The sequence below is a fragment of the Neorhizobium galegae bv. orientalis str. HAMBI 540 genome (genome assembly GCF_000731315.1).
Classification (GTDB): Bacteria; Pseudomonadota; Alphaproteobacteria; order Rhizobiales; family Rhizobiaceae; genus Neorhizobium; species Neorhizobium galegae.
The window spans coordinates 2,698,999-2,753,300 of record NZ_HG938353.1 but is presented as its reverse complement, the minus strand read 5'-3'; the positions used below and the strand labels follow the sequence as shown (position 1 = coordinate 2,753,300).

The window sequence follows — 54,302 nt, the reverse complement described above, 5'->3', positions numbered from 1 at the left end:
CCGGTCAGGTTGCGGATGGTGAGGGAGGCCGTAGCGATCGCGGCGGTCAGCAGAAGTCCGGGAAGAAGCTGGACGATAACCGGCCACTGAGCCGAGGAGGGGAGGGCGCGCTGTTCTGCGGTTGGCAGGATCGGCTTCATGATTTTTCCGCGAGTCTCTGGACTTGTCGAAAACCATTCTCTCTTTTGCAAAAACACAAATCCAATTGATAAGTTTTCTGATATCGTTCGCTAAAAGCGAATGGTTTTGAGACGATGACCCTCGATCAGCTCCGAATTTTTCTGGAAGTCGCCGCCCGCGAACATGTGACGAGGGCCGCGGAAGTGTTGAACCTGACGCAATCGGCGGTGAGCGCGGCGATCTCGGCGCTGGAGGCGCGCCATGCCGTGATTCTCTTCAACCGGGTCGGGCGGCGCATCGAGCTCACCGAAGCGGGAAAACTTTTCGTGCCGGAAGCGCGCGCCGTCTTGGAGCGGGCACAGACCGCCGAGCACGTGCTTGCCGATCTCGGCGGGTCGGCCTCGGGCATCCTGCGGATCCATGCCAGCCAGACGGTCGCGAGCTATTGGCTGCCGGCCCGGCTCGTCAGTTATCACGAGCGGTTTCCGCGCGTCGACCTGCGGCTTACCGTCGGCAATACCCAGAGCGCGGCAGAGGCGGTGCTGACCGGGGCGGCGGAACTCGCGGTCGTCGAAGGCGAGGTGTTTCTGGCCGGGCTGAAACGCCGCAAGGTGGCGGAGGACAGGCTGGTGCTGGTCGTGGGCAGCCGCCATCCCTGGGCGGACGGCCGCAAGATCCGATCGAGCGATCTTCTTGAAACCAACTGGATCATGCGCGAACAGGGATCCGGCACACGCTCGGCCTTCGAGGCACAGCTCTTCAATCTCGGCATCGAGCCGCAGTCATTGTCCGTTGTCCTTGAAATGCCGTCGAACGAAGCGGCGATGGCGGCGGTGGAGGCAGGGTTGAGCGCGACGGTGCTTTCAAGCCGGGCAGCATCGTCCCACTCCTTTTCCGGCCGGCTTCATATTGCGGATTTCCCGATGCCGCTCCGCCAGTTCTCGGCAATCTTCCATGGCGAGCGGCACGTCACCCGGGCGCTGCGCGCCATGCTCGACCTATTGAACGAGCCCGCTCCCGCTGAGCCCTCGGCCAAATCCGCCCCAGATGTCTAAGTGCTTTGTGTGAACGATAAAATTTAAGTCGTTCAGTATTTGTGAACAATACGTCTGCAATTTGCTGTCTATTCCCGGCGGCCGACTTGCACCATCTTGAGCATCAGAAGCGCGGGAACGAGCTTCGAAAGACAAGATCGAACACACAGAGGGGCTTCGAGAAACTCGGCTCCACCACATCAAGGAAGAAGACAATGACCAGAATTTCCTCCGCCATCGCCGCAGCCCTCATCGCTTCGGCTTCGTTCGGCTCTGCCGCTCTTGCCGAAGGCGACTATTACCAGGGCGTCCAGAACGCTCCTGCTGCTTCGGCCACCGTTGACCGCATCAGCACCGGCAGCATCGGCCAGAACGACAAGGTCCAGGCCGACGTCAACAGCGGCGACTATTTCGACGGCGCCAACCGCCCGAACTAACTGCAGCTCATTCAAGATACCGAAACAATTTCCGCAGGCCAGGTCGCAAACTCAAAGCCGCGGGTAACTCTGAAGGGACTACCACCATGACCAAGATCACTTCCGCAATCGCTGCAGCTCTCATCGCTTCGGCTTCCTTCGCTTCCGCCGCTCTCGCTGAAGGCGACTATTATGAAGGCGCCTCCAAGGCTTCCGCCACCGTCGATCAGGTTCAGACCGGCAGCATCGGCCAGAAGGTCGAAGCCCGGAAGGTTAACATTCAGGCCGACGTCAACAGCGGCGACTATTTCGACGGCGCAAACCGCCCGAACTGATCGCCCTGAACTCATTGCAGGCATCCAGTACGAAGAAGGCCCGGCCAACCCGCCGGGCCTCTTTGTTTCCGTACTCATTCTTTAGATAATTCGCATATTGCGGGCGTTGTGTTATAATTGCGGACCGAAAGAAGTCTTGGGAGGTAAAACCCATGGAGAGACTGCTTTTTAGGAACCTGCGACCGCTGTATGGCTGGCTTTTCATTGTCGCCTGGTTCGCCATTCTCGTGCTGATGACCTGGGTTTTCCTCCGTGACAGCGGCATCGCCCAGGAACCGTTCAGGGCTCTCACTATCGCTTTTTTCTGGGGCCTCGGCTGCTGGCTGGCATTCGGAGCACTCACACGGCCGATCGTCTCGGTCCGGCAGAAGAGCGACGGCAGCTGGATCGTTATTCGCCGCTGGCCCTGGACCCATGACGAGGAGCGCATCGATCCCGATCGCCTGCCGGCTCCGACCATCGACGCGGAAAGCGACGGCGAGGGAGGCATGCACTACCGCTGCCTTCTGAAGACGCCGGAACACGGCTCCGTGGAATTCAGCGAGCACCTCAAGCTGGACAAGGCCGCCCTCGCGCGCGATCGCATGGCCTTCCTGATCAGGAGCGCCAGAACCAGAACGCCGAGAAACACTCCGCCCCTTCCAGGCTCGCGTTAGGCCGCCCGGTTCCAAGGCATGCGCTGAAGCAGGAGGGCGAGGCCGCACCAACCGCTGAAGCCCGCAAAGGCGAGCATGAAGCCGAAAAATCCGGCCAACGCGAAAGCAGGCGTCAGGCCAAGAAACCCAAGAGCCACGGAAAGCAGCACGAGGCTCCCGACGATCATCTGCACCTGGCGAAAGATCGATGGCCTACCTTTACCTTTGGCGAGCCCGACGACAGGCAAACCTACCTGTTTCCATGCGGTGATGCCGCCTTCGAGATTGTAGATCCGGTGAGCCGGCAAGATATCCTCGAGTTTACGGCAGGCCTGTTCGCCGCGTCCGCCTTTCAGGCAATGGACAACGATCCTTCGGTTTTCCGGGACCTTCAGGTTCTGCCGCAGGTCGCCCACGGTACCAAGAGGCAGCGAGGCGGCGGCGGCAATATGCTCGGCCCGGAACTCGTCCGGCTCGCGCACGTCGATCAGGATCGCATCGCCCGCGGCTAACCAGTCGGCTGCCTGCGTCGCGGATACGGTTCTCGTGGTTTCGGTGCTCATCTCATTTTCCCTTGCAGAAATGCTGATAGAGGATGCCCATCAGTTCGCTGACGGCCGGATGGTCGATGAAATAGAAAAGCGTGCGGTGTTCCCGCCGGAAGTCGACGATGCCTTCTTCCTTCAGCTTGGCCAGATGCTGCGACATCGAGGTCGGCGCGATGTCGGTCGCCTCGATCAGCTGAGCGACATTGCGCTCGCCCTCCGCCAGCGCACAGAGCACCAGCAGCCGGTGGGAATTGGCCAGGCCCTTGAGGAAGTTCGCCACTTCCTCGGCCTTCGCGGGCATTTCGTCGGTCAGATCCATGGGTGCTCTTTACAGTTCATGTTTTTCTTATATCATAAAAATATGAATTGTAAAGATTGCAGGAGGCCGAAATGACGAAAGACTATCGCCAGATCACCAGGGACATATCCGCTTACACCGCCGAGATGCGGAAGCTGACGCCCGACGCGATGCAAGGGTTTTATGCTTTGTCGAAGGGGGCCGGCGCCGATGGCGCGCTGGACAGGAAGACGAAGGAACTGATTGCGCTCGCGATCGGTATCACCCCGCGGTGCGATGGCTGCGTCGGCTTCCATACCAAGGCGTTACACGGACTCGGCGCTACGCGGCAGGAGATTGCCGAAGTGGCGGCGATGGGCGCCTATATGGGTGGCGGTCCCGCGCTGATATATGCAGCCGACACGGTGCGCGCCTGGGATCAGTTTTCAGAAGTGGCGTGAAAGGGAAGGCGGCCGGGCCGCCCTCCTGTCTCCGTGCCATTTTACTCCGCGGCCTGCCTTGCCATCGGGTTGTTCGGATGCTGCGTCCAGTTGGCGTAGGTCGGGTCGACCACCTTGCCGGTGCGCTTGTCGAGTTCGCCGGCGGGCAGGGCTTCCATGGTGATGCAGTTCTCGACGGGACAGACGTTGACGCAGAGATTGCAACCGACGCATTCCTCTTCCATTACCTCGAAATGGCGCACGCCATCGACCATGCTGGTGATCGCCTGGTGCGAGGTGTCCTCGCAGGCGATGTGGCAACGGCCGCACTTGATGCAGGCGTCCTGGTCGATATGCGCCTTGGCGATGTAGTTGAGGTTGAGATATTGCCAGTCGGTGACGTTGGGGACCGCGCGACAGATGATGTCGTCAAGCGACTGGTGGCCCTTTTCATCCATCCAGTCGGAGAGGCCGGTGATCATTTCCTCAACGATCTTGAAACCGTAGGTCATCGCTGCGGTGCAGACCTGCACGTTGCCGGCGCCGAGCGCCAGAAACTCGGCTGCGTCCCGCCAGGTGGTGATGCCGCCGATGCCGGAGATCGGCAGGCCGTAGGTCTCCGGATCGCGGGCGATTTCGGCGACCATGTTGAGCGCGATCGGCTTGACCGCCGGGCCGCAATAACCGCCATGGCTGCCCTTGCCGCCGACCGACGGGTTGGGCGAGAAGGTGTCGAGATCAACGGAGATGATCGAAGAGATCGTGTTGATCAGCGAGACGGCATCCGTGCCGCCGCGCTTGGCGGCGCGGGCAGGGTGGCGGATATCGCTGATATTGGGCGTTAGCTTGGTGATGACGGGCATGCGGGTATACTGCTTGCACCAGCGCACCACCATTTCGATATATTCAGGCACCTGGCCGACCGCGGAACCCATGCCACGTTCGGACATGCCATGCGGACAGCCGAAATTGAGCTCGATGCCGTCCACTTCGGTCTCTTCCACCAGCGGCAGGATCGCCTTCCAGGCCTGTTCCTCGCAGGGAACCATGATCGAGGCGACGATCGCCCGGTCCGGCCAGTTCTTCTTCACTTCCTTCATTTCGCGAAGGTTGGTGTAGAGGTCGCGGTCGGTGATCAGCTCGATATTGTTGAGACCCAGAAGGCGACGGTCGGCGCCCCAGATGGCGCCGTAGCGCGGGCCGTTGACGTTGACGACCGGCGGGCCTTCCTCGCCGAGCGTCTTCCAGACCACGCCGCCCCAGCCCGCCTTGAAGGCGCGCTCGACATTGTAGGCCTTGTCGGTCGGCGGCGCCGACGCCAGCCAGAACGGGTTGGGGGATTTGATGCCGACGAAATTGTTGCGGATATCAGCCATGATCGTTCTCCCCTCAAGCCACTGCGGTTGCCGGCTGCGCTGCGGCAGCCAGGGCTTTTGCGATGCTTTCTGCGGCGTCGCGCCCTTGCGCGACGGCCGAGACGGTCAGGTCCTCGCCGGTGCCGATGCAATCGCCGCCGGCCCAGACGCCCTCGATCGAGGTGCGGCCTTCCGGATCGACCACGATCTTGCCCTTCTCGAACTGCAGCGCGCCGAGGCCCGAGGCGGAGAAGGTCTGGCCGATCGCCTTGAAAATCTGGTCGGCGGCGATGATGCCGGTCTCGCCGGTGCCGATCAGCTTGCCGTCGCGGATCGCGGTATATTCCACCTCGATGCCGGCGACCTTGCCGTCTTTGTCGATGATCGATTTCGGCGCCAGCCAGTGGCGGATGATGACACCGTTGGCGGTCGCCAGATCCTGCTCGTAGGGCGAGGCGTTCATGTTCTCCTTGCCGCGGCGATAGCAGATCGTCACCTCTTCGGCGCCGAGCAGCTTCGACTGGATGGCGGCGTCGATGGCGGTCATGCCGCCGCCGAGGACGACGACGCGCCGGCCGACCGGCAGTACGCTCTTGTCCTTTGCCTGGCGAAGGGCGGCGATGAAATCCACCGCATCCTCTACGCCCACAAGCGCTTCGCCCTCGATGCCGAGGCCGTTGACGCCTGCAAGGCCCATGCCGAGGAAAACGGCGTCATATTTGGCGGAGAGGTCGGACAGCGAGAAATCGCGGCCGAGCGCCTGGCCGTTGACGATCTCGATGCCGCCGATCGCGGTGACGTAGTCCACTTCGCGGGCGGCGAAGTCGTCGACCGCCTTATAGGTGGCGATGCCGTATTCGTTAAGGCCGCCGGCCTTTTCGCGGGCCTCGAGAATGGTGACGGAATGGCCGTGCATGGCCAAGCGATGTGCGGCGGCGAGCCCTGCCGGACCGGCGCCGACGACCGCAATCGTCTTGCCGGTCGGAGCCTTGCGGCTATAGAACTGCCGGCCCTGTTCCATGGCGATGTCGGTGGAGTAACGCTGCAGCTTGCCGATCTCGACAGGCTTGTCCTCGGCCGTGTTGCGAACGCAGGCCTGCTCGCAGAGCGTTTCGGTGGGACAGACGCGGGCGCACATGCCGCCCAGAATATTCTGGTCGAAGATGGTCTTGGCCGAACCGATCGGATTGCCCGTCTGTATCTGCCGGATGAACAGCGGGATATCGATGGAGGTGGGACAGGCCGTCATGCACGGCGCGTCGTAGCAGAAATAACAGCGATCGGATTCGACCAGCGCCTCGTGCCTGTCGAGACGCGGGTGGAGATCGGCGAAATTCGCCTCATAATCGGCAGCGGCGAGGCGGCCAGCCTCGATCCCGGCCTTACCGTTTCCCAGTCGTTCCATCCTTAAGTTCCCTCTTTTATGGATTCATGGACAACTATTGGGCAAAAGGTACCACAGCATAAAAATTTATCAAACGGTAAATTTTTGGAAATGGCGGGGCCGTATCAGGGCGCCCGATATATCATGATAAAAAGAGTCCACTTTAATCTTTACTCTGAAAATCAACTTTAATATGGTGCCGGCCATCGAGGAACTGCGGTTCAGCAGAATCGGCGGCGAGGGGCATATGGCCAAGAAGCAGAAGCACAAGAACGGCAATTCCGGCGCGGCACCGAAAGGCGCCGAAACGCGGGGGCCGGCTGTCACCGACGTCCGCAGCTTTCTCTACGTCGGCGGCCGTGATTGTCAGGTGGCGCACCTGCGGGAGATCGCCAGCAATTTCGGCGCGGAACTTATCCACCACGACGGCGGTTTGCGTGAAGCGGTTTCCCGTATCGATACCGTGCTGCCCTCGGTCGACTGCGTCTTCTGCCCCATCGACTGTATCAGCCACGATGCGTGTCTGAGGGTGAAGACCGGCTGCAAGAAGTTCGGTGTCGCCTTCGTACCGCTTCGCAACGGCTCCAAATCCAGTCTGGAGCGGGCGCTTCAGACCATGAAGGAACGCAATGATGAACGAAGAACCTCGTGACGCCAGCCTTTTCATCGGCCTGCACAAGCTTGCCGAACAGAACGGCGACGGGCTGGTGCCGGAACTTTACGCGCTGCTGACGAGGCGAGCCGAGGCGGCTGCGGATATGACCAATGTGGTGGTGCTGCCGAAAGTCGATCGGACGCGCTCAGTGGATATTGTCGAGATCGAGGGCGCAAAGGTCCTGACGTTTAAGCGGTAGGCTCAGTTGGCGGTCCACCTCTTTTCTCTGTGGAGAAGAGACCGAGAAGCCTTAAACCTCTCGCACCCTGAAAAACGCCCCGGCCGCCACAATCAGCCAGCCTAGCATCATCCCCGTTCCACCCACCGGCGCGGCGAGCGGAAACAGCCGGTCGCCGAGATAGTGGCGCGAGACGAGGTCGCCCGCAAAGATGATTGTGCCGAGACCCAGCACGAGCGCGGCAAGCGTGGCCGTGCGAAAATACCGGTAACCGAGATAGAGTCCCAGCAGGACCGGCGCATGCGCCAGACACATGGTCGAGGCGGAGCCGAGGAAAACCGTGTCGCCGCCGTGGCTGGCCGCTGCCGCCAGAGCTACGCCGGCCGCGCCCATAAGGCCGCTCACAAACAGAATCAACGGCCTGAAATTGCCGAGTCTTTCCAACGGCCTATTCCCTGTTCTGCATATGGAAGGCAAGCCGCTCGATCGGAGGCCAGATGATGTCGCGCAGTTTCGGATTTTCGATCGTCTCGTCCATGGCGCGGCGGAAACAGAGCATCCATTCGTCGCGTTCGAGAGGTCCGATCGCCGCCGCGAAATGGCGCGAGCGCAGCCGCGGGTGGCCGTGTTTTTCCACATAGACTGGTGGGCCGCCCAGATAGCCGGTCAGATAATCGTAGAGTTTCGCTTCGCTGCCATCGAGGCTCGGCGGATGGACGGCGCGGCAATGGGCCGCTTCCGGCAGCGTGTCCATCAGCTCGTAGAAGCGCCTGACCAGCGCCCGCACCGTCGCGTCGCCGCCGATCGCCTCGTAAAGTGTGATGGTTTCGTCCGCCATGCCCGCCCGGCTCGCTCGTTCTGATCGTTCCAGACCGTGTTACCGATCCGTGCCCGAGCGGGCAAGCGCCACGGCGTCGCAGAGACGGGCCGCCGCCTTCTTACGTGGCCATGCGCGGCGCGCGAATACGCCGTTGGTTACTCCGATCCCGCGTCCACGTCCTTCGCATCGGGCTCAGGCAGCGAGCCGGCACCGGGCGTCTTCTCCCTGTCGATCAGACGCTCTTTGGGATGCAGGCCGGACGAAGGGTGTTTTGCCGTCCTCACCGGTCTTCCCCTGTGCTCGATGACTTCCTGTGCAGTCCGTTCTTCAGGCATTTTGGTCCTCCGTGTTGGGGTTTCAGAAAAGCCAACGTTGGGGGAGGAGAGGAGTTCCAAGAAGCAGGACTGCCAACAGCCTGCCGATTTAGCAACGGGACGCGGCCTACTCTGAAAGAGATAAGGCGGAACCGGGAGAGAGCCCGGTTCCGCCTCTGCGCTACCCTTGATCAGCGGCGGGCTTCAAAGGGCGGGCGCAATTCTGTCTGGCAGTCACGCCACCTTCATGGCGCCGGGGCCGGGCGTGGCGCCGGGCGGCACCTTGCCGAGGATGATCATCCCGAGCACCTCGTCCTTGGTGACGTCCCCGGTGCGGGCATGGCCGACCACCTTGCCGTTCTTCATCACGAAGACGCGGTCGGCGAGGTCGAAGACGTCGTGGATGTCGTGGCTGATCAGGAAGATGCCGATGCCTTCCCGCTTCAGCTGCTTGATGAGGTCGCCGACCTGCGCCGTTTCCTGCGGTCCGAGCGCTGCCGTCGGCTCGTCCATGATCAGGATGCGGGCGTCGAACAGGATGGCGCGGGCGATCGCCACCGACTGCCGCTGGCCGCCGGACAGCGCCTTCACAGGCTCCTTGAACCGCTTGAAATTGGGGTTGAGGCGGCCCATCACCTCGCGGGCGCTGGCCTCCATGGCCACGTCGTCGAGCGTGCCCCATTTTGTCTGCAGCTCGCGGCCGAGATAGAGGTTGGCTGCGGCATCGACATTGTCGGCGACGGCGAGCGTCTGGTAGATCGTCTCGATGCCGTATTTCTTGGCGTCGCGCGGGTTGCGGATGTCAACGGTCTCGCCGTTGATCATGATGTCACCGTTGTCGCGCTTGTAGGCGCCCGACAGGATCTTGATCAGCGTCGATTTGCCGGCGCCGTTATGGCCGAGCAGGGCCACGACCTCGCCGGGGAAAAGATCGACCGAGGCATTCTCGACAGCATGGATCCCGCCGAAGGAGATGGAAATGTTCTTCATTTCCACGAGCGGAGTGGTTTGTTCCGTCACGATGAAAACTCCTGTTATTTGGCGCGAGAGCGATAGACGGTGTCGAGCCAGACGGCTGTGACAAGCACCATGCCGACGACGATGCGCTGGAACGGCGAGTCGATGCCGAGCAGCACCATGCCGGATTGAAGCGACTGCATGACGAGCGCGCCGAGCATGGCGCCGGCGATCGAGCCCATGCCACCGGCAAGCGAGGTGCCGCCGATAACGGCTGCGGCGATCGTATAGAGCTCGTCGAGTTCCCCTTGCGCATTGGTTGCGGCGTTGAGGCGGGCGGTGGAGATCGCCGCGGCGATGGCGCAGAGCACACCCATCAGCGCGAAGATCTTGACCGTCACCCAGCGGGTCTTGATGCCCGCGAGTTCCGCGGCTTCGGGATTGCCGCCGATCGCGAAGACATAGCGGCCGAAGCGCAGGCGGGTGGCGATGAAGGTCATGACGATGCCGACCGCGATTGCCATCAGCACAGGGATAGCGATCCCTTGCGAGATCAGCAGACCGCCTTCAGGCCAGGGAATGTTGTTTGCCTCGGCGTAACGGCGGGCGATGGCGATCGGCCAGTAATAATCATTGGCGACCGAGACCGCGCCAAGCACGACGATGCAGCCGAGCGCGACCAGCACGTATTCGGCCCAGATCGGCCGGCGCGGGAAGGAGAAGCGCTTGCGCTGGCGGCGGGCGTTGATGATCGCCGCGATGATGGCGAGACAGGCGATGATGCCGACGACCCAGCTCCAGGTGGCGCCGATCGAGCCTTCGGTGCCGCCGCCCATCAGGCGGAAGTTGACGTCCATCGGCGCAACGGTCTGGCCGCTCGTCACGAACCAGGTGGCGCCACGCCAGATGAGCAGGCCGCCGAGCGTCACGATGAACGAGGGCACGCCGAGAAAGGCGATGATGGAGCCCTGCAGCGTACCGATCAGCGCTCCGATGGCGATGCCGCCGGCCAGCGTGATGATCCAGATCGCCGGGTGGTTGAAGCCGAACAGCTCCGGCAGAAGCCTTGCCTGCAGCACCCCCATGACCATGCCGGTGAAACCGAGGATCGAGCCGACCGAAAGGTCGATGTTGCGGGTGACGATGACAAGCACCATGCCGGTCGCCATGACGGCGACCGATGCGGTCTGTACCGAGAGGTTCCAGAGGTTGCGCGGCGTCAGGAAAAGGCCGCCCGTCAGGATATGGAACCCGACCCAGATGATCAGCAGCGCGCCGATCATGCCGAGCATACGCGTGTCGATCTCGGTCGCGCGGAAGAAGCGGGCAACGAAACTGCCTTCCGCCTGTCCTGCCGCTCCCGATGTCTTGGAATTCGTTGTGGACTGTATCGTCTCGGCCATTTTTTGCCGTTCCCCACTTTTGCGAGGCGCTGCGGTTCGAAAAAATCGAGCCGGACCGCGCCTGCGCGACGTTCAGCCGCCGGGTAATCCTTCGTGCGGCCGCGCCATCTTACGCCGAAAACCGACGCCGCGGCAGAAGTGCTGCGGCGTCGGTGAGTTTATCGTCTGCGGACAGCCATGCGTTACTTGCAGGCAGCCACTGCGCCGGCCTTGACGCCCTGGCAGGCTTCAGCCTTGCTGATCCAGCCTGCTTCGATGACGACGTTCAGGTTGTCCTTGGTGATTGCCTGCGGCTTCAGGAAGACCGACTGCATCTTCACCTTCTTCGGACCGCCTTCGAAGGTCTGGACGCCCTTGATTTCGGTCAGCTTCTTGCCGCCGGCAAGTGCCAGAGCGATTTCAGCGGCGTTCTTGCCGAGTTCGCGCGAGTCCTTCCAGACGGATACCGTCTGGGTGCCGAGAGCCACGCGGTTCAGAGCCGCCTTGTCGGCGTCCTGGCCGGAAACCGGAACCGAGCCTGCCAAGCCCTGGGCGTCGAGCGCCGCGATCGCACCGCCGGCAGTGCCGTCGTTGGATGCGACGACCGCGTCGACCTTGTTGTTGTTCTTGGTCAGGAACTGTTCCATGTTCTTCTGGGCGTTTTCGGGCTTCCAGCCGTCGGTATAGGCTTCGCCGACATTCTTGATCTTGCCGCCGTCGATCGCAGCCTTCAGCACTTCCATCTGGCCGGCGAACAGGAAGTCCGCGTTCGGATCGGAAGAAGAGCCCTTGATGAAGACGTAGTTGCCTTCAGGCTTCGCCTTAAAGACGCCCTGCGCCTGCAGGCGGCCGACTTCCTTGTTGTCGAAGGTGATGTAGAACGCAGCCGGATTTTCGATCAGGCGGTCGTAACCGACGACCGGAATGCCTTCGGCTGCTGCCTTTTCGACAGCCGGGCCGATGGCGCTCGAATCCTGCGCCAGAACGATCAGCGCGTTGGCGCCCTGGGAGATCAGCGACTCGACGTCGGTGAGCTGCTTTGCGGCGGACGACTGGGCATCAGCGGAAATATACTTGGCACCGGCAGCCGTAAGTGCCTTCTTGATGGCAGCTTCGTCGGTCTTCCAACGCTCTTCCTGGAAGTTCGACCAGGAAACGCCGACGACGAGATTGGCCGCCATGGTGGCGGAATGCATGGAAACGAGGATGGCCGCGCCGGCCATCAGCTTTACGAATGATCTCATAATGTCCTCCCGAGTGACGGCGGATGGGCGCTAGCCTCCGTGCTCTCCCCCCGCCAGATAATCTGCCGGAGAAAGCGTCAAAGCTTTTTTCTCGACAGTCGAGAAATTAGATGTCAGAGATTCCGTGGGCTGTCAATCGGCACTTGTGGAGGGCGAGGCACTGCCGTATCGACAGATGGAGTGAGGGAGGCGGCAGGCGGAATGCTGGCGAAATCGAGCACGGAATTGGTCCGGCAGCAGAACAGCGCGCTCGTGCTGTCTGCGCTGCGTCGCCATGGCCGGCTCGCGCACACGGAAATCTCGGATGCCACCGGGTTGGCGTCGGCGACAATCTCCTCGATCACCGCCGATCTGGAACGCGCCCGCATCATCGAAAAGAGCGAGCAGCAGGCGACTGTCGGCCGTGGGCGGCCGCGCGTGCTGTTCAGCCAGCGGCGCAATTGCGGCTATCTCATCACCGTCATCATCTCGTCGGACCTGATCCAGTATTCGCTGGTCGATTATGCCGGAACACTGCTCGACCGGTTCAGCGAACCGCGCGGGGAGGGCGGCACGGCGGCCTTTCTCGCGGCCATCTCGGCGGGGCTCGAACGGGCCGTCGAACGCTCCCGCATCGATCGCGGCAGCGTTCTGCTCGTTTCGGTCAGCAGCAAGGGACTGGCGCATCCGAGCGATCCGGTGCTTGTCTGGTCGCCGGTCTTCGGTTCCCAGCCCGTGGATTTTGCCGCGGCACTCAAAGACGGCTGGCAGGCCAAGGTCATCCTCAACAATGAGACGCTGCTGGTCGCCGGCGCGCTGCTCGAACGCCAGGTGAAGACGCAAGGCGGCGGTGAGCCTGTTCTCGCCGCGCTCTCGCTCGGCCACAGCATCGGGCTCGGGATTGCGCGACGGATCGCTGGCGGGGTTCCGGAAATCTCGGCGCCCAATTTCGGGCACATGCTGCATATGCCGAACGGCGGGCTTTGTCGTTGCGGTGCGCGCGGCTGCGTCGAGGCCTATGCCGGTTTCTACGCCATTTTGCGCGCTGCCTTCGAAGTGCCGGTGGATACGATCCCGGCGAAATTCGTGCCGGTCAGCGAAATCGACAAGATCGCCGTCCGCGCCCGGCAAGGCAATCGCATGGCGCAGCTCGCGTTCCGCAATGCGGGCGCCGCTTTGGGCTATGGCCTCTCGCGGCTGCTCAGCCTGCATGGCCACATGCCGGTCTTCATCACCGGTCCCGGCACCCGCTATCAAGATTTGCTGCAGGCGGGCATCGAGGAGGGACTGGCGCAGACGCATGTGGTGCGGCTCGGCGGCATGCCGGGCCTGACCATCGTGCCGGACGAACCCTCGCTGGTGTTCGAGGGGCATCTCAATCTTGCATTTTCGATCGTCGACCAGGATATCATCGGTTCGCGCCAGAGCATGCAGGCCGCCGGGGAATGACCGATTGCGAGTGACTGGTGGCAAAACGACTGGCCGGGAGTGAAGACCATGATCGATCCGAACCATCCCTTTTACGAGCCGCTTTGGCGCCGGGTATTGATCCCGGCGGTTTGCGCCGCCTGGGCGATTTTCGAACTGGTCGCCGGAGAACCCTTCTGGGCGATCATCGTCGGCGCCATGGGCGCTTACGCCGGCTACAAGTTGTTCATCGAAAAGAAAAAGCCGCCGGTCGAGAAGCCCGCCGACGACCCGCAGGACTAAACTTTCCTAGCGCCAGAAGAGACCCTTGATCGCGGTGTCGATCAGGAAATTGGCGGTCTTCATGCGGGTGTTGGCGTTTTCCCGCAATTCCGGGGCGACGCCATCTGGATGGTTGGCCTTGGCGAAATGCCGTCGTTTCTCGCCGAGCGTCGCCTCGGTATCGGCAGCCGTGATGGCAAGCTCCGCAGCGATTTCCTCGGTCGTCAGCCGCAGCAGATGGGCGGGAATGATCGGCGGCGGCAGATCTTGCGGTTCATCTTCCGCCCGCATCGATTCGATTTCGATCTCGGCCACGTCGGGAAGGAAGGCGAAATAGGCTTCGGTCCCGGTTGCGGTCACCACTGGACCGTCATCCGTCGGCGCGACGAAACCCATGCCGAGCCCCTTGATGCGGAAGCCCGTGCCTGCCTCTTCGCTCTCGTCTTCGCCGTGCTCCTGCTTCAGCCGCGTCAGCACCGACTGGAAGACCGATTGCCCAAACAGCATTCGCCACCTCTTTTATGGGGCGGGACTAGACCATGCGGAGATGGCGTCGAGCTTGCGGACTTATTGATGTGTGATGGGATGAGCCCCGTGGGGGCTCATCGAGCCGGAAGGGTCGCTCAGCGCACGACGGGTTCGCCGTGATATCTGCGCTTCGAGGGTTTCGAGACGCCGAATCCCACTTCCATCATGAGCCGAGGGTGATATTTTGCGACCGTCCCCATGTGGAAGCCGAAGGGATCTTCGACGAACCCGTAGCCCGCCTTGCCGGTCAGGGTGACGGCGCTCTCCTCTCCGTAAAATTCGAGCACTTCTTCTGCCGGATGCCCAACCAGCAGGGTCAACTGGTGCTTCAGGCGCCGCTTGTTATGGCTGCCGCGCATATAGACATGCGGTCCCGCATCCTCATCGACATTCGACAGATAGAAAAAGAATTTCAACATCCGCCAGTCGTCGAGATCGAAATGAAACTTGAACGACGCACGGCTGAGGTCGCTCTCCGAAGCGGATTGAGTGGGAAAGCTCCACCACGTCCGCGTGGTGATCAGCTTGGCCTCACCGCCCAGATAGTGGCGTGCGATATCCAGAAGAAGAGGATCCTGCTGCACCGCGACCGCCGCCTCGCAACTGGCGATCCTTTCGAAATGGTGGCCGCTCAGGATCGCTCGACCGAATCGGCGTTCCGCTTCCGCATGTTCGTCCGCCCGGAATTCGAGTTTCCGCTCGAAATTGCCGAAGCAAGGGGTTTCGGATGCAAAACGGGCGATCTCCTGCCGAATCGGATCGGGAAGGATGAGGCCGGTGAAGATCCCGCTTCGTCTGAGTTCGTCCGCAACCTTATCGGCTTCGATGTCGCCGAACATCGACGTCGCCACCGGCGCAGATTTCGAGACGCGCCGGGCAGTCAGCCAATGGGCTCGCCTGAACGGAATTGTCCGGGCCAAAAGGAACATGGGAAGCCAAGCCGGGTTTTCCCGCAGGTCGGTGAAATAGGTGGGCAGGCGTGCGGCCATTCGCCGGAAAGTTCCGCCATGGCGCGCGATGGATTCGAGATCCTGCGGCTTGGTTTTGGACGTCTCAAGCATCTGGTATCCTCATTCAGGCATGGCATTGCCATGCGTTTCGGTAACCCGCAGCCCCGCGCATCGTAGGCAGCAATAGTCCATGCCGCAATGCAGCATAGATTGCCGCCTCCGGAATCTTCAACCCTTGAACTGCTTGTGAAATCGGGAACGCCGTCCGTGGTTAACAAACCATTGCGCCGCACAACGGTGTGAGCCGGTGATTTTACGGCTGGCCGAGAACGTCTGCTATGCCGGACAGCCCCCCCGCTCCCGAAGCGCCTCTCACCCCTGGGACTGCGTCTGGCCCTGCTGGCTTTGGCTTTGCGCCACCGTCAGCGAAACCTTGAGGTTTTCGCTGGCCGGACCGAGGCGCATGCCGGAGACGGGCGCACAGTCGCGGTAGCAGAGGCCGGAGGCGACCCGCACGTAGCTGTCGTTCGGGCAGATCTTGTTCGACGTGTCGAAGCCGACCCAGCCGAGGCCCGGCAGATGCACTTCCGCCCACGCATGGGTAGCGGCCTGTTCGGTCTCGCCTTCCATCAGCAGGTAGCCGGAAATGTAGCGCGCCGGGATATCCAGCAGGCGGGCGGCAGTGATGAAGATATGGGTGTGGTCCTGACAGACGCCGGTCTTTGCCTCCAGCGCCTGTTCGGCGGTCGTCTGGGTGCCGGTCGCGCCCGGCACATAGGTGACGGTCTCGTGGATCTTCTCCATTAGGGCGTGCATCCTGGCAAGCTCGCTGTCGCCCTCGAGGCTTTTGGCAAGCTCGCGGATGAGCTTGCCGGGTTTGGTCAGCGCCGTCTCGCGCAGGAACAGCCAGAGCGGGCAGAAGCCCTGGTGCGGACCGAAGACGCCGGCGCGGTCCTGGGTCTCCACCTCGCCGGACGCGGTGATGCGGATCGTGTGCTCGGTGCCTTCGGTGGAGACCAGTTCGACGCGGTTGCCGAACTGGTCGGCATAACCTGCCTCGATCTTGGCGCCATCGACGGTGATCGACCAGTTGATGACTTTCTGGCCGGGCCCGTCGATCGGCGTCAGTCTGAGCCGTTGCAGCGAATAGGGCACCGGCTCGTCATAGAGATATTCGGTCGTATGGGAAATCTTCAGCCGCATGTGCGGTAAATCCTGTGCCTGTTGGCTTTACTGGTAAAAGCGGTAGCCGTCGGAGATTTCGGCGCTGAGCTGGTTGTTGCGGCTGACGAAATCCTCCAGGAATTCGTGCAGGCCCTGGTCCATGATGTCAGAAATTGAGCCGCGCTTCAGGGTCGAGCGGATTGCCGCCGCCGTCTCGTGCGCCTTCAGCCGCTCATCATAGGTTTGCGCCAGATAATCGAGATTGTTGGTGATCTTCTCGTAGCAGTAAGCCAGCGAGCGTGGCATCTGGACTTTCAGGATCAGGAAATCGGCGATGTTGGCCGACTGATATTCGCCGTCATAGACCCAGCCGTAGGAACGGTGGGCGGAGACCGAGCGCAGTATCGATTCCCATTGGTAGTTGTCGAGCTTCGAGCCGACCTGGCTGATCGCCGGCAGCAGCACGTAATATTTCACGTCGAGGATGCGGCTGGTGTTATCGGCGCGTTCGATGAAGGTGCCGATGCGCGAGAAATTGTAGAGGTCGTTTCTCAGCATCGAACCGTGGAAGGCGCCACGGATCAGGCCGCAGCGGTGCTTGATGACGTCGATCAGCTCGGGCAGGTCGGTCGCCTTCTGCTTGCGGGCAAGCCGGGCTTTGAGGTCGATCCAGCATTCGTTGGTCGCCTCCCAGGTCTCGCGGGTCAGCGCCGTGCGCACCATGCGGGCGTTGTTGCGTCCGAACTCGATGCAGGACATGACGCTCGACGGGTTGGCCTGGTCGCGCAGCAGGTAATCGATGGCGTCCGCCGCCGTCAGTTCGGTGTGCACTTCCGAATAGGCTTCGCGCACGCCCGCACTTTCGAGCACGCCGTGCCAGTCCTCGTCGGAGGAGCCGGCGCGGGTCAGCGACACGCGCAGGCCGGCATCGACGAGGCGGGCGATATTTTCTGCCCGCTCGATATAGCGGAACATCCAGTAAAGGCCGTTTGCAGTTCTTCCGAGCATGTCTCTACGACCTCAATCTTCCAGTACCCAGGTGTCCTTGGTGCCGCCGCCCTGGCTGGAATTGACCACCAGCGACCCCTGTTTCAGGGCCACGCGGGTCAAGCCGCCGGGGATGATCTTCACCTTGTCGGAAACGAGCACATAGGGACGCAGGTCGACGTGGCGGGGGGCAATCCCCTTGTTGACGAAGATCGGCACGGTGGACAGCGCCAGCGTCGGCTGGGCGATGTAGTTGTCGGGCCTAGCCGCCAGCTTCTCGGCAAAGTCGGTGCGCTCCTTCTTGCTCGCCGTCGGGCCGACCAGCATGCCGTAGCCGCCGGACCCGTGCACTTCCTTGATGACCAGTTCTTCGATGTGCTCCAGCACGTATTTGAGGCTGTCAGGCTCGGAACAGCGCCAAGTAGGCACGTTTTCGAGCAGCGCCTTGCGGCCGGTATAAAATTCGACGATCTCGGGCATGTAGGAATAGATCGCCTTGTCGTCGCAGATGCCGGTGCCGGGCGCATTGGCGATGGTGATGTTGCCGGCGCGATAGACGTCCATGATGCCGGGAATGCCGAGCGCCGAATCGGCGCGGAAAGTCATCGGATCGAGGAAGTCGTCGTCGACGCGGCGGTAGAGGACGTCGATTGCCTCGTAGCCCCGTGTGGTGCGCATCTTGACGCGGCCGTCGATGACGCGCAGGTCGCCGCCCTCGACGAGCTCGACGCCCATCTGGTCGGCGAGGAACGAGTGTTCGTAATAGGCCGAGTTGAAGATGCCGGGCGTCAGTACCGCGACGCGGGGCCGGCCGTTGCAGCCGGGAGGAGCAAGCGAGGCGAGCGACTGGCGCAGCAGCCGCGGATAGTCCTCGACCCGCTGGACCTTGTTCAGCGCAAACAGTTCCGGGAACATCTGCATCATGGTTTCCCGGTTTTCCAGCATGTAGGAAACCCCGGACGGCGTGCGGGCATTGTCCTCCAGCACGTAGAACTGGTCCTCGCCGGTACGCACGATATCGGTGCCGACGATGTGGGTGTAGACGCCGCCGGGCGGCTTGAAGCCGATCATTTCGGGGAGGAAGGTGACGTTCCTCTCGATCAGCGCGCGGGGAATGCGGCCGGCCTTGATGATCTCCTGCTTGTGGTAGATGTCGTCGAGGAAGGCGTTGAGCGCCAGAACCCGCTGCTCGATGCCCTGAGCCAGCTTGCGCCATTCACGGGCGGAGATGATGCGGGGAATGATGTCGAAGGGGATGAGCTTTTCGGAACTGTCCGCGTGTCCATAGACCGCGAATGTGATGCCCGTCCTTCTGAATATGTTTTCCGCATCCTGGGTTTTGCGGATCAGGTGTGCAGCATCCTGACTGGCATACCATTCGTGATAGGTCTTGTATGGCGGTCGCGGAAGGTTTTCCGCAGTCAACATTTCATCAAATGCCAAAGGCGCATTCCCCTTTTTTGGCCATAAGAATACAACGGTGAGGGCAATGCAAGAACTGTGCGCAATTGGCGGAAAAAGAATTCCGCGCATCAGAAAAATACAGTTTCGATGCTCCCCGACCAGTAAATGCGCTGATTCTGGTACTCGGCAAGCTCCCTACTTTAGAAGGGGGTGAATAAATCTCCTGCCTTGAAAAACATCAGCTGCCTAAGCTCTGATCAAATGCCGTCCAGCTTGCGTCGATTGAGCCCCAGTTAGCGAGTGATTGCGAGGTCCGTTCAGAGACCTGCCCCTAATTCTGGTGGTTGACAGAGTTTCGGTCATTTCGGATAAGGAAGCCGGACGTGCAAAAGTCACGGCCCGGTCGGTAGTCCGGGTGACGCTTTGCGTTCGTATAAGGGTTCGCTCATGGGGAGCGGGCACATCCTGTACGTCCTTTTCCGATCACGGAAGAGGAGCGTCCTATGTCTAAGCTTAAAGTTATTATTGCCGGTGCCGGTCTCGGCGGGCTTTGCCTTGCGCAAATACTGCGTCGCGCCGATGTCGAGGTGGAAATCTTCGAAAGCGATTCTGGGCCCTGGGATCGTCCTCAGGGCTATCGCCTGCATATCGACCGGGATGGGGTAAACGCCCTCAGGGAAGTCCTGCCTGCAAATCTGTACCGGCTTTTCGAAGCGACCGCGATGCGGCCGCTGCCGTTCACCACGATTGTCGATACGACACTCAAGGAATTGCGGCGGATACCGAGCGGCGGGCACGACAGGACGCCGAGGCACTGGCTTGCTGATGGTGGCCCGGAGCATATCAATGTCAATCGCGCCACCTTGCGGCATATCCTTCTGACCGGCCTGCAGGATTTCTGCCGATTCGGCGCCCGAATGCTGCGCTATGAAACGGATGCCGAAGGGGTGACCGCGGTGTTTGCCGACGGCAGCACCGCACGAGGCGACATTCTGGTGGGTGCCGACGGGATCCGCTCCGCGGTGCGCCGGCAGCGACTGCCCGAGGCGCGCATCATGGATACCGGGGTGCGCGCCATCTACGGCCGTATTCCGATCGAAAAGGCTCGCCACCACCTGCCCGAACACGTTCTTGCCGACGTCTTCACCGTCGCCTCCGACGACCGGCGTCTTCCTCGGGCTGGGGCCGGTGATTTTTCCGACCCGTCCGGACGCCGCTTCTGACAGGATCGCGCCGGAGGCAGGGCTTTTCGGCCAGGACGACTATGTCGTCTGCATTGTCGGCGGCCGCCGCGAATATTTTCCCGGCGAGGATGCGATGCTGCGACAGGCCGGCAGCCCGGCGCTTCAGGCCCTTGCGATCAGGATGCTGGAGGAGTGGCCGGCGGCTGCCGGGGCCATTCCGGCTCAGGGAGACCCTTCCTCCTTTTTCTCGATCGAGATGCATACGAGCGTTCCCTGCGATCTCGGAGAGACTTTTCGGGTGACGCTTCTCGGCGACGCCATCCATGCGATGACGCCGACGCTCGGACGTGGGGCCAATGTCGCAATGCGCGATGCGGCGCTGCTCGGACACGCAATTATTGCCGTGGAACGCGGCGAGGTCGGCCTTGCCCTGGCGCTTACTGCCTATGAGCGGGAGATGGCCGGTTACGGCTTCGGCGTGGTGCGAGAGTCGGCCTTCATCGGGCAAGGGCTGATGGGGCAGGATCCGCTTGCCGCGTGAGGATCTCCCTTCTCTCAATCGGTGTTCATCGCAATCATCAGTTTTTCTGCTTTGACGATGAAACGAGGTGGGAATAAGCAGGCGGCTTCCATGAAAGCGGCCGCTGCCGAAATCTCCGCCGGACATCCCCATCATGCTCGACCGCCTGGCTCCGGCCCTTTTTGTCCTCCTCTGGTCCACGGGCTGGCTCGTCGCGAAATACGCGGCGAAACATGCCGATCCCCTGACCTTTTTGGCCGGACGACACGCACTTGCCGCCGCGGCGTTTTTCGTGGTCTGCCTGGTCACAAAGGCAAAATGGCCGAAGAGCCGTGCCCAGGTCGGCCATGCGATGTTCTCGGGCGTCTTCCTGCACGGACTTTATCTTGCGGGCGTCTGGTATGCGATTGCGCAGGGCGTGCCGGCCGGTCTTTCGGGCATTATCGCCGGGCTGCAGCCGCTGCTGACCGCCATGGTCGCGCCGCTTTTCCTCGGAGAGCGCCTCAAGCCCTTGCAGAAGGTCGGCCTGGCGCTTGGTTTTGCCGGCATTCTGATCGCGATCTCGCCGCAGCTTCTCGACCTCTTCGAGCGCGGGCTGGCTGGACTTGCGGTTCCGGTGCTGATCAACCTCGTCGCCATGGCGTCGGTCACATACGGCACGCTCTACCAGAAGCGGCACCTGCAGGAGGGCGACCTGTTCTCGATCGCCACGCTGCAATTCGTCGGCGCGCTGATCGTGACGATCCCGCTGGCGCTCAGCCTTGAAAACCTGCGTTTCGACTGGACGCATGAGGCGATCTTCGCCATGGCCTGGTCGGTCCTCGGCCTGTCCATGGGCGCGGTCGGCTTGCTGCTCTACCTTATCCGCCGCGGCCAGGTGTCCCGCGCCGCCTCGCTCATCTATCTGATGCCGCCGGTCGTCGCGATCGAGGCGGCGATCCTGTTCGGCGAGCCCCTGACCCTGCCGATGATCGTCGGCACGATGATCGTGGTTGCGGGCGTCTATATGGTGAACCGCAAGGCTTGAGGGAGTTTTCCATTCGGTCAGGAAACGGGTGTCGATGGGAGCCGGGCAGCCTTAGACAGCGGATGTAACCAACAAGAGGTACATCATGCTAACCGACAAAGTTGCTATCGTTACCGGCGCATCAAGCGGCATCGGCCGGGCCGCCGCCCTTCTCTTCGCCCGGGAAGGGGCTGCCGTTGTTGCCAACGCGCGGGGCGAGGCGGAATTGCAAAAACTTGTTTCCGAGATCGAGGCGGCCGGCGGCCGCGCGGTTGCCGTGGCAGGCGATGTCGCGGAGGAGGAAACCCACCGGGCATTGCTCAAAGCCGCGCTTGGCCGGTTCGGGGGCCTCGACATCGCCCTGAACAATGCCGGCACGGTCGGCCCCTACAAGCCGCTCGGCGAGGTGACGCTGGAGGAATGGCAGCATACCCTGGCCATGAACCTCACGAGCGCCTTCCTCGGCGCCCGCTCGCAGATCTCGGCGATGCTCGAACGCGGCGGCGGATCGATCATCTTCACCTCCACCTTCGTCGGCACTAGCGTCGGCATCCCCGGCATGGGGACCTATGGCACGTCCAAGGCCGGGATAATGGGTCTGGTGAAAGGGATTACCGCCGATTACGGAGCACGCGGCATTCGCGCCAATGCGCTGCTCCCCGGCGGCACGGACACTCCGATGGCCGGAGACGCGGCACAAAAGGAATGGGCGGCCGGCCTGCATGCCCTCAAGCGGATCGCCCAGCCCGAGGAAATCGCCCGGGCCGCACTTTTCCTGGCGAGCCCGATGGCGAGCTTCGTGGCAGGGTCTGCGCTCTATGCGGATGGAGGGAACGCGGCGGTCAAGTGACAAAAAAAGAGGCCGCGCGAGCGGCCTCTTGGCTTTGTTTTCTTACGCGGGGTGTCCTTACGCCGGGCGGCGTGTGCGGCCCTGCTGGCCGGAGCGGTTGTCGTTGCCGAACTTTACCGGGCCTCCGTTGCCGCCAGTGGCCGGACGGGCGGCTTCGACGCGCGGGCCGCGGTTGTTGCGCTGGGCAGCGGGTTCATGGGCGCCGTGTGCAGCATGCGGGTTCGGAGCCCCATTGCCGCCCTTGCGGTGTTCCTTGCGGGGCTCGGTGCGAGCCGGGCGACCTTCGCCGTTCTGGGGGCCGAACTGCTTCTTGACGGGCCGGAAATCCGACGTGGTCGAGAGGTCGTTGTCGACTTCCGGGCGCGGAGCGTCTTCGCCGCGACGCTGGCCACGGAAATCGTCGTTGCGACGGTTGTCGCGCTGCGGGCGGTCACCATGGGGACGATCGCCATTGGCGCGGGCCGGACGCTGGGGACGATCACCGCCCTCGGCGCCTTCCGCTGCGAAGAACGGCTTGCGGGCCGGACGTTCGCGGCGCTCGGGACGGCCTTCGCCGTTGCCGCGTGCCTGGCCGTTGCCGTTGCCGCCACGGCCGCGATTGGCCGCGCCGCCACGATTATTGTTGCCGGCACCGCCGCGTGGCTGGCGGCCGCCTTCTGGGCGTTCGCCGGATGCGGTGGTGATCTCGATGTTCATCAGGCGCTCGATGTCGCGCAACAGACGGGCTTCGTCGGGAGCGCAGAAGGCGATCGCAATGCCGTCACGGCCGGCACGCGCGGTACGGCCGATGCGGTGAACGTAGGCGTCCGGTACTTCCGGCAGGTCGTAGTTGAAGACGTGGGTGACGCCAGGGATGTCGATGCCGCGGGCGGCAACGTCGGTGGCGACGAGAACACGGATCTCGTTGTCACGGAAGGCCTTGAGGGCGCGTTCGCGCTGGCCCTGGCTCTTGTTGCCGTGGATCGAGGCAACCTTGAAGCCGATATGCTCGAGATGCTTGGAGAGCTTTTCGGCGCCGTGCTTGGTGCGCAGGAAGACCATGGCGCGGCCGGTCGGGTTTTCTTCGAGCGACTTCTTCAGAAGGTCCGTCTTGTCGTTCTTGCCGACCACGAAGTGGACGAACTGTTCGACCTTGTCGGCAGCCTTGCCCGGAGGCGTGACCGAAACCTGGACCGGATCCTTGAGGAAGTCGGAGGCAAGATCGGCGATCGCCTTCGGCATGGTGGCCGAGAAGAGCAGGGTCTGGCGCTTGTTCGGCACCATCTTGGAAATCTTGCGCAGATCGTGGATGAAGCCGAGATCGAGCATCTGGTCGGCTTCGTCGAGAACGAGGTAACGCACGGCAGTCAGGCCGATGGCACGGCGGGCGATCAGGTCGAGCAGGCGGCCCGGGGTGGCGACGAGAATGTCGGTGCCCTTCTCGAGCTGCATCTGCTGCTTGTTGATCGAGGCGCCGCCGACAACGGCGTTGATCTTCATCGGCGTACCGCGCACGTAGCTCTTCAGGCTGGCGGCGATCTGGTTGACCAGTTCGCGGGTCGGAGCGAGGATGAGCGTACGGGTGGTGCGGTTGTCAGGACGCTTCGGGTCCTTGGCAAGCATTTCGATGATCGGAAGACCGAATGCAGCGGTCTTGCCGGTGCCGGTCTGGGCAAGACCGATCATGTCGCGGCCTTCGAGAAGCTGGGGGATCGCCTGGGCCTGGATCGGGGTCGGCGTTTCGTAACCGAGCGCAAAAAGAGTGGCTACGGTCTGCTTGGACAGACCAAGCTCGTGGAAATTCGTCAAGTCGAATACCTTTTCGGGGCGCCAAAAGCGTATCGCCGGACTGGCACCATGCCGTCCGGTCTGCCTTTGGCGTCAAGAACCCCGCGTGAAGTGGGAACTTGCAAGTTGGAAATTGCTCTCCAGCGCTTAAACCCTCCGGGATCGAGGGCGATCTATCTTTGCGCCTTGTTCCTTCTTCGCGGTGTCTTTAATGACGCGGGGCCAACTCACGCGGCGGCCGGAAGGTGAAAGCTGAAGCGCATTTGGTGGTTTTCCGGGCAAAAGTCAAGCAGATGTTTCGCAAACGCGAAACGGCGTGGCTTCCCGGCTATGTCCATGGCAGCACTCGGTGCGTCTGCAGAACAACAAAAAGCCTGCATCCGCCGGCGGCGGAAACAGGCTCTTCAATGCGATTGCTCTGCCGATCAGCGCGAGCAGACTTCGACGCGATAGGGCTCGCCATAACGGTTGCGGCGCCATTCGAGTTCGCAGACCGGCGGGTAGTCGCGATAATAGGCGCGGCGGTAATAGACAGGCGGCGGGGGCGGGGGAGCGTAGTCGTATTCCGGCTCCACATATTCGGGCTCGGCGTAAGCCGGCCGCTGCGACCCTGCGATGATTGCGCCGCCGATGATGCCGCCGGCAAGGCCTGCTGCCACGCCCGGCCAGACATTGCGATGGCGGTCGCGAGCTTCTGCCGCCGGAGCCGTCGCCGTCAGGGCGCCCGCTACGGACAGTGCGGCGAGGCCGAGTGATATCGTCTTTTTCAGTGCCGACATGTTCTTTTCCTTTCCCTTTTTGTCCTCAAGGGGTGAATAAATGGTCGCGCCCAAAGGCGGCGGATTGATGAAGACGATTTCCCGATAGTCTGAACGGACGTTCAGCTTCATGCCGCCTGCGGTTGATTTTTATCAAGCCTTAGCAATTGCCAATGTCGATTGTGGCCGGATCGTGGCTATAATATGGAGAAGATTTGGCGGTCGAAATCGGCCTTCCTCCGGGTTGCTTTCGGATTAGCTCGGATCATTTACGCCATGCGGTTGGATGTCTGCGGATATCGATGGCTGTCACGATCAATCACAGGCTGTATTGGCGCCCATATATGGGCGCTTCAGGTTGACGAATGCCAGAAATGATAAGTCGTACTGTTTCAACAACACGATGTTAACACTCGCTATGGTGTTATCAGTCGATTGGGAGACAAACGAATCGAGCCGGATATCGGCCGGCACGAGGAGCGGGGAAGGTGGACACGGAAAGCGAACTCTTGAAAACGGCGTGCGAGCGGATCAACGATCTTGCCGAACCCGCGTTCATCAAGGACAGCGCCCTTAGCTACGTGGCGGTGAATGCTGCCTATGCACGCCTTTTCGGCATGCATTCGAGCGAATTCGCCGGCAATACCAGCCGCGGCCTTGCAGGCGCGCTGGACGATGCCGACCGCAAGGAAAAGGAATGCCGGGCGATCGTTTTCGGCACCGACGAGACGGCGCTCTGTTTCGACCGCTCCGGCATCGTCCGCCATGAAATCCATATCGAGCGTTTCCTGACGGAAGACGACCATACCTATCTGTTCGGCACGTTTGCGGCGGTCCCGGGCGTTGACGCCATTTCCGACCCGAAGAACGTCGCACCACGCGCCGTTGTCCCGTCCTCCAGTGCCCAGGCCAGTGCTGCCCAGGCCAATGCTGCAAAGCCCATCGCGCCGTTTTCGCCTTTCAACAATGCGCTTCTCGACGATGCCCTCGACATGCTCGAAATGGGTATCGGCATCTATGACAAGCACAACGTTCTGCTCTACTGCAATTCCCAGCTCATCAATCATTTTGCATCGATCTCGATCGATATCCAGCCAGGGATCACGCTCAACGATATTCTCGGATTTGCCTATGATCGCCGCCAGCGCGTGTCGCCGGCGAGTTTCGGTTCCGATGTGCCAAACAAGGACGCCTGGATCGCCGAGCGGATGAAACCTTTCGATCTTCCCTATTCCGAAAGCATCGACCAGCTTTCCGACGGACGCTGGCTGCGGAGCATCAACAAGCGTCTCGAAAACGGCCTGCTGATCGCCATCCGTCACGACGTGACCGATTTCAAGGAGCAGGAAATGCTCCTGCGCACCCATGTCTCGGAGACGGACCTGTTTCGCGCCGTCCTCGAAGACTTGCCGGTGCCCGTGTTCGTGCGCAACAGCGACCGCCAGCTCACCTATGCCAATGCCGCCTATGAGGCGATGCTCGGCAAGCCGAGAAGCCATTTCCTCGGCAAGACCGAAACGGAAATGTTCCCCGACGCGGCCGATCGCTTCCGGATTGAAAACGACCAGGTAATGACAGGCGAGGACATCGAGAAATCGGAGGATATTACCTTTCCCGACGGATCGGTTGTCCCGGTCATCACGCATCTGCGCCGGGTGACCACCAATGACGGCGCGCACAACCTCGTCGGTTCGCGCATGGACGTCTCCCGCATCAAGGAGGCGCAGAACAAGGCGGAGAAGATTGGCAAGGATCTGCAGACGATCCTGCACACCATGCCCGTCGGCGTGGCGATCCTCGACGAGCAGTTCCTGTTCGAATACGCCAATCCGGCCTTCTATTCCTTCTGGGATGCCGGAGAGCAGTTCGATCTGCCCCGCCGTTCCTATCGGGATTTCCTCAAGGTCAATTTCGACCACGGCATCTATAGCGGCTCGACGCACAGCTTCGAGGAAATCTACCGGGAGCGCATTGCCGCCTTGACCGATGGCCAGGAGCGGCCGCCTATCGAGGTGAAGAGCCGAACCGGTCTGGTGATCGTCATTTCCGGCACTCAGCTTTCCGGCGGAAAGATCCTGCTGAGCTACATGGACATCACGGCTGTCCGCAAGCGCGAGCAGGAGATCCAGGAGGCCCGTGCGGCGCTCGAAACCCACGGCGCGCTGATGCGCGACGCGACGAGCGCCATGTCGCAAGGGCTGCTCATCCTGCATGACGGCGAGATCATCTTCTCCAACGATGCGCTGCCGGCCATGCTTGACATGCCGGCCGAGTTGGTGGGCGCCGGGGGTCTATGGCGCGATCTCTTCCGCTATTGCGTCGAACGCGGCGATCTCGGCACGTCCGAGGAAGCGGCGGTGACGCTCCAGGCCTGGGAAGACAATGTCGCAGCCGGCAAGCCGGTGTTTGCCGCCTTCCGCGTCGAGGGCCGCAAGTGGATCCAGGTCGAGGCGAAGCTGACCGGCAGCGACCATTGGCTGGCTGTCTTCACCGACGTCACGGAGATGAAGAGCCGCGAGGAGGAGCTGACCCGCCTCCTGCAGCGCGCCGAGGCCGCCGACCGGGCGAAGTCGGAATTCCTCGCCAATATGAGCCACGAGATCCGCACCCCGATGAACGGCGTGCTCGGCATGGCCGAACTGCTGGCCAAGTCCAATCTCGACACCCGCCAGAAGACCTTCATCGACATCATCGTCAAGTCGGGCAATGCGCTCCTGACGATCATCAACGACATCCTCGACTTCTCCAAGATCGACGCCGGCCAGATGACGCTGCGCAAGGCGCCGTTCGACCCGGTCGAGGCGATCGAGGACGTGGCGACGCTTTTGTCCTCGTCCGCTGCCGAGAAGGATATCGAACTCATCGTGCGCGGCGACGTCTCGATCCGCGAGACGGTGATGGGCGACGCGGGGCGTTTCCGCCAGATCATCACCAACCTGGTCGGCAATGCGGTGAAATTCACCGAAAAGGGGCATGTCTTCATCGATCTGAGATCGGAGGCGAAGAGCCCCGGCGAGATGATGCTGTCGATCCGCATCGAGGACACCGGGCTCGGCATTCCGGAAGAGAAACTGAAATCGGTGTTCGAGAAATTCTCACAGGTCGACACGTCCTCGACGCGCCGCCACGAAGGCACCGGCCTGGGGTTGGCGATTACCGCCGGCCTCACCGAACTGTTCGGCGGCTATATCGACGTGACGAGCGAAATCGGTCGCGGCTCCGTCTTCACTGTGCACCTGCCGTTCCAGGTGGTCAGCGAACGCAACGTCCTGACGGCCTTGCCGATCAACACCAGCGGCGCACGCATACTCGTCGTCGACGATAATGCCGTCAACCGCCGCATCCTCACCGAACAGCTCACCATGTGGGGGTTCGACACGGTCGCAGCCGACGGCGGCGCCGAGGGGCTGGCGATCCTCAGCGAGGCCGCCCGCATCGGCGTCACTGTCGATGCGATCGTGCTCGACTACCACATGCCGGAGATGAACGGCCTGGATTTCGCCAAGCAGCTCAGGCGCGATCCGCGCTTCGACGGAACCGGCGTGGTTTTCCTGACCTCGATGGACATGGCCGGCGACGACAGCATGTTCGCCGCCCTCAACATCCAGGCGCATCTGATGAAGCCGGCACGCGCCAACCTGCTGCGCAGCACGATCATCGACGTCGTCCGCTCGATCCGCACCAAGCGCCGGGCAGTCGAAGCGGACCAAGCGGCTGGTAGGTTTCAAACGACGGTGCTGCCCGTCGCGCCGGTTGCCGCGCCTAAGTTGGTTGCTTTGACGCCCGTGATTGCCGAACAGCCGGTGGTCCCAGTCTCCACGCCGCCCATGCAGGCGGCGCCGACGCTCGACGTGCTGGTCGCCGAGGACAACGAGGTCAACCAGATCGTCTTTACCCAGATCCTGCAGACCACCGGCTGGCTGTTCCAGATCGTCAAGAACGGTGCGGAAGCGGTCGAAGCGTGGAAAAAGCACGATCCGGCGGTCATCATCATGGACGTCTCGATGCCGGTCATGAACGGCCATCAGGCGACCCAGAAAATCCGCGAGCTCGAACAGGAGACCGGCACCCATACGCCGATCATCGGCGTCACGGCGCATGCGCTCGAAAGCGACCGCGAACTCTGCTTCCAGGTCGGTATGGACGACTACCTTTCCAAGCCGATCAGCCCGGAGGCTCTGGAAACCAAGGTTCGCAACTGGCTTGGCGGTGCGATCGTGAGCTCGGTGTCGAACTGAGCCGGAGTTTTCCGGTTCTCGACGCTCTCACTCGCGACCATGTCGGCCAATATCCGTGCTCCGAAGAACTGGGAGCACTGCTGGCGCGGCGTTAGGACGTAGCGGGCAATCAGTATCGCGTTGCCCTGGCGGTTGCGCCGGCGATGCGGGGAATTGACGTGTCGGGCATCGTGACGGCGGTTATCCGCATCTGCACGCTGCCTGTCGTCGGGTGAAACGCGACCCAGCGCGCCAGATCGTCGCCGAGACTGGAATCGACAAGCTTGATGCCTTCCGCCTGAAGGAAACGCCTGGCGAACGCGGCGTTCAGCAATCCGGGATCGTAGCCGCTGCATTTGTGCGTGCGGCCGCCGAACAGCTTGGCCCGAAGGTTCCGGCGTTCCGCGCCGAGACTGCACAGGTCGTCGACAAGCGCACGCATGGCCAGATCGCCGTAGCGTTCCGGGTGCTGGGTGATTTCCAGTCCGCCGCTCGTAGGCAGGATGAAATGGTTCATCCCACCGATGTTGGTGGTGCTGTCGTAGATGCAGGCCGAGACGCAGGACCCGAGAACGGTCATCAGCACGGTATCGGGATCGGCCGACACCGCATATTGGCCGCCAATGACATGGATATGGTGGGAGCCCGCGAAGTTCATCTGATGCCCTGATCCCGTGTATGTTGAGATTAGTTTCACGCAAAAGTATGAAAGCGGGACGCGCGCCGGAAGGACCAACAATGAGTGGCGAGAAATATGGTCTTATACGTTTTTCGTAATTTCGGCAGGGTGCGAGCGACCGGTTTTCCGTTCAGGGACCGTTAAGCTCGGCACCTGCATTGTCCGGCAATACCCGAGCCCTTTTTGCCGCTTTCAGGCGCAGCTCGGTGGAAACGGAGACGCTTGTGATGAAGAAGATGATTGTCTCGGCGCTGATTCTGGCCGCTACCTGCACCAGCGTCGTGTTGCCGGCCGGTGAAGCATCGGCCCAACAGTGGGACAGACACTACGACCGATACGATCGATATGATCGATACGATCGCCGTGACCCGCCGCGCAGGCATCATAACAACGATGGCGCGCTGATTGCCGGAGGTTTGGCCGCGGGCGTCATCGGCGGCCTGATCGGCGGGGCTCTCGCCAATGACAGCGGGCCGCGTTACATCGATCCGCCACCGCCGCCTCGGCCGCGTTGCTGGTTCGAGGACCGCCGCGTCCGTAACGCCTATGACGGCGGATGGCACATGGAAAGCCTGCGTGTCTGCCAGTAGGTGCCCGTGCGATGTGATGGATGGCAGCCGGTCTCAGGGCCGGCTGTTTTACGTTGGGCGGTCTTGGGGCGATCTTTGATCAGGGCGCCGGTTTGATGCCGCACAACATCTCGCGTTTGCCCGCAAATCCCGGCCGCCGTTCGACGGTAAAACCGGCCGCCTGCAGATTTCGCCGTACGAAGCCGGCTGCCGCATAAGTGCCGAACGTGCCGCCGGGTAAGGTCTTGTCGTAGATCGCCTGCATGATTTCCGGCGACCACATGTCCGGATTGCGCGACGGCGCAAAGCCGTCGAGGAACCACGCGTCGAAATCCGCGCTGGCCGCGGAAACGCTTTCGAGCGCCGGGCCGCAGACGACCGTCAGACATGTCTGGGCGTCAGCGTCGATCACGACATGCCCGGCGGGCTCGTCCGGCCATGCCTCGACCAGTGCCCGCCGTTCCGCTTCGATCTCCGGCCAGCGGGCGAGCGCCCGGTCGATTTCGTCGGGCCGCATCGGGTAGAGTTCGAAGGAGGTGAAATGCAGCCTGGCGCCATCGGGGCGAAAGAGCTTCCATTGCCGCCAGGTCTCGCAGAAGTTCAGGCCCGTGCCGAACCCGAGTTCGCCGATCCGGAAAGTCCGGTGCCTTTCCCAGCGCTCCGGCAGGCCGTTGCCGGCCAGAAACGTGTGACCACACTCCAGCCGGCCGTCGGTGCGGCAATAAAAGTGATCGCCAAACTTTTGCGAATAGGGCATATCGCCGTCATGCCAGTCTAGGGGCTGGCTTTCGGTCACACGAATTTCAGGATCACGGTCGCTCATGGGACATGCGGATAATCCTGCCGGCTTCGGCGGTCAATCTCATGACCTTCCCGCATCCGCCGATCTCGTCATCCTGGGCGGCGGCATCATGGGCCTCTGGGCGGCGGTCAAGGCCGAGCGACTCGGTATCCGCACCCTGCTTGTCGATGCCGGCTCGTTGGGAAAGGGGGCAAGCGGCGGGCTCTTGGGCGCCCTGATGCCGTATATGCCCGACAAGTGGGACGACAAGAAGCAGTTCCAGTTCGACGCGCTTCTGTCGCTGGAAGACGAAATCGCTGAACTCGAAGCCGAGACCGGCATGGCCTGTGGCTACCGCCGCTCCGGCCGGCTGATCCCGCTGCCGAAGCCGCATTTGCGGAAGATCGCGCTCGGGCACTCGGCCGATGCGGAAGCCTGCTGGCGGCGCGGCGACCGTCGTTTCCATTGGCATGTGCTTGACCGCCCGCCGCAAAAGGGATGGCCGGATGCCTCCTTCGCAGCTGCCGGACTGGTGCATGACACGTTTGCCGCCCGGGTTTCGCCGCGGGGTCTCGTATCGGCTCTCGCGGCCTTCCTGCGCTCGGCCGGCAATGTCCGAATCGTCGAAGGCCTGGAGGCGGAAACGATAGATCCAGCCGCTAGTAGGATTATATTCCGTAGCGGCGAAAGTGTTGCCTTCGGCCACTGCATCGTCTCGGCCGGCCACCGGTCCTTTTCTCTGCTTCAGGACGTCACACCGCCGCTGAAACATCCGATCGGCCAGCCGGTCAAGGGGCAGGCGGCGCTGCTCAAGGCCGATATCGATCCATCCCTGCCGGTGATCTTCCTGAACGGCCTCTATCTGGTCGCCCATGAGGGCGGTCACATGGCGGTCGGCAGCACCAGCGAGGATGTGTTCGAAGACCCGTCCTCGACCGACAGGCAGCTCGACGACCTCGTCTTGCGCGCCCGGTCGCTCGTGCCGGCCCTGGCGCAGGCCCTCGTCGTCGAGCGCTGGGCGGGATTGCGGCCGAAGGCGATCGGCCGCGATCCGATGGTCGGCCTGCATCCCGATCACGCCCGAGTGATCGCCCTCACAGGTGGTTTCAAGGTGAGTTTCGGTATCGCGCACAGGTTGGCGGATGCGGCGCTGAATGCCGTGAATAGCCGGGAAATGCGGCTTCCGGCGTCATTTACACTCGCCAGTCACCTTGCCGTCGCCTCGCGTTAAACGCGAGTTTTCGGTCCTCCGCGTCGTTATTCTGTCACGCAAATCACTTAACCCCCACGGCAGGGATTGTTGAGCAATGCGTAAAACACGGGGTTGCTGAAAAAGGACGTTCAGAAGGTGACGCATGCGCTATGCCATTCATTTCACGCCTCCGGCGCATGATCCGCTGACGGTCGCTGCAGCCCAGTGGCTCGGCCGCAATGCCTTTTCAGGCGAAGCGACGGAGCCGCCGGCAATCCGTGGCATCGGCATTCACGACATTGCCTTCAACACCGCGCTGCCACGCCGCTACGGTTTCCACGCGACGCTGAAGGCGCCGTTCCGATTGGCACCCGACGTGACCGAGCCGATGCTGCTGCGCCATCTGATGCGGTTTGCGGGCACCCACAGCCCGTTCGAACTGCCGAAGCTCGAAGTCGTCCGGCTCGGCAATTTCTTCGGCCTTGCGCCGGTCGTTCCTTGCGATACCGTCCGATTCCTCGCTGCTTCCGTGGTTCAGGAGTTCGACAATTTCCGCACGCCGTTGTCGGAAGCCGAGCTGGAGCGCAGCGATTCGGGCGATCTCTCGGCGCCGCAATTCGCCAACCTGCATCGCTGGGGCCATCCCTACGTGATGGACGAGTTCCGTTTTCACATGACCCTGACCGGCCCGCTGTCGCTGGTCGAGATGCCGCGTTTCGACCTGGCGCTGCGCGATTATTTCGAACCCTATCTGAAAAGGCCGGTCGAGATCGCCAATCTGGCGCTGTTCATCGAGGAGGAGCCCGGCGCGCCTTTCCTCGTGCATTCGCTGCACCCGATGGGTCGCGTAGCAGCGCGCAAGATTGCCTGACATTCAAGTGCCTCGCGGCGCCTCCGGCGTCACTTTTGTTCAAGAGCGGCGGCGGCCGATCTGCTATATTCCCCCCATGAAGAATATCTCGCAGGAACAGGCCACCGACCACATGCCGCTGATGCCGGCAGAGGTGACCCGTTTCTGGCGCGACGATCGCTTTGGCGGCATGGAATGCCTGCGCGCGACGTTTCTCACCCACGAATTCGCGCCGCATGCGCATGATACGTTCAGTATAGGTGCGATCGAGCAGGGCATGCAGGTCTGCACCATCAAGGGCAGCCGTGAAAGCGCCGGGCCGGGTGGGCTCTACCTGATCAATCCGGGCGAGACACACGACGGTGCGCCGCGGGGCGGCGGTTATCGCTACCGGATGATCTATCCGGATGTGGCATTGCTCCGCGAGATCCTCGAAGACGTCACCGGCAAACCCTTCCAGGGCACGCCCGCCTTCGGCATCCAACTCCTCCACGACCAGGCGCTCGCCGACGCTTTCCACGAGGCGCACCGGACGCTGGAAGAAGGCTCCGGCGCGCTCGAAACCAGCCAGGCGATGTTCCTGGTGCTCGACGCGATGTTCCGCCGTCACGGCAGTTCGATCATCGTGCCGGCCGATACGACGGAACGCACCGCCGTGCGCCGGGCCCGCGACTACCTCACTGAGAATTTTGCCTCCGATGTCGGGCTGGAGGAACTTGCGACCGTCGCGGGTCTCAGCCGCGCTCACCTCATCCGCGCATTCCGCAAGGAATTCCACATCACCCCGCATTCCTTCCTCACCGACATCCGCATCCGGGCGGCCCGCAAGCGGTTGAGGGAAGGCGGCCAGCCGGCCGAGATCGCGCTCGAATGCGGCTTTGCCGACCAGGCGCATTTCACCCGCCACTTCAAGGCCCGCACCGGGCTGACGCCGGGACAGTATCGGGCTCGCTGATCACTTTCGTTCAAGACGGCTATCCGCTTGATCTTTAAGACCTCCGCTTCCATCGGAGGTTTTTGACGTGAATGGCAATGCAAGGTTTCAAGACTTCCTCGGCGGAATGCGGGCGATCTCGCCGCTGATCGCCGCCGTCATCCCGATCGGCCTCGTTTTCGGGGCGGTGGCGGCGACTAAAGGCCTGTCGCCGGTCGAGGCGGGGCTGATGAGCGCGCTCGTCTTTGCTGGCGGCTCGCAATTCGTGGCGATGGATATCTGGACCCATCCGGCCTCCTGGACCGGTGTCGGTTTTGCGGCGCTGTTGGTCAATATCCGCCACGTGCTGATGAGCGCCTCGCTCGGCACGAGGATGGACAATTTCAACCCGCCGGCGCGCTATCTCTCGATGCTGTTCCTCGCCGACGAGATCTGGGCGATGGCCGAGTTCCGGGCCAAGGTGGCGCGGCTGACGCCCGCCTGGTTCGCCGGCCTCGCCATGCCCTTCTATCTCACCTGGGTGCTCTCGGGGCTGGCCGGGGCAGCCCTCGGCGCCTTTCTCGGCGATCCGGTGGTGCTCGGGCTCGACTTCGCCTTCTCGGCCGTCTTCATCGTGCTGGTGATGGGCTTCTGGAAAGGACCTGAGACCGGGGCCGTGCTGCTGGCGAGTGGCGGGGCCGCCGTCGCCACCCAGCATTTCGTGCCGGGCGTCTGGTATATCGCTGCCGGTGCCATCGCCGGCCTTGCCGCCGCACTGGTGACCGGCAAGTCCAGGGATATCGAGGTGACGCCATGACTGTCGATCTCGCCACGCTCATTGCCATCCTCGCCATGGCGGCCGCCACTGTGCTCACCCGCTTGAGCGGCCTCGTGCTCATCCGCCATGTCTCGCTCGAAGGTGGCCGCCGCAAGGCTATCGAATCGATCCCACCGGCAGTTCTGATGGCTGTCGTCGCACCGACCGCGTTTGCCACCGGGATTGCCGAAACCTTGGCTTGCGCCGTGACTGCTTTTGCGGCACTCCGGCTGCCGATGCTCGTTTCCGTGGCACTTGGCGTTGCCTCAGTCGCGATCCTTCGGGTGCTCGGACTCTGAGACGACGTTTCCATCTCGACATGGCCGGAACGGGTGCGCTACCGTCCCGGAAGAATTCGTCGAAGGTGATCCATGCAGGCAAAAGACTATCCGCGCGAACTCGTCGGCTACGGCCGCTCCACTCCCGATCCGAAATGGCCCGGCGGCGCTCACGTCGCCGTGCAGTTCGTGATCAATTACGAGGAGGGCGGCGAGAGCTCGATCATGGACGGCGATCCGGCCTCGGAAAACCTGCTGTCGGAGATCGTCGGTGCCGCGCCCTGGCCGGGCCAGCGCAACCTCAACATGGAGTCGATCTACGAATACGGCTCGCGCGCCGGCTTCTGGCGGCTCTTCCGGATGTTCACCGAGCTCAACGTACAGACCACCGTCTATGGCGTGACGCTCGCCATGGCCCGCAACCCGGAAGCCGTCGCCGCCATGAAGGAAGCCGGCTGGGAAATCGCCAGCCACGGCTATCGCTGGCTGGAATACAAGGATTTCCCGGAGGCGAAGGAGCGAGAACACATTCTCGAAGCCGTGCGCCTGCATACCGAACTCGTCGGCGAGCGGCCCTACGGCATGTACCAGGGCAAGCCTTCCGACAATACGCTGAAACTGGTCATGGAGGAGGGCGGTTTCCTCTATTCCTCCGATAGCTACGCGGACGACCTGCCTTACTGGGTCAAGGGTCTCGACCAGAAGCCCTTCCTGATCATCCCCTATACGCTGGAGACCAACGACATGCGGTTTGCAACGCCGCAAGGCTTCAACACGGGCGACCAGTTCTTCACCTACCTCAAGGATGCCTTCGACGTGCTTTACCAGGAGGGCAGGGAAGGCGCGCCGAAGATGATGTCGGTCGGCCTCCACTGCCGTCTTGTCGGTCGGCCGGGACGCGCCGCCGCGTTGAAGCGTTTCATCGAATATGTGCTCAGCCACGACAAGGTCTGGATCCCACAGCGCATCGAGATCGCCAGACACTGGCGCGAGCATCACAAGCCGGCGGCCGCGCTATGAGCGCGCGCGGGGATTTCATCGCGATGTTCGGCGGCGTGTTCGAGCACTCGCCGTTCATTGCCGAGCGTGCCTATGATTCCGGGCTGATGCTGGTGCCGCTGACGTCCAAGAGCGTGCATGACGCGCTGACCTCAATCTTCCGCAAGGCAAGCCGCGAGGAACGTCTCGGCGTCCTGCGCGCCCATCCGGATCTTGCGGGCAAGCTGGCGATAGCCGGCGAGCTGACCGAGGACAGCAAAAAGGAACAGGCCGGCGCCGGGCTCGACCGGTTGAGCGCCGCCGAACACGCCCGCTTCACAGAGTTCAACACCGCCTATACGCAAAAATTCGGCTTCCCTTTCATCATCGCGGTCAAGGGCCTCACCAAGGACGATATTCTGGCCGCCTTCGAGAAGCGCATCGACAATTCTGCGGACGAGGAGTTCGACACCGCCACCGCCCAGGTGGAAAAGATCGCGCTCCTGCGTCTGCAATCGCTGCTTCCGGGGCATTGAGGTCCCGGACGCTGCTTTCCTCAATCCTCTCCGTCGCTTATATTGGCGATACTAGGAGTGACGCCGCCATGAGACCGTCGGAAGTGCTGGAGAAGAACCGGGATATCATACGCGAGATCGTTGCCCGCCGGCAGGTCTCCAATCCTCGCGTCTATGGCTCAGTGCTGCGCGGCGAAGACCGGTCCGACAGCGATCTCGATATCCTAGTCGATCCGTCGCCGACCACGTCGCTGTTCACGCTCGGCGGACTTCAGGGAGATCTCGAAGAAGCGTTGGGCGTCCCGGTGGATGTCAAGGTTCCGGGAGATTTTCCGCCCAAGATCCGCGAACGCATCGTCGCGGAAGCGTTGGCGATATGAGTGCAGAGCGTCTCGAAGCCTATCTCGATCGGATGGTCGTCACTGGAAACAAGGCCGTCAGATATGTCTCTGGCCTGGATCGCGAGGCCTTCCGGCTTGATGAAATCAAGCAGGATGCGGTGATCGCCAACATCATGGCGATCGGCGAATGCGCGACCAAGCTCATGGAGCGTTTTCCGGATTTCGTCGTCGAGCATCCGGAGATCCCGTGGAAAGACATTCGCGACATGCGCAACCGTATTGCGCATCAATATTTTCACCTGGATATCGATACGGTCTGGCTGACCGTGGACCGGATGATCCCCGAGCTTCTGTCCCAGCTCGATTCCCTGCGCAACTGGCGTGCCCAGGGCGAATGATGAAGGCGAATGACGTGACCGAATATCTTGAAATCCTCCCCCTCACAAAGGAAGCCTTCGCATCTTTCGGCGATGTCATCGAGGCCGATCCGGCGAGCATGCGGCTGATCAATGGCGGCACGACCGAACGCTATCACGCGCTCGCCGAGCCCGTCGTGATCGGCGAGCCGGAGCGGCTGATCTTCAGCATCTTCCGCAGCAAGCCGCGGCAGTTCCCTTACGCGATCACCATGATGGAGCGACATCCTTTCGCCAGCCAGAGCTTTTCGCCGATCTCCGGCCAGCCGTTCCTGATCGCTGTTTCGGATGACGAAGGCGGACGGCCGGGCAAACCGCAGGTTTTCCTCGTGCAGCCGCATCAGGGCGTCAATTATTTCCCCAATTCATGGCATCATCCGTTGATGGCGATCGGCGTCGTCAGTGATTTCCTGGTGGTGGACAGGGACAGTACCTCTGCGAACTACGAGGAAGCGTTCTTCGATACCCCCTATCTCATCGCGGAGCCCAGCCTGTGACCGGACTCACCACCCATGTGCTCGACACCGCCAGCGGTAAACCGGCCGAGGGGTTGTCGATCGACCTCTACCGGCTGAGCGGCGAGACACGCGAAAAACTCAAGACGGTCGTCACCAATAGCGACGGCCGCGTCGACGGCGGGCCGATCCTGATCGGCGAGACCTTTCTTGTCGGCGAATACGAGCTGGTCTTCCACGCCGGAGACTATCTTCGCGCCCGCGGCGTGGCGCTCACGGAACCGGCTTTTCTCGACGTGATCCCGATCCGTTTCGGCATTTCCGACACGACGGCCCATTATCACGTGCCGCTGCTGCTTTCGCCCTACGGCTATTCCACCTATCGGGGGAGTTGATGCGCTTTGCCGCAATCGCCGATATTCATGGGAATTGCGCAGCGCTCGAAGCGGTACTTGCCGATATCCATGCGCAAGGCATCACCGACATCGTCAATCTCGGCGATTGCCTGAGCGGACCCCTCGAAGCCGGGCGCACCGCGGACCTGCTGCTACTTCTCGATACGATGGCGACGCTGACGGTGCGCGGCAATCACGATCGCTACCTGATCGAAAATCCGGCGGATGCGATGCCTTCCTGGGAAGTGCACGCCTTTTCGCAATTGGCGCCGCGCCACCTGCAATGGCTGCGCAAGCTGCCGTTCAGCACCGTCTATCGGGACGAGGCCTACCTCTGCCACGCGACGCCGCAGTCGGACAACGTTTACTGGCTCGAGCAGGTATCGAGCGAAGGCCATGTCTTTCTGAAGCCGCTGGAGGAGATCGAGGCGCTGGCTGACGGCATCGAGCAACCGCTGATCCTTTGCGGCCACAGCCATATTCCGCGGGCGGTGCAACTGTCCGACGGCCGGTTGATCGTCAATCCCGGCAGCGTCGGCTGCCCGGCCTATGACGATGACACGCCGCATTTCCACAAGGTGGAAACGGGCCACACCATGGCGTCCTACGCGATCCTGGAAAAGACCTCCGCCGGCTGGATACCGCAATTCCGCAACGTGACCTACGACCATCTGGCGATGTCGCGCCTTGCCGCCGAAAACGGCCGCGCCGACTGGGCAGTGGCGCTGGCGACGGGCCGGGCGGGGTAGTCCAAATTGACTTCGATAGAGACTTGTACTATTTATTGTACAGGTAATGAGGAGCCGCCCATGCGCACCGTCATGTTTTCCCAAGCCCGCCAGGAGCTTGCTAGCCTCCTCGATGAAGTCTCGAACGACCGTGCTCCGATCGAGATCATGCGCCGTGATAAGCCATCGGCCATCTTGATTGACAAGGACGAATACGAGGGCATGCTGGAGACGCTGCATCTGATGTCGACGCCCGCCAATGCGACGCGGCTGATAGAGGCGATCGCCAACGTCAATGACGGCTCGAAGCTGATCGTGCACGACCTTATCGAACCTGAGGACTATATCCCCAACAAGAAGGCCGATTGATGCCTTCAGGGAAAGCCTACCTGCTCGTCTGGGAGCCGGAGGGCTGGCGCGAGTATATTTTCTGGCAGGAGACCGACCCCAAAATGGTCGTCCGGATCAACGAGTTGATCAGGGACACATTGCGGCACCCGTTCGAGGGCATCGGTAAGCCTGAGCCATTGCGCAATCAGCTCAAAGGGCAGTGGTCGCGCCGAATAACCCAGGAACACCGGCTCGTCTACCGCGTGGAGAACGGCAATGATCAGCCGCGGCTGATCATCCTCCAATGCCGTTTCCACTACTGAATCGCTCCTCCTGAAACCTTTCGGCAATCCTTCCCCACGATACTTTCTCCGATTCGACAGGAGAGATCGTCATGGCTCAAACGCGCGGCAAATCCGGTTCTCGGCGCAGAAGCGCGCCCAAGCGGTCGTCAGGCTCCGGCTCGACGCTCTGGCCTTGGCTCGGAGCGCTGGCGGTGGTGGCCGGCGGCATCGCGCTTTACGAGAATTCCGCGGCAACGAGGCGTTTTGTTGCCGGCCTGACTTCGGGAAAACCGGCCCAGGTCGCGGCAAAACCGGTGCCGGCAAAATCCGTCGAGGCAAGTTCCGGCCCGTCGCACCGACCGGTCACGTCAAAGCCTGCGGTCGCTCCTGACCAGAGTCACACCGCCGCGATCATCCCGCCGGCGCCGATCGGCAAGCCGATTCTCGAGGAGATCCAGAAGGCTGCCGAGGCGCCGAAGAGCAACGAGAACCTTGCCGGCGCCTATGAGGCGAAATTCTATCTGTGCGGATCGGCCAAGCAAGACGACTGCGTAACCGCCGCCGATCGTTTCGTATTCCATGGCCAGAAGATCCGGCTGGTTGGCATCGAGGTGCCCGACATCAAGAAGCCGCGCTGCGAGGCGGAGCGAATCAAGGCGAGCGACGCGGAGCTGCGGGTGCGGGCCTTCCTCGATTCCGGTCCGTTCGAACTTGTCACCTGGCAGGGCAACGAGGACGAGGTCGAAGGCCATAAGCTGCGCGAAGTCACCCGCAATGGCCGCTCGCTCGCCGACGTCCTCGTCAACGAGGGCCTGGCCAAGCGGCCGGGCGTCGGCAAGGGCGGCTGGTGCTGAGATAGCAGCTCCTACCGCCCTCGGCCTTTAGGACGCGCGCGGTGATGAGTCATTGTTTCTGAAAAAATGTTTTTATTTCAATAGGTGAAATCACGAATTCCCTTCTGTAGACTCCTTATGCCCCCGTTAGGTCAGTCGCGATTTCGCATTCTCAACTTTCAATGAGCAAGAAAAAGCCCCGGCAGGGGCTGCCGGGGCTCACTTTTGACGATGATTTCGCGGGGCCCTACAAGTCGACTTCCTATCCTCCAAGCCCTTCATAGGACGTCCTTGCTGAACCGTAGCTGGCCTTCCACGAAAAGGCCTATCCGGCCACGGCCAAGGCGGGTCAGCCGGATCGGCAGCCGCTTTTCGTCCAGCCGGCGGCGGAGCAGCAACAGCCGCGTTTCCAGATTGTCCTTGAAGTCGGGCAGTTTCAGCGCAGCGTCGAGCCGAATTTCGCGGTTGGTGAATTCCAGACGGCCGCTTTGCTGGTGCTGTTCCAGCATCGAGGCGAGCAGCCTGCCTGCGACCCCCTTGATGACGTAATCGCCATTGATGAAAACGCTGTCATCGAAGCGATGGTGGACAACTTGCACTGTCTTTTCAGACGTCGAAGGTTGGGCCGGGACCGTCCGTTGCGGTTCGGTTTCAAGTGAAAGCTTTTCGCTCAGGGCCAATGCCATGGCTGCCTGCCTGGCAATCATCGAAAGAGCCGCCTCGTCGTCACTGGTGAAGGCGATGCGGTCGCGGCTCTCGAGGAAGAGGACGCCGCGCACCGAGCCCGCGGCGACGAGCGGCACGGCGATCTGGCTCATCGCCTCCGGCATGCCGGGGAGCGGGATTGCCCGCGTGCGGTTTTCGTCGGCGGAGGAGTCGCGCACTGCCGCGCCGAAACGGCGGATGCGGCTCATGTCGCTTAGCTTGACGAGATGCCCACCGGCGGCAGCCGCGCCGATCACACCTTCATCGACGGGAATTTCGGAGCCGATGCCGGACGGGACGTAGCCCATGCTGCCGATGGTGATGAGCTGGTTGCGCTCTTCATAGAGCTGCAGCAACAAACTGTGCTCGAAGCCAAACTCGGTGCGCAACCCTTCCAACATGGCATCGATGATGCCGTCCGCGTCCGTTTCCGCAGCGATCGCTTCGGCAATCCTTGCGGCTCCAGCCAAACGGTTCCGTTTCGGCATTTGGGGTTCGGCGGTCTGGACCTGGGAGGGGATCGGCTCGATGCTCACGACGCGGAAGACGTCGAGGTTGCGCAGCTTCATGATGCCCGCCATGCCGACCTGGGCACTGCTTGCGTCGATCTGCAGCGCGATGTGCTCGAACAGCGGTCCCGCCTCCAGGGTGTGGGCGAAGACCAGTTCCAGCCGGTATTGTGCAGAATTGCGTGCATCCACCAGAAGCAGCATCGCATGCGGGTTCAGGCGGATGTTGGCGGCGGTCTTGGCGAAGAACTGGTTGGAGAGTGCCACATGCCGATCGTCGACCACGGCGACATGCGAGAGATAGGAAATGTTCGGCAGACCGTCGGCGTCCGCCGTCGAAATGATCGAAGGGATCACGCCTTCGAAACAGGCTTCGAGATCGGCCAGGGTCAGCTTGATCGGCGTCATGGGGTCGTGCTCCAGACACGTTCGCCGGCGCGCGAGCCGGGCGTCTGGACGAAGACAGAGGCGACGCGCATCGTGATCAGCATCGGGTCGCGGTTGGAAAGTACCGGCATGATCAGTTCCGGCAGCAGCCCAAGTCTCATCTGCGTCGAAACGATCGAGACGATGTATTGGGATGAGCGCTCCACCTCGTGCGGTTCGGCGGGCCGAATGGTGGCCTGTCCCTTCAGTTGATAGGAGACGTAGTCCGAAGGCCGGGCGAACGTGACGGCAATTTTTCCGTTTTCGCGCAGATTGGCAACGGTCTCGGGCCATTGCCAGGCTGAGGTCACGAGGTCGATGGTATCACTTCCGGCGGACATCCATGCGCCCACGGCTCGGCCGATCTCCGGTCGGCGGGCGGCGTTCGAACTGCCGATGATCTGCATCACCGGGCTTTCTATGAAGCCTGCGATTTCGTCCCCGAACATCGAACGTCCCCCTTGGACAGGTTCATAGCGCAGTTAGGCAGGTTTTAGGATTCCCCCCGCGCGACTTAATGAGCTTTTAGGAAACGACGTTCGCGGAACTGGCTAAAGCGCTCCCATCGAACAAGGAGCAAGCCGATGTCCACCAAGAACCATGTCAAAATGCCTGAAAACACCGTCGCCGTGATTGGCGCCGGTCCCGCCGGCCTCGCCGCCGCGCGCTTCCTCATCGCCCGGGGGCTGGTGCCCGTGATCTTCGAGGCCTCGTGCCGCCTCGGTGGCCAATGGAATTCCGCCTCGGCCGCCAGCGCAATCTGGCCTGGCATGCGCACCAATACCAGCCGCGTGATGACTGCCTTTTCAGATCTCGAACACGCCTCCGAAAGCGCCGCCTATCTGCGGCAGGAGGAGATGCTCGATTATCTCGAACGTTACGCCTTCACCTTTGGCTTGCTGCCACATCTGAGACTGAAGACGCGGGTCGAGCGGCTGGAGCGGGCCGGCAATGGCTGGCTGATCCGTTCGACCGAAGACGGCGAGGAACGTTCCGAGGTCTTCCAGCGGGTTGTCGTTGCGACTGGGCGGCAGAACGTGCCCGACCTGCCGGCAGTACCAGGCCTCGATGGTTTCGCCGGAACTCTCGGCGCCGCCCACACCGCCCAGTATAACGGCCCGGAGCGCTATCGTGGGCGTAGGGTGCTTGTCGCCGGCTGCTCGATCAGTGCGTTGGAGATCGCCTCCGACATCGCGCTCGGCGGTGCGGTCCAGGTGATCTCCGCCAACCGCCGGCAGCGCTATATCCTGCCGAAAATCATCGCCGGGGTGCCGACGGATCACGTGATGTTCAATCGGGCCGCCGTGCTGATGGAAAGCGTGTTGCCGCCGGACATGCTGGCCGAAGGGCTGACAATGAAGGTCCTCAAGGTGGCCGGTTCCCCGGACCAGTTCGGCGCGCGGAGGCCGGAGGGCAATGCCTTTGTGGCGGGCATCTCGCAGTCGCAGGGTTTTCTGCCGGCGGTGGCGGAGGGGCGCATCGCTGTGAAGCCCTGGATCGAGCGAATCGACGGTCACACCGTCTGGTTCCGCGACGGGACGAGCGCCAATGTGGACGCCATCCTGTTCGGCACCGGTTACCGCCTGTCGATGCCCTGGCTTTCGGAGGATATCGTCCGGACGATCCGGCTTGACGGCTATCCGCCAGCTCCTCAAACTCCTCCCGGTTCAGACGGCGGCTTGAACACTTCAACCATTGATTCACCTTCTTCAACAAGAAGGGCCACCGACTTCATCTCCACGCCTGAGTTTCGCAGATCACTCGAGGTACTCACGACAGAGGCTCCGGCGTTTCACTGATAGAACAAGGCGGAGAGGTGTCGTCCTGGCTTCCGAGACAGTTGTTCCCCGATCGGGTTGAAGATCGTCTGTACGCGGGTGGAACTCCAGAGCTGCTTCGTACCACGCTCTGGAAATCATGGGTTTTGAACTCAGTGACTCTTTTTAGGGGGCGATATGCCCCCTAACGTTGGGAAAAGTGACTCATCACCGCAGGCTGCTCAGTGAGCAGACCACTGAGAAAAGTCACGGTTTCGAAAATTGTTGTTTCGAAACAATGGTGCTTTTCCAGACATACCCGCTGATTTGGCACGATAGCGCTCTCAGATCCGACACGGTTTTTAAGCACGTCCAGCGAAAGTCGCCTAAAAAAGCCCCGGCACTTGGTGCCGGGGCTTCGAATGTTCTGGATGTCGAGGACAGACTTAACAATTTCTGCCGCGGTAGGCTTCTACGTCAGATCGTCGATAGAAGGTTGCGATCCTGCGTTCCCGGCAAGCCCAGACCGGGAGGATAGATGCCCTGGTCAGACCCGTCCGCAGTTTACTCGGCTGCATCCAGCCCCTGGCAAGTTCGGCCAAACTCGCATGTTCGCGGAAGAACGCGTCGAACGATTCCTGGGTGACGGTATCGTGGGCTCGGCGGTTAACTCTGCCCTCCGAATGGCCGATTTTGAAGAAACCGGATTCGAAGAATGCCATCGCCGTCGCGCGATCGAGACCAAGCGTCCGCGCGAATTCATGCCGTTTCAGGCCGGGAGATTCGGGAGCGAATTCCGCCTTCACCTCGCGTAGGCTAACGAGCAGTCTCGCGAACCCGATCTTCGTGGGATCCTTGGAGAGGTAGCGCTTCGCGATTCCTCCGTTGACCATTCCCACGATGATGTCCGAGATCCGACAGCCGGCTCGCTTGAAAGCGTAGTCGAGGGAGACGATGTCATCATTTTCGTCCTGCTCTTCCAGATCGAGCATGAGATCGTCCAGCAATTTGTTGACTGCATTCTCCGAGAATTTCGCCTTCATGTCCTTCTCCGTGCCGTAGATCGGAGTCAGGACTCCCATGCGGATGATCTGCTGTCCTGTCGGCATGCTGACGCCAAGCCTGTCCACGATCGTCTTGATATCAATGCTGCTCCGATAAGCGGCCACAGCGTCATCGATGTCGGCAACCTTGGCTATGCCGGAGCCGAACTGGCACAGCTCGCGCGCGATGCGCGACGGAATGCCAGAAAACGACGTAGCACTGTCACGCTCGACGACATAAAGGCGATCCTGCCGAGGCCGGTGCCTATCGAGGGTGAGATCCGGTGGATGGCTTGTGTACATGAAGCGGGACATGCTGTCGTTGGAATGTCGCTCGGGATTGGGAGGCCTGATCTGGTGACCGTGCAGCGGTTCCACAGTCACAGGAGCGGGAACACGGCATTCGTCTCATGGATTCGCAATGTCCGCCTTCAGAGGAGCCGGGAATCATATCTCAACGAGATCTCGATGCTTCTGGGCGGACGCGCGGCCGAAGAGGTGATCCTTGGGACCATGCACGATGGATCAGGCGGTGTGATGGGTTCGGATTTGCAGCGAGCCACGGACCTAGCGACATACATGTTGGCGGCGCTTGGAATGGGCGATGGCCTTTCATACAGCAACGCATCGGACTCAAGGGAACTTGAGAAGCTGCGTACGTCGAATGCGATCCTTCACCGGCGGGTCCCCGAACCTGCTGCGCTCGAAAGCACGCGCCACGGCAAAAAACACGACGACGAACCCAATTCCGAGCCAGAACCATTCATTGGACAAGGTAAGGCTGACGGGTGCCGGCGGTGCGCCTACGATATATGGTGCGAACCACTTGACGTGAGCCTGGACAGATGTGGCCTGGATTGCCTGCCAGATGGCGAGACCTGTCACCAGGGAAAAGCGGCCTCGAGATCTATGCCGTGCGGCAAACATGTTCTGTCCTTCGATCGGCAGTGCCATGACTAGAGTGACGGAACGGCTCTCCACCCGGCCGGCGAGATCGGTTCAATTCGTTTCAGGAACGGGAGCATCGGGATTGACGAGACCGGCGTGGCGCAGGTCACGCCAGAAGGCCACCGGCACCATTTCGGCATAGGCAGCGCTGTCCTCCGCGATCCGCTCCGGTCGGCTGGCCCCCGGAATGACGCCGGCCACGGCCGGGTTCGCGAGAGCGAAATGCAGGCCGGCGGCCTTCATGCTGACTCCGTGGCGGTCCGCGATCGCCCTGATCTTTGCCACCTTGTCCAGGATCTGCGGCGTAGCAGGTGAATATTCGAAGTTCGGGCCGCCGACGAGCGCGCCGGAACTGTAGGGACCGCCGACGATGATCCCGAGGCCCCGTTCCGCGACCACAGGCATGACGCGTTGTAGCGCGCGGTCGTGATCCAGCAGGGAGTAGCGGCCCGCGAGAAGAAAGCCGTCCGGACGTGGTTCCTTGAGGCCGAGCAGCAATTCGATCGGCTCCACCCGGTTGACGCCCAGGCCCCAGGCCTTGATGACACCTTCGTCCCGCAAGCGATCCAGCACCCGAAAGGCGCCGAGACGTGCGCTTTCAAAAATGCCCAGCCATTCGTCGCCATGGAAATCCTGCGCAACGTCGTGCACCCAGACGATCTCGATCCGGTCGGTTTTCAATCGTTCGAGACTACCTTCGATGGAGCGCATCGTCGCGTCGGCCGAATAGTCGTTAACGACCTTGTTGCGACGGCCGTATTTGAAGACTCCGTTTTCTCCGAAGCCACTGTCGCTGACGTCCTCGATTTCGTCGAGAACCAGCCGGCCGACCTTGGTGCTGATCACATATTCGTCGCGCGGCTTGTTCGCGAGCGCCTCGCCCATGCGGATTTCGGCGAGGCCCGCCCCATAGAAAGGGGCATTGTCGAAATACCTGATCCCGTCGTTCCAGGCCGCTTCCACAGTCTCGAATGCCTCTTCCTCCGGGATCGCGCGGAACATGTTGCCAAGGGGTGCAGTGCCGAACCCCAGCCGACCGGGGAGAATATCCTTGAGTGTCATTTGTTGCCATCCTTTCGATGTTGAGAGCCGCGCCGTGCGGTCAGGCTATGAAGCGGGTGGGGCGACTGCCCGCCCGCCGGGGGCATGGTCTGCAGACATGACCTGATAACGCACATGCAATAGTCCACCTCTGAGGATGTTCACCGAGATCAGCTCAAGGGGACGCGCACCGGCGATATTGTGGTCGAAGGTGGTCGGCACGCCCGGCTTGCCATCGGCGATTGGCAGGATCAGAAGACTGACTTCGTCGATCAGATCTCGCCTTAGAAAGGCGCCATTGATCGCGCCCCCGCCTTCGAGCAGGATCGTTTCGATGCCAAATTCGGTGCGCAGGATGTGGAGTGCGCGATGAAGGTCGAGCTCCGTATCGCCGGCGAAAATATAGGAGATGCCATCCCTGTGCAGTTCCGCAATGTAATCGTCGGATACATTCGTTGTCAGGACCGCTATCAGCGCATCCCCGTTTACCCGCTCACGGTTGAGATGCAGGCAGCCCGACCTGTCGAGATAGACGGCATAGGGGGCCATCCCTGCCGCGGCCGCTTTCCAGGTTTGGCGTGGATAAATCCTGTCGGCGAGCATCGGGCGCATTTCGCCAAGTGCGAATTCCGCCATCGTAACGCGGCCGACAAGCCACGCATCGCTGCGCAGGTCGCGGTGCAGCATCTCGTAGGCGTCGTGGCAATCCGCCGACACCGGCCAGCCCACCGTATTGATCCGGCCATCGATGCTGGACATCATGTGCAATGTAACCCTGGGTCTCATGGTCACTCCCATATTCGCAGGCGACAAGCGCCCGCGATCGCGCTCTTGCACCGGCCGATCACCGTCATCATCCCCCGGACCGGCGATGATCTGCGGACATCGCAACGATGAACAGGACCAGTCCCGCCGAGGTCAGGAGGAAACCAGCCCAGACAGTCCACAGAAGGCCCAGCCCCGCACCGATCGTAAGGCCACCCGCCCATGCGCCAAGCGCATTGGCAACGTTGAGTGAAGCCAGGTTCATAGCACCCATCAGCGTTGTGGATTCCGGGGCCAGAGCTGTCAATCTCACCTGGATGGTGGGGATGGCCACCATCATCGTCGCCCCGACCCCGAACATCGCCGGAAAAAACACCCAAGGGTTGGCGCCCCACAGGGCCAGCAGAACAAGCACCAGGAGGGTACACCCGTAGCCGGCAGTGATGCCGAGCCTCGGATACCGGTCGGCAAGCCGACCACCATAGAGATTGCCAACAGTCATTCCGACGCCGAAGACAGCCAAGGCCGGCGGTATCATCTCCGGCCGGAGTAGCACGAGATCGGTCACGAACGGCGCGATGAAGGTATAGACGGCGAAGATGCTGGAAATTCCAAGCGCGGCGACCACCATCATCAACCAGACACGCCCCTTGCGCAAACCGCTCAGCTCATGAGCGATCGAGGCGCCATCGAGCGCGGATGTGCGGGGAACGAAAAGCCAAAGCGAGATGAATGACACCAGGCCGAGGGTGGCGATGCACAGATAGGTCTCCCGCCAGCCGACGCTTTGGCCCAGGAACGTGGCCAGCGGCGACCCTATGATAGTGGCGATGGTCAGCCCGGTCATGACGATCGCAAACGCCTGGCCGGAGCGGCCCGGACCCACGACATATGACGCCACCACGGCGCCGGCACCGAAATAGGCGCCTTGCGGCAATCCGCTGATAAACCGTGCCGCGACGAAAAACGCCAGGCTGTCGGCAAGCGCGGACAATATATTGCCTGCAACGAATACGCCGATGAGAAGAAGAAGGAGTGTGCGCCGGTTCAACCTTGCGGCGGCTATCGTCAGGATCGGAGCGCCCATCACCACGCCGATCGCATAGGCGGTTATCGCATGCGTCGCCGTCGCAAGATCGACCCCGAGGCTCCCCGCGAAAAGCTGGATGATGCCCATGCTGGCAAATTCGGTGGTGCCGATGCAGAACGTTCCCAAGGCCAGCGCCAGTAAGGTCAGCCTGCCCGTTCTTGATCGAGGCACGGAACCACCGTCAGGATGAAACGTCTCGTCGGTCGTGGCCTTGGTAGCAGCCGGGACGATTCCGGCATCGTTTGAAACGGTCATGTTTCATCTCCTGTATCTGGGAAACCGGTCACCGGCCGAGATGGACGCGGCATGTCTTCTCCGGCGACCTGCCTGCCGTCGGTGCGCGTCAGGGAATTTCGCGCTTGCCCGCGGTCTGATAGCGAACGGACAGCCAGTGCGCGAGAAGCCCGATCCCCCAGCCCAGCAGCACCCAGAGAACCCAGTAGGGCGCCCCGGTGAACAGGTTGATGACGACAAGCACAATGATGCTCGGAACGAAGGCGATTGCATGGATGCGAAGCCCAAGCTGCTTTTCGGCCTGACTGGCGTTTTTCATGATATTCTCCACGTCACATTGAGTTGACGTCATGGTTGGGGCGGTGCTTTCTTCTCCGGTAGCCTATTGGGTTGAGTGGAAGTGCTCTTTGCCAATGTTGCTTTTTGTTTGAAAGCGATTGCGCTTTTGGGGCATGGATTGCGGCGGCAACCCGAGTGCCAGTCAGTGGGGCGTGTGGCCCACTGACTGGGATTGTCGGATCGCCGGTGGCCGTTCACCGCGTCCCTTCAACCGCCGCGAGAATGGCATCCGCCACGGCCTGCGGCTGCGACAGCATCGGCACGTGACTTGAGGCGACATGGACCGTCGTCGCCTTCATCGTCTGGGCAAAGGCCTGCTGAAGGCCTGCCGGGATGATCTGGTCGTTGTCGGAAATGACGGACCAGCTCGGCTTCTGGGTAAAGGCTGCGGATGTCACCTTACCGTCGAATGCAACGGCAGACAGCGGCGCCTGGGTGGCGGCCAGCAATGCCGCCGCAGCGGGTGAGATATCGGGAGCGAAGTAGCGTGCCATTCCTTCCGCGGACCATGTGAGAAATCCGGTCGCATCGGCATGGATTTCCTTCTGCCATGCCGGCGGCTCCGGCGCCTGGCGTACGATCGCGTTAATGGACTGGCCCTTTGACGGTGCGAAAGCCGCCACATAGACCAGCGCCCGAACCTTGTTGCTGTTGCCGGCTTCGGTGATCACGGCGCCACCATAGGAATGTCCGACGAGGATGACGTCCCCTGGCTGGTCGACGATCACGCGGCGGGTCGCGGCAACATCAGCCTCGAACGAAGACAAAGGATTGTGGACAGCCACGACGTTGATCCCCTTCGCCTGCAGGAGCGGCACCACCTGCGCCCAACTCGATCCATTGGCCCAGGCCCCGTGCACGAGGACGACGGAGGGGACGCCGGCGGCATATGCCGATGAGGCGATGCTTGCCGTCCCAATGGCAGCGGCAGCTATGACAGTCTTCATGGACATGGAACTCTCCTTTGAGGGTTGATGACCACCGCGGCTGCGGCGGGCTTGCTAAGATCAATGGCCAGGATCGGCGGGCCGCGCCTCCGCTCGACCTTCCGCCCGGAAAACCAGGCAATCAGCGCGGCACCCACCCGATCGCCGGCGCGGACAGGCTGTGGATATAGAGACGATCGGCAGTCTCGGTGGCGCCGGTCGTTCCTGGATAGGTGCCATCGGGATCCTGAAGGTCCCGAACAACGTTGCCCTTTTCGTCTATGGCAAAAACATGTCCGTAAGGCTTGCCGGTCGGCAGGAAGGATCGAGGCAGGCGCAGTAATATCTTGCGAAAGAACGGCCTCTGGGCGAGTGAATCCGCCGCCGGATTGCGCGGCCTGAAAAGGCCCACCCATATGCGCCCATCGCGTCCCCGCAGCAGATTGTCCGGATAGCCTGGCAAGTTATCGAGCAATATGCGAGCTTGCGGCGAGCCACTCTGGACATCTATGTCATTCGCCCGTGCATCGATCGTCCAGATCCGATATCGGCCCGTTTCGTTGACGAACAGGTTCAGACCGTCCGACGAAAGGGCGATGCCATTGGCGAACGACAGTCCGTGGGCAACGATCCTTGCCTGCCGGCTCGCCGGATCGAACGCCAGAACCCGGCCGGTTGCGGATTGTTCGATAATATCGAGCACGCTCGCTTCGTACGTCCCGCCCCAGTCGGCGGGAGCAAAGCGCGTTGAGGATTCGGTGAAGTAGATGGTGCCGTCCGGTCCCGTAGCGACGGAATTGGCATAGACAATCGGATCATTCGTACTGACGCGGTCTGTCAGCAGGCTCACGCCTCCCTCGGAGTCGATAGCAAGAAGTCCCTTCATCGCATCGGCGACGACCATCCGGCCTCCAGCATCGAAGGCGAACCCGAGAACCCGCCCGCCTGTATTGGCGAAAACTTCCTGCTTTGCGCCGTCAAGATTCATGCGTACCAGGTTGCCGCTTGTCATGGCTGCGTAGAGCTTGCCGTCAGGCCCAATTGCCATGTGCTCTGGGCCATGCTCGGTGCCGATGTCGATTCTGCGCAAGCCGGACAGGAGGTGGTTCGGTGCGTGCGCGCCGACGTAGCCGGGCGGAACCTGGGCCACCCATGACACGGGCTCCACCGGCACTGGCCAGAAACAGAAATAGGCGACCGCTGCCACAAAGAAGCCTGCTGCGGGTCCGGCGACTCTTCGAACAACAGGCGCCTTCATATCATGCTCCCGGATTTGAGCCGATCACGTCAAAATCATTGCCTGTTTCTAGGGTGATCCGGGGAGGGCGGTATTTCGAAATATTGCCGATGTGGCAGCGGATATTGCTATTAAAACGCGACGCAGCGGCGCATTTCACGCAAAGGACTGTTCTCGGAACTGGCTTGGTGTCATCCCGGTCAGCTTTCGGAATGTCCGGCAAAAGTTGGCCTGCGATCCAAAGCCCGCGTCGAGAGCGATCCCCGCAATCGTGGACCTTCCGGACACGAGCATTTTCTGGGCTGCCTTGATGCGCCTTTCGATGACGTAGCGATGGGGCGGCATACCGGTCGCTTCATGAAACAGACGAGAAAAATGGAAGGCGCTGAGGCAGGCCTCCCCTGCGAGGTCATCCAGCGCGATGTCCTCTCCCAAACGCACCTCGATGAAGTCGAGCACGCGTTGCAGCTTTTTTGGATCGAGGGAGGACGCTCGCGATGGCGCCCGCCATCGGCCAACCGTGTAGTTTCTCATGAGGTGAGCCGCAAGCGTCGTGCGCAACCCGTCGGCATAGATTCGGTCGATCGGGGCGTCGCCACCACCAAGCAAACCATGCAACGCCGTTCCGATCCGCACCAGGGCCGGATCGACGAAACCTCCCGCATAGGCAAGCTGTGTGCCAGCAGGATCGATCCCATAGTCCGCAAGCGCACTGTCTTCCAGCAGCTTCGCGGGCAGGAAGACCAAAAGGCATTCGACCGATCCATCGAGTTCGAGCAAGGTCTCGTGGGTCCCAACCGGAACCAGCCAGCTTGTTCCCGGACGCGCGATGCCTTCCTGTGTCTGCCCGTCACCTTTGCGCCGGACCCTCGCTTGGCCGGATAGAATATAGGCAAGTTCGGTGCATTCCCGCCCCACGCAATTCTGTGCTCCGGGTCCGATACGCCTTTGTTCAACACGCAGGGCATCCCATTCGGCCACATTGCCAATCAAGGTGCTTGACTGATACTTTCGGTCACCGTGCGTCAGCAGAGACATTTGTCCATTCTCCGGCGTGCAATTCCGATATGCTCAACAAGCCGTATCGGGGCGGGTGTGGCGAGTTAATTTCGGTTAAATGACGTCAGCGCGGCTGGACACCAACGCGCGCCGATGTTTCAGGATGCGTGAGCTTTTTCCTTTGCTGAATGGCCCGCCACTTCGCGGTCAGGAGGCGTCACGGCCTGTTGGTCGAATGATGGGAGGCATTTGATGAACGAGCTCTCGCCGCCCCGGTCACGATCATTCGCCTTCGGACCGTTCGTGCTGCTCCCCGAACGGCAGTTGCTCATGCGGGGCGACGTACCCGTTCGCATCGGGGGACGGGCACTTGATATTCTGACAGTGCTTGTGGAACGTCCGGGAGCCGTCATCGGCAAGCAAGAATTGCTGGCTCGCGTCTGGCCGGACACATTTGTCGAGGACGGCAACCTCAAGGTCAACATGGCGGCCTTGAGGCGCGCACTGGATGAGTCGCCGGGCGCCGCACGGTATATCGCGACGGTTGTCGGCCGAGGCTACCGCTTCTCCGCACCGGTCCACCACTCCGGTTCAGTCCATCTCGCCTCCGATGTCGGCGTTCCGGCGGCCCTGAACCACAACCTGCCAACGGCGACCACCCGCATCGTGGGGCGACAAGATGCAATCGATGCTATCCTGCGGGAATTGCGGGAAGCACGCCTCGTCTCGATCGTGGGCGCGGGCGGAATTGGAAAGACGACGGTCGCCCTTGCCGTCGCCGAGCATTGGATCGGGACTTGCAAGGATGGTGTCTGGATGGTCGACCTGTCACCCCTCAAGGACCCGAGCCTCGTCCCCAATGCCATCGCAACTGCAATCGGCCTGACAGCCCATTCCTCCAACATGCTCGAGGCGTTGAGCGCATTCCTGCGTTCGCGCGAAATGCTGCTCGTCTTCGATAGTTGCGAGCATATCATCAATGGCATCGCATCTTGCGCCGACCGCATCCTGGCCGAGGCTCCAGCCGTCCGAATCCTCGCAACCAGCCGCGAATCTCTCCGTGTGAAGAGTGAGCGGGTTCGGCGGTTGCCGGGGCTCGGAACGCCGGCCAAGACGGCAGCACTCGATGCTGAGACCGCGTTGACATTTCCGGCGATCGAGCTGTTCGTTGATCGCGCAACTGACAGGCTCGAGTCGTTCAGCCTGAGCGATGCCGACGCACCGCTGGCGGCGGAACTGTGCCGCAAGCTCGATGGTCTTGCACTTGCAATCGAACTGGCGGCCACCCGCGTCGACGCGTTCGGCATTGGCGAATTGATCGAACAACTCGGCGACCGGTTTCGGCTCTTGCAAGGGCATCGGGGAGGAATTGAACGGCATCGTACGCTCACCGCGACAATCGACTGGAGCTATGACCTTCTTTCGGAAATCGAGCAAACGATGCTGCGCCGCCTGGCCGCGTTTGCCGGCATCTTCAGTCTGGACTCGGCCTGCGCCATCACCATTGACGATCGTATCGATCGCGTAAGGGCGGTGGAAAACATCGCCAGCCTGGTTGCGAAGTCGCTGCTGACGGCCGAGATGCACGATACGCAGGTCGAGTATCGAATGCTCGATATGACCCGTGCCTATGCGCTGGAGAAACTCGTCGCTAACAACGAACTTGAGAGCGCCAGGCAGCGACATGCAGAACATTGCCTTGAACTGGTCGAGCGCGCGACATCAGATGCGGAACGGCTGACGCGCGCAGAGTGGCTTGTGCGACATGGTCCGAAGACCAACGATATCCGCGAGGCGATGCGCTGGGCGTTCACGAGTGCTGACAACACGGC

At 61.8% G+C, this 54,302-nt stretch carries 63 protein-coding genes (2 of these 63 only partly in view); 33 read left to right on the top strand and 30 right to left on the bottom strand.

Going from position 1 to position 54,302, the window contains the following annotated elements:
* On the bottom strand, positions 1-140 hold the start of the coding sequence (locus RG540_RS13665; protein ID WP_080724939.1) for a YeiH family protein. Its footprint begins 901 nt before the window's first position; 140 of the gene's 1,041 nt are visible here — the first part of the coding sequence; the start codon lies at positions 138-140; the stop codon falls past the left edge of the window.
* Between the two features lie 114 nt (positions 141-254).
* On the opposite strand from RG540_RS13665, the gene RG540_RS13660 reads away from it, so the two are divergent.
* The 4 genes from RG540_RS13660 to RG540_RS13645 all read left to right on the top strand — a co-directional run bounded on the left by RG540_RS13660 (position 255) and on the right by RG540_RS13645 (position 2,561).
* Positions 255-1,175, top strand: a complete 921-nt coding sequence (locus RG540_RS13660; protein ID WP_051909409.1) for a LysR substrate-binding domain-containing protein — start codon at positions 255-257, stop codon at positions 1,173-1,175.
* Between the two features lie 194 nt (positions 1,176-1,369).
* Positions 1,370-1,591 carry a DUF680 domain-containing protein gene (locus tag RG540_RS13655; protein WP_038588839.1) on the top strand — a complete coding sequence of 74 codons (222 nt, stop codon included), beginning with the start codon at positions 1,370-1,372 and terminating at the stop codon, positions 1,589-1,591.
* 86 nt (positions 1,592-1,677) lie between these two features.
* Positions 1,678-1,905 carry a hypothetical protein gene (locus tag RG540_RS13650; RefSeq protein WP_038588836.1) on the top strand — a complete coding sequence of 76 codons (228 nt, stop codon included), beginning with the start codon at positions 1,678-1,680 and terminating at the stop codon, positions 1,903-1,905.
* A gap of 152 nt (positions 1,906-2,057) precedes the next feature.
* Positions 2,058-2,561 carry a hypothetical protein gene (locus RG540_RS13645; RefSeq protein ID WP_038588833.1) on the top strand — a complete coding sequence of 168 codons (504 nt, stop codon included), beginning with the start codon at positions 2,058-2,060 and terminating at the stop codon, positions 2,559-2,561.
* Here the strand turns inward: RG540_RS13645 and RG540_RS13640 are convergent.
* Entirely contained in the window at positions 2,558-3,103 is a 546-nt protein-coding gene (locus RG540_RS13640; protein ID WP_038588830.1) for a rhodanese-like domain-containing protein, read from the bottom strand. The genes RG540_RS13645 and RG540_RS13640 overlap by 4 nt on opposite strands.
* Position 3,104: 1 nt before the next feature.
* Positions 3,105-3,407 carry an ArsR/SmtB family transcription factor gene (locus RG540_RS13635; RefSeq protein ID WP_038588827.1) on the bottom strand — a complete coding sequence of 101 codons (303 nt, stop codon included), beginning with the start codon at positions 3,405-3,407 and terminating at the stop codon, positions 3,105-3,107.
* A gap of 71 nt (positions 3,408-3,478) precedes the next feature.
* Between RG540_RS13635 and RG540_RS13630 the strand changes: the two genes are divergently transcribed.
* Positions 3,479-3,826, top strand: a complete 348-nt coding sequence (locus tag RG540_RS13630; protein ID WP_038588824.1) for a carboxymuconolactone decarboxylase family protein — start codon at positions 3,479-3,481, stop codon at positions 3,824-3,826.
* A 41-nt stretch (positions 3,827-3,867) separates the two neighbouring features.
* Here the strand turns inward: RG540_RS13630 and preA are convergent, their stop codons facing one another.
* Positions 3,868-5,181 (bottom strand): NAD-dependent dihydropyrimidine dehydrogenase subunit PreA, encoded by a 1,314-nt coding sequence (gene preA, locus RG540_RS13625; protein WP_038588821.1) that lies wholly within the window; start codon positions 5,179-5,181, stop codon positions 3,868-3,870.
* A 13-nt stretch (positions 5,182-5,194) separates the two neighbouring features.
* Positions 5,195-6,565 carry an NAD(P)-dependent oxidoreductase gene (locus tag RG540_RS13620; RefSeq protein WP_038588818.1) on the bottom strand — a complete coding sequence of 457 codons (1,371 nt, stop codon included), beginning with the start codon at positions 6,563-6,565 and terminating at the stop codon, positions 5,195-5,197.
* Between the two features lie 226 nt (positions 6,566-6,791).
* Here RG540_RS13620 and RG540_RS13615 point away from each other — a divergent pair, with 226 nt between their 5' ends.
* Both RG540_RS13615 and RG540_RS13610 read left to right on the top strand, forming a co-directional pair.
* A complete protein-coding gene (locus RG540_RS13615; protein ID WP_038593771.1) occupies positions 6,792-7,196 on the top strand; it encodes a DUF2325 domain-containing protein in 405 nt (134 codons plus the stop codon).
* Positions 7,177-7,398, top strand: a complete 222-nt coding sequence (locus RG540_RS13610) for a hypothetical protein (RefSeq protein WP_038588815.1) — start codon at positions 7,177-7,179, stop codon at positions 7,396-7,398. The genes RG540_RS13615 and RG540_RS13610 overlap by 20 nt, the downstream gene beginning before the upstream one ends.
* A gap of 51 nt (positions 7,399-7,449) precedes the next feature.
* On the opposite strand, the gene RG540_RS13605 is transcribed toward RG540_RS13610, so the two are convergent.
* The 6 genes from RG540_RS13605 to xylF all read right to left on the bottom strand — a co-directional run bounded on the left by RG540_RS13605 (position 7,450) and on the right by xylF (position 12,094).
* The gene (locus RG540_RS13605) at positions 7,450-7,770 is read right to left on the bottom strand and encodes a DUF423 domain-containing protein (protein WP_051909630.1); all 321 of its coding nucleotides are present in this window, start codon (positions 7,768-7,770) and stop codon (positions 7,450-7,452) included.
* A gap of 55 nt (positions 7,771-7,825) precedes the next feature.
* Positions 7,826-8,215 (bottom strand): group II truncated hemoglobin, encoded by a 390-nt coding sequence (locus tag RG540_RS13600; RefSeq protein ID WP_038588808.1) that lies wholly within the window; start codon positions 8,213-8,215, stop codon positions 7,826-7,828.
* A gap of 137 nt (positions 8,216-8,352) precedes the next feature.
* The gene (locus tag RG540_RS13595; RefSeq protein WP_038588805.1) at positions 8,353-8,532 is read right to left on the bottom strand and encodes a hypothetical protein; all 180 of its coding nucleotides are present in this window, start codon (positions 8,530-8,532) and stop codon (positions 8,353-8,355) included.
* Between the two features lie 213 nt (positions 8,533-8,745).
* Complete coding sequence (locus tag RG540_RS13590; RefSeq protein ID WP_038588802.1) at positions 8,746-9,531, bottom strand: ATP-binding cassette domain-containing protein; 786 nt, start codon at positions 9,529-9,531, stop codon at positions 8,746-8,748.
* Positions 9,532-9,545: 14 nt separating this feature from the next.
* Positions 9,546-10,871 (bottom strand): sugar ABC transporter permease, encoded by a 1,326-nt coding sequence (locus tag RG540_RS13585; RefSeq protein WP_038588799.1) that lies wholly within the window; start codon positions 10,869-10,871, stop codon positions 9,546-9,548.
* Positions 10,872-11,053: 182 nt separating this feature from the next.
* Positions 11,054-12,094 (bottom strand): D-xylose ABC transporter substrate-binding protein, encoded by a 1,041-nt coding sequence (gene xylF / locus RG540_RS13580; RefSeq protein ID WP_038588796.1) that lies wholly within the window; start codon positions 12,092-12,094, stop codon positions 11,054-11,056.
* 201 nt (positions 12,095-12,295) lie between these two features.
* Here xylF and RG540_RS13575 point away from each other — a divergent pair, with 201 nt between their 5' ends.
* Positions 12,296-13,522, top strand: coding sequence for an ROK family transcriptional regulator (locus RG540_RS13575; RefSeq protein WP_038588792.1), 1,227 nt, complete (start codon positions 12,296-12,298; stop codon positions 13,520-13,522).
* Positions 13,523-13,570: 48 nt separating this feature from the next.
* Positions 13,571-13,783 carry a hypothetical protein gene (locus RG540_RS13570; RefSeq protein WP_038588789.1) on the top strand — a complete coding sequence of 71 codons (213 nt, stop codon included), beginning with the start codon at positions 13,571-13,573 and terminating at the stop codon, positions 13,781-13,783.
* 6 nt (positions 13,784-13,789) lie between these two features.
* Here RG540_RS13570 and RG540_RS13565 read toward each other — a convergent pair whose 3' ends face one another.
* From RG540_RS13565 to RG540_RS13545, 5 genes are all read right to left on the bottom strand, one after another.
* Positions 13,790-14,269 (bottom strand): hypothetical protein, encoded by a 480-nt coding sequence (locus tag RG540_RS13565; protein ID WP_038588786.1) that lies wholly within the window; start codon positions 14,267-14,269, stop codon positions 13,790-13,792.
* Between the two features lie 116 nt (positions 14,270-14,385).
* Positions 14,386-15,351: a hypothetical protein gene (locus RG540_RS13560; RefSeq protein WP_038588783.1), complete on the bottom strand. Its 966-nt coding sequence runs from the start codon at positions 15,349-15,351 to the stop codon at positions 14,386-14,388.
* Positions 15,352-15,612: 261 nt separating this feature from the next.
* Positions 15,613-16,443 carry a transglutaminase family protein gene (locus RG540_RS13555; RefSeq protein WP_038588780.1) on the bottom strand — a complete coding sequence of 277 codons (831 nt, stop codon included), beginning with the start codon at positions 16,441-16,443 and terminating at the stop codon, positions 15,613-15,615.
* 27 nt (positions 16,444-16,470) lie between these two features.
* Complete coding sequence (locus RG540_RS13550; protein ID WP_038544485.1) at positions 16,471-17,412, bottom strand: alpha-E domain-containing protein; 942 nt, start codon at positions 17,410-17,412, stop codon at positions 16,471-16,473.
* A gap of 12 nt (positions 17,413-17,424) precedes the next feature.
* A complete protein-coding gene (locus RG540_RS13545; RefSeq protein WP_038588777.1) occupies positions 17,425-18,834 on the bottom strand; it encodes a circularly permuted type 2 ATP-grasp protein in 1,410 nt (469 codons plus the stop codon).
* Between the two features lie 464 nt (positions 18,835-19,298).
* Between RG540_RS13545 and RG540_RS33025 the strand changes: the two genes are divergently transcribed.
* The 4 genes from RG540_RS33025 (at position 19,299) to RG540_RS13530 (ending at position 22,355) form a co-directional block, all read left to right on the top strand.
* On the top strand, positions 19,299-20,018 hold the full coding sequence (locus RG540_RS33025) for an FAD-dependent oxidoreductase (RefSeq protein WP_197560136.1): 720 nt from the start codon (positions 19,299-19,301) through the stop codon (positions 20,016-20,018).
* Positions 19,984-20,520: an FAD-dependent oxidoreductase gene (locus RG540_RS33020; RefSeq protein WP_275451990.1), complete on the top strand. Its 537-nt coding sequence runs from the start codon at positions 19,984-19,986 to the stop codon at positions 20,518-20,520. Before RG540_RS33025 ends, RG540_RS33020 begins: the two co-directional genes overlap by 35 nt.
* Positions 20,521-20,650: 130 nt before the next feature.
* The gene (locus tag RG540_RS13535) at positions 20,651-21,526 is read left to right on the top strand and encodes a DMT family transporter (RefSeq protein WP_038588774.1); all 876 of its coding nucleotides are present in this window, start codon (positions 20,651-20,653) and stop codon (positions 21,524-21,526) included.
* 85 nt (positions 21,527-21,611) lie between these two features.
* Positions 21,612-22,355, top strand: coding sequence for an SDR family oxidoreductase (locus RG540_RS13530; RefSeq protein ID WP_038588771.1), 744 nt, complete (start codon positions 21,612-21,614; stop codon positions 22,353-22,355).
* A gap of 57 nt (positions 22,356-22,412) precedes the next feature.
* Here the strand turns inward: RG540_RS13530 and RG540_RS13525 are convergent, their stop codons facing one another.
* Together RG540_RS13525 and RG540_RS13520 are read right to left on the bottom strand one after the other, a co-directional pair.
* A complete protein-coding gene (locus tag RG540_RS13525) occupies positions 22,413-24,143 on the bottom strand; it encodes a DEAD/DEAH box helicase (protein WP_038588768.1) in 1,731 nt (576 codons plus the stop codon).
* 404 nt (positions 24,144-24,547) lie between these two features.
* The gene (locus tag RG540_RS13520; RefSeq protein ID WP_038593768.1) at positions 24,548-24,901 is read right to left on the bottom strand and encodes a hypothetical protein; all 354 of its coding nucleotides are present in this window, start codon (positions 24,899-24,901) and stop codon (positions 24,548-24,550) included.
* Positions 24,902-25,368: 467 nt separating this feature from the next.
* On the opposite strand from RG540_RS13520, the gene RG540_RS13515 reads away from it, so the two are divergent.
* Entirely contained in the window at positions 25,369-29,118 is a 3,750-nt protein-coding gene (locus RG540_RS13515; RefSeq protein ID WP_038588765.1) for a response regulator, read from the top strand.
* A gap of 109 nt (positions 29,119-29,227) precedes the next feature.
* Here the strand turns inward: RG540_RS13515 and RG540_RS13510 are convergent, their stop codons facing one another.
* Entirely contained in the window at positions 29,228-29,755 is a 528-nt protein-coding gene (locus tag RG540_RS13510) for a chemotaxis protein CheD (protein ID WP_038588762.1), read from the bottom strand.
* Positions 29,756-30,003: 248 nt separating this feature from the next.
* Between RG540_RS13510 and RG540_RS13505 the strand changes: the two genes are divergently transcribed.
* Positions 30,004-30,366: a hypothetical protein gene (locus RG540_RS13505; RefSeq protein WP_038588759.1), complete on the top strand. Its 363-nt coding sequence runs from the start codon at positions 30,004-30,006 to the stop codon at positions 30,364-30,366.
* A 79-nt stretch (positions 30,367-30,445) separates the two neighbouring features.
* Here RG540_RS13505 and mnmD read toward each other — a convergent pair whose 3' ends face one another.
* Complete coding sequence (mnmD, locus tag RG540_RS13500; protein WP_038588756.1) at positions 30,446-31,168, bottom strand: tRNA (5-methylaminomethyl-2-thiouridine)(34)-methyltransferase MnmD; 723 nt, start codon at positions 31,166-31,168, stop codon at positions 30,446-30,448.
* On the opposite strand from mnmD, the gene RG540_RS13495 reads away from it, so the two are divergent.
* The 15 genes from RG540_RS13495 to RG540_RS13425 all read left to right on the top strand — a co-directional run bounded on the left by RG540_RS13495 (position 31,167) and on the right by RG540_RS13425 (position 40,472).
* Positions 31,167-32,357, top strand: coding sequence for an NAD(P)/FAD-dependent oxidoreductase (locus tag RG540_RS13495; protein ID WP_038588753.1), 1,191 nt, complete (start codon positions 31,167-31,169; stop codon positions 32,355-32,357). The genes mnmD and RG540_RS13495 overlap by 2 nt on opposite strands.
* 124 nt (positions 32,358-32,481) lie before the next feature.
* Positions 32,482-33,189, top strand: a complete 708-nt coding sequence (locus RG540_RS13490) for a DUF1045 domain-containing protein (protein ID WP_038588750.1) — start codon at positions 32,482-32,484, stop codon at positions 33,187-33,189.
* 76 nt (positions 33,190-33,265) lie between these two features.
* Complete coding sequence (locus tag RG540_RS13485) at positions 33,266-34,123, top strand: AraC family transcriptional regulator (RefSeq protein ID WP_038588747.1); 858 nt, start codon at positions 33,266-33,268, stop codon at positions 34,121-34,123.
* A gap of 106 nt (positions 34,124-34,229) precedes the next feature.
* Positions 34,230-34,898 (top strand): AzlC family ABC transporter permease, encoded by a 669-nt coding sequence (locus RG540_RS13480; protein ID WP_046600994.1) that lies wholly within the window; start codon positions 34,230-34,232, stop codon positions 34,896-34,898.
* Complete coding sequence (locus tag RG540_RS13475; protein ID WP_038588741.1) at positions 34,895-35,197, top strand: AzlD family protein; 303 nt, start codon at positions 34,895-34,897, stop codon at positions 35,195-35,197. Before RG540_RS13480 ends, RG540_RS13475 begins: the two co-directional genes overlap by 4 nt.
* A 72-nt stretch (positions 35,198-35,269) precedes the next feature.
* Entirely contained in the window at positions 35,270-36,196 is a 927-nt protein-coding gene (gene puuE, locus RG540_RS13470; RefSeq protein ID WP_038588738.1) for an allantoinase PuuE, read from the top strand.
* Positions 36,193-36,690, top strand: coding sequence for a 2-oxo-4-hydroxy-4-carboxy-5-ureidoimidazoline decarboxylase (uraD, locus tag RG540_RS13465; RefSeq protein WP_038588735.1), 498 nt, complete (start codon positions 36,193-36,195; stop codon positions 36,688-36,690). The genes puuE and uraD overlap by 4 nt, the downstream gene beginning before the upstream one ends.
* Before the next feature lie 68 nt (positions 36,691-36,758).
* Positions 36,759-37,049 carry a nucleotidyltransferase family protein gene (locus RG540_RS13460; protein WP_038588732.1) on the top strand — a complete coding sequence of 97 codons (291 nt, stop codon included), beginning with the start codon at positions 36,759-36,761 and terminating at the stop codon, positions 37,047-37,049.
* A complete protein-coding gene (locus RG540_RS13455; RefSeq protein ID WP_038588729.1) occupies positions 37,046-37,408 on the top strand; it encodes a HepT-like ribonuclease domain-containing protein in 363 nt (120 codons plus the stop codon). The genes RG540_RS13460 and RG540_RS13455 overlap by 4 nt, the downstream gene beginning before the upstream one ends.
* 14 nt (positions 37,409-37,422) lie before the next feature.
* Positions 37,423-37,923, top strand: a complete 501-nt coding sequence (locus tag RG540_RS13450; RefSeq protein ID WP_038593765.1) for an ureidoglycolate lyase — start codon at positions 37,423-37,425, stop codon at positions 37,921-37,923.
* Positions 37,920-38,276 carry a hydroxyisourate hydrolase gene (gene uraH / locus RG540_RS13445; RefSeq protein ID WP_038588728.1) on the top strand — a complete coding sequence of 119 codons (357 nt, stop codon included), beginning with the start codon at positions 37,920-37,922 and terminating at the stop codon, positions 38,274-38,276. The genes RG540_RS13450 and uraH overlap by 4 nt, the downstream gene beginning before the upstream one ends.
* Positions 38,276-39,025, top strand: coding sequence for a metallophosphoesterase family protein (locus RG540_RS13440; RefSeq protein ID WP_038588726.1), 750 nt, complete (start codon positions 38,276-38,278; stop codon positions 39,023-39,025). Before uraH ends, RG540_RS13440 begins: the two co-directional genes overlap by 1 nt.
* Positions 39,026-39,085: 60 nt before the next feature.
* Positions 39,086-39,373 carry a type II toxin-antitoxin system Phd/YefM family antitoxin gene (locus RG540_RS13435; protein WP_038588724.1) on the top strand — a complete coding sequence of 96 codons (288 nt, stop codon included), beginning with the start codon at positions 39,086-39,088 and terminating at the stop codon, positions 39,371-39,373.
* Positions 39,373-39,657: a Txe/YoeB family addiction module toxin gene (locus RG540_RS13430; protein WP_038588722.1), complete on the top strand. Its 285-nt coding sequence runs from the start codon at positions 39,373-39,375 to the stop codon at positions 39,655-39,657. Before RG540_RS13435 ends, RG540_RS13430 begins: the two co-directional genes overlap by 1 nt.
* A gap of 71 nt (positions 39,658-39,728) precedes the next feature.
* Positions 39,729-40,472, top strand: a complete 744-nt coding sequence (locus RG540_RS13425) for a hypothetical protein (RefSeq protein ID WP_038588719.1) — start codon at positions 39,729-39,731, stop codon at positions 40,470-40,472.
* A 257-nt stretch (positions 40,473-40,729) separates the two neighbouring features.
* On the opposite strand, the gene RG540_RS13420 is transcribed toward RG540_RS13425, so the two are convergent.
* Together RG540_RS13420 and RG540_RS13415 are read right to left on the bottom strand one after the other, a co-directional pair.
* On the bottom strand, positions 40,730-42,073 hold the full coding sequence (locus tag RG540_RS13420; protein ID WP_046600964.1) for a GAF domain-containing protein: 1,344 nt from the start codon (positions 42,071-42,073) through the stop codon (positions 40,730-40,732).
* The gene (locus RG540_RS13415; protein ID WP_038588716.1) at positions 42,070-42,540 is read right to left on the bottom strand and encodes a pyridoxamine 5'-phosphate oxidase family protein; all 471 of its coding nucleotides are present in this window, start codon (positions 42,538-42,540) and stop codon (positions 42,070-42,072) included. The genes RG540_RS13420 and RG540_RS13415 overlap by 4 nt, the downstream gene beginning before the upstream one ends.
* 135 nt (positions 42,541-42,675) lie before the next feature.
* Here RG540_RS13415 and RG540_RS13410 point away from each other — a divergent pair, with 135 nt between their 5' ends.
* Entirely contained in the window at positions 42,676-43,890 is a 1,215-nt protein-coding gene (locus RG540_RS13410) for a flavin-containing monooxygenase (RefSeq protein ID WP_244446564.1), read from the top strand.
* A gap of 404 nt (positions 43,891-44,294) precedes the next feature.
* Here the strand turns inward: RG540_RS13410 and RG540_RS13405 are convergent, their stop codons facing one another.
* Positions 44,295-45,206: a hypothetical protein gene (locus RG540_RS13405; protein ID WP_162182805.1), complete on the bottom strand. Its 912-nt coding sequence runs from the start codon at positions 45,204-45,206 to the stop codon at positions 44,295-44,297.
* Here RG540_RS13405 and RG540_RS33600 point away from each other — a divergent pair.
* Positions 45,180-45,851 carry a M41 family metallopeptidase gene (locus tag RG540_RS33600; protein ID WP_080724937.1) on the top strand — a complete coding sequence of 224 codons (672 nt, stop codon included), beginning with the start codon at positions 45,180-45,182 and terminating at the stop codon, positions 45,849-45,851. The genes RG540_RS13405 and RG540_RS33600 overlap by 27 nt on opposite strands.
* A gap of 39 nt (positions 45,852-45,890) precedes the next feature.
* On the opposite strand, the gene RG540_RS13395 is transcribed toward RG540_RS33600, so the two are convergent.
* The 7 genes from RG540_RS13395 to RG540_RS13365 form a co-directional block, all read right to left on the bottom strand.
* On the bottom strand, positions 45,891-46,901 hold the full coding sequence (locus tag RG540_RS13395) for an aldo/keto reductase (protein ID WP_038588707.1): 1,011 nt from the start codon (positions 46,899-46,901) through the stop codon (positions 45,891-45,893).
* Positions 46,902-46,946: 45 nt separating this feature from the next.
* Positions 46,947-47,666 carry a dihydrofolate reductase family protein gene (locus RG540_RS13390; protein ID WP_051909402.1) on the bottom strand — a complete coding sequence of 240 codons (720 nt, stop codon included), beginning with the start codon at positions 47,664-47,666 and terminating at the stop codon, positions 46,947-46,949.
* 67 nt (positions 47,667-47,733) lie between these two features.
* The gene (locus RG540_RS13385; protein WP_038588704.1) at positions 47,734-48,990 is read right to left on the bottom strand and encodes an MFS transporter; all 1,257 of its coding nucleotides are present in this window, start codon (positions 48,988-48,990) and stop codon (positions 47,734-47,736) included.
* Positions 48,991-49,078: 88 nt separating this feature from the next.
* Positions 49,079-49,288, bottom strand: coding sequence for a 2TM domain-containing protein (locus tag RG540_RS13380; RefSeq protein WP_038588701.1), 210 nt, complete (start codon positions 49,286-49,288; stop codon positions 49,079-49,081).
* A 214-nt stretch (positions 49,289-49,502) separates the two neighbouring features.
* A complete protein-coding gene (locus tag RG540_RS13375; RefSeq protein ID WP_038588698.1) occupies positions 49,503-50,261 on the bottom strand; it encodes an alpha/beta fold hydrolase in 759 nt (252 codons plus the stop codon).
* Between the two features lie 115 nt (positions 50,262-50,376).
* Complete coding sequence (locus RG540_RS13370; RefSeq protein WP_051909399.1) at positions 50,377-51,492, bottom strand: SMP-30/gluconolactonase/LRE family protein; 1,116 nt, start codon at positions 51,490-51,492, stop codon at positions 50,377-50,379.
* 135 nt (positions 51,493-51,627) lie between these two features.
* Positions 51,628-52,509: a helix-turn-helix domain-containing protein gene (locus tag RG540_RS13365; RefSeq protein WP_038588695.1), complete on the bottom strand. Its 882-nt coding sequence runs from the start codon at positions 52,507-52,509 to the stop codon at positions 51,628-51,630.
* 213 nt (positions 52,510-52,722) lie between these two features.
* Here RG540_RS13365 and RG540_RS13360 point away from each other — a divergent pair, with 213 nt between their 5' ends.
* Positions 52,723-54,302 carry the 5' portion of an ATP-binding protein gene (locus RG540_RS13360; protein WP_038588693.1) on the top strand. The gene runs 1,294 nt beyond the window's last position, so the window shows 1,580 of its 2,874 coding nt (coding positions 1-1,580); it begins with the start codon at positions 52,723-52,725; its stop codon lies off the right edge, out of view.

Excerpts from the sequence above, each read along its gene's own strand:
- RG540_RS13660 (WP_051909409.1), top strand. The coding sequence starts at position 255 with ATGACCCTCGATCAGCTCCGAATTTTTCTGGAAGTCGCCGCCCGCGAA.
- RG540_RS13655 (WP_038588839.1), top strand. The coding sequence starts at position 1,370 with ATGACCAGAATTTCCTCCGCCATCGCCGCAGCCCTCATCGCTTCGGCT.
- RG540_RS13650 (WP_038588836.1), top strand. The coding sequence starts at position 1,678 with ATGACCAAGATCACTTCCGCAATCGCTGCAGCTCTCATCGCTTCGGCT.
- RG540_RS13645 (WP_038588833.1), top strand. The coding sequence starts at position 2,058 with ATGGAGAGACTGCTTTTTAGGAACCTGCGACCGCTGTATGGCTGGCTT.
- RG540_RS13640 (WP_038588830.1), bottom strand. The coding sequence starts at position 3,103 with ATGAGCACCGAAACCACGAGAACCGTATCCGCGACGCAGGCAGCCGAC.
- RG540_RS13635 (WP_038588827.1), bottom strand. The coding sequence starts at position 3,407 with ATGGATCTGACCGACGAAATGCCCGCGAAGGCCGAGGAAGTGGCGAAC.
- RG540_RS13630 (WP_038588824.1), top strand. The coding sequence starts at position 3,479 with ATGACGAAAGACTATCGCCAGATCACCAGGGACATATCCGCTTACACC.
- preA (WP_038588821.1), bottom strand. The coding sequence starts at position 5,181 with ATGGCTGATATCCGCAACAATTTCGTCGGCATCAAATCCCCCAACCCG.
- RG540_RS13620 (WP_038588818.1), bottom strand. The coding sequence starts at position 6,565 with ATGGAACGACTGGGAAACGGTAAGGCCGGGATCGAGGCTGGCCGCCTC.
- RG540_RS13615 (WP_038593771.1), top strand. The coding sequence starts at position 6,792 with ATGGCCAAGAAGCAGAAGCACAAGAACGGCAATTCCGGCGCGGCACCG.
- RG540_RS13610 (WP_038588815.1), top strand. The coding sequence starts at position 7,177 with ATGAACGAAGAACCTCGTGACGCCAGCCTTTTCATCGGCCTGCACAAG.
- RG540_RS13605 (WP_051909630.1), bottom strand. The coding sequence starts at position 7,770 with ATGGGCGCGGCCGGCGTAGCTCTGGCGGCAGCGGCCAGCCACGGCGGC.
- RG540_RS13600 (WP_038588808.1), bottom strand. The coding sequence starts at position 8,215 with ATGGCGGACGAAACCATCACACTTTACGAGGCGATCGGCGGCGACGCG.
- RG540_RS13595 (WP_038588805.1), bottom strand. The coding sequence starts at position 8,532 with ATGCCTGAAGAACGGACTGCACAGGAAGTCATCGAGCACAGGGGAAGA.
- RG540_RS13585 (WP_038588799.1), bottom strand. The coding sequence starts at position 10,871 with ATGGCCGAGACGATACAGTCCACAACGAATTCCAAGACATCGGGAGCG.
- xylF (WP_038588796.1), bottom strand. The coding sequence starts at position 12,094 with ATGAGATCATTCGTAAAGCTGATGGCCGGCGCGGCCATCCTCGTTTCC.
- RG540_RS13575 (WP_038588792.1), top strand. The coding sequence starts at position 12,296 with ATGCTGGCGAAATCGAGCACGGAATTGGTCCGGCAGCAGAACAGCGCG.
- RG540_RS13570 (WP_038588789.1), top strand. The coding sequence starts at position 13,571 with ATGATCGATCCGAACCATCCCTTTTACGAGCCGCTTTGGCGCCGGGTA.
- RG540_RS13565 (WP_038588786.1), bottom strand. The coding sequence starts at position 14,269 with ATGCTGTTTGGGCAATCGGTCTTCCAGTCGGTGCTGACGCGGCTGAAG.
- RG540_RS13560 (WP_038588783.1), bottom strand. The coding sequence starts at position 15,351 with ATGCTTGAGACGTCCAAAACCAAGCCGCAGGATCTCGAATCCATCGCG.
- RG540_RS13555 (WP_038588780.1), bottom strand. The coding sequence starts at position 16,443 with ATGCGGCTGAAGATTTCCCATACGACCGAATATCTCTATGACGAGCCG.
- RG540_RS13550 (WP_038544485.1), bottom strand. The coding sequence starts at position 17,412 with ATGCTCGGAAGAACTGCAAACGGCCTTTACTGGATGTTCCGCTATATC.
- RG540_RS33025 (WP_197560136.1), top strand. The coding sequence starts at position 19,299 with ATGTCTAAGCTTAAAGTTATTATTGCCGGTGCCGGTCTCGGCGGGCTT.
- RG540_RS13530 (WP_038588771.1), top strand. The coding sequence starts at position 21,612 with ATGCTAACCGACAAAGTTGCTATCGTTACCGGCGCATCAAGCGGCATC.
- RG540_RS13520 (WP_038593768.1), bottom strand. The coding sequence starts at position 24,901 with ATGTCGGCACTGAAAAAGACGATATCACTCGGCCTCGCCGCACTGTCC.
- RG540_RS13510 (WP_038588762.1), bottom strand. The coding sequence starts at position 29,755 with ATGAACTTCGCGGGCTCCCACCATATCCATGTCATTGGCGGCCAATAT.
- RG540_RS13505 (WP_038588759.1), top strand. The coding sequence starts at position 30,004 with ATGAAGAAGATGATTGTCTCGGCGCTGATTCTGGCCGCTACCTGCACC.
- RG540_RS13495 (WP_038588753.1), top strand. The coding sequence starts at position 31,167 with ATGGGACATGCGGATAATCCTGCCGGCTTCGGCGGTCAATCTCATGAC.
- mnmD (WP_038588756.1), bottom strand. The coding sequence starts at position 31,168 with ATGAGCGACCGTGATCCTGAAATTCGTGTGACCGAAAGCCAGCCCCTA.
- RG540_RS13490 (WP_038588750.1), top strand. The coding sequence starts at position 32,482 with ATGCGCTATGCCATTCATTTCACGCCTCCGGCGCATGATCCGCTGACG.
- RG540_RS13485 (WP_038588747.1), top strand. The coding sequence starts at position 33,266 with ATGAAGAATATCTCGCAGGAACAGGCCACCGACCACATGCCGCTGATG.
- RG540_RS13480 (WP_046600994.1), top strand. The coding sequence starts at position 34,230 with ATGCGGGCGATCTCGCCGCTGATCGCCGCCGTCATCCCGATCGGCCTC.
- RG540_RS13475 (WP_038588741.1), top strand. The coding sequence starts at position 34,895 with ATGACTGTCGATCTCGCCACGCTCATTGCCATCCTCGCCATGGCGGCC.
- puuE (WP_038588738.1), top strand. The coding sequence starts at position 35,270 with ATGCAGGCAAAAGACTATCCGCGCGAACTCGTCGGCTACGGCCGCTCC.
- uraD (WP_038588735.1), top strand. The coding sequence starts at position 36,193 with ATGAGCGCGCGCGGGGATTTCATCGCGATGTTCGGCGGCGTGTTCGAG.
- RG540_RS13460 (WP_038588732.1), top strand. The coding sequence starts at position 36,759 with ATGAGACCGTCGGAAGTGCTGGAGAAGAACCGGGATATCATACGCGAG.
- RG540_RS13455 (WP_038588729.1), top strand. The coding sequence starts at position 37,046 with ATGAGTGCAGAGCGTCTCGAAGCCTATCTCGATCGGATGGTCGTCACT.
- RG540_RS13440 (WP_038588726.1), top strand. The coding sequence starts at position 38,276 with ATGCGCTTTGCCGCAATCGCCGATATTCATGGGAATTGCGCAGCGCTC.
- RG540_RS13435 (WP_038588724.1), top strand. The coding sequence starts at position 39,086 with ATGCGCACCGTCATGTTTTCCCAAGCCCGCCAGGAGCTTGCTAGCCTC.
- RG540_RS13430 (WP_038588722.1), top strand. The coding sequence starts at position 39,373 with ATGCCTTCAGGGAAAGCCTACCTGCTCGTCTGGGAGCCGGAGGGCTGG.
- RG540_RS13425 (WP_038588719.1), top strand. The coding sequence starts at position 39,729 with ATGGCTCAAACGCGCGGCAAATCCGGTTCTCGGCGCAGAAGCGCGCCC.
- RG540_RS13420 (WP_046600964.1), bottom strand. The coding sequence starts at position 42,073 with ATGACGCCGATCAAGCTGACCCTGGCCGATCTCGAAGCCTGTTTCGAA.
- RG540_RS13415 (WP_038588716.1), bottom strand. The coding sequence starts at position 42,540 with ATGTTCGGGGACGAAATCGCAGGCTTCATAGAAAGCCCGGTGATGCAG.
- RG540_RS13410 (WP_244446564.1), top strand. The coding sequence starts at position 42,676 with ATGTCCACCAAGAACCATGTCAAAATGCCTGAAAACACCGTCGCCGTG.
- RG540_RS33600 (WP_080724937.1), top strand. The coding sequence starts at position 45,180 with ATGGCTTGTGTACATGAAGCGGGACATGCTGTCGTTGGAATGTCGCTC.
- RG540_RS13405 (WP_162182805.1), bottom strand. The coding sequence starts at position 45,206 with ATGTCCCGCTTCATGTACACAAGCCATCCACCGGATCTCACCCTCGAT.
- RG540_RS13395 (WP_038588707.1), bottom strand. The coding sequence starts at position 46,901 with ATGACACTCAAGGATATTCTCCCCGGTCGGCTGGGGTTCGGCACTGCA.
- RG540_RS13390 (WP_051909402.1), bottom strand. The coding sequence starts at position 47,666 with ATGAGACCCAGGGTTACATTGCACATGATGTCCAGCATCGATGGCCGG.
- RG540_RS13385 (WP_038588704.1), bottom strand. The coding sequence starts at position 48,990 with ATGACCGTTTCAAACGATGCCGGAATCGTCCCGGCTGCTACCAAGGCC.
- RG540_RS13380 (WP_038588701.1), bottom strand. The coding sequence starts at position 49,288 with ATGAAAAACGCCAGTCAGGCCGAAAAGCAGCTTGGGCTTCGCATCCAT.
- RG540_RS13375 (WP_038588698.1), bottom strand. The coding sequence starts at position 50,261 with ATGTCCATGAAGACTGTCATAGCTGCCGCTGCCATTGGGACGGCAAGC.
- RG540_RS13370 (WP_051909399.1), bottom strand. The coding sequence starts at position 51,492 with ATGAAGGCGCCTGTTGTTCGAAGAGTCGCCGGACCCGCAGCAGGCTTC.
- RG540_RS13365 (WP_038588695.1), bottom strand. The coding sequence starts at position 52,509 with ATGTCTCTGCTGACGCACGGTGACCGAAAGTATCAGTCAAGCACCTTG.